The sequence below is a fragment of the Polaromonas sp. AER18D-145 genome (assembly GCF_002379095.1).
Classification (GTDB): Bacteria; Pseudomonadota; Gammaproteobacteria; order Burkholderiales; family Burkholderiaceae_C; genus Polaromonas.
The window spans coordinates 1-40,839 of sequence record NZ_NBZV01000044.1; the positions used below are offsets into that span (position 1 = coordinate 1).

At 63.1% G+C, this 40,839-nt stretch carries 43 protein-coding genes and 1 pseudogene; 34 read left to right on the forward strand and 10 right to left on the reverse strand.

The window, feature by feature from the left end; genetic code table 11:
- From B7G52_RS18325 to fliF, 6 genes and pseudogenes are all read right to left on the reverse strand, one after another.
- Positions 1-508, reverse strand: a pseudogene (locus B7G52_RS18325) (hypothetical protein); the annotation flags it as partial.
- Between the two features lie 17 nt (positions 509-525).
- Positions 526-981 carry a flagellar export protein FliJ gene (fliJ, locus tag B7G52_RS18330; protein WP_096698969.1) on the reverse strand — a complete coding sequence of 152 codons (456 nt, stop codon included), beginning with the start codon at positions 979-981 and terminating at the stop codon, positions 526-528.
- A gap of 50 nt (positions 982-1,031) precedes the next feature.
- Entirely contained in the window at positions 1,032-2,447 is a 1,416-nt protein-coding gene (fliI, locus tag B7G52_RS18335; protein ID WP_096698970.1) for a flagellar protein export ATPase FliI, read from the reverse strand.
- Positions 2,440-3,213, reverse strand: a complete 774-nt coding sequence (gene fliH, locus B7G52_RS18340) for a flagellar assembly protein FliH (RefSeq protein ID WP_096698971.1) — start codon at positions 3,211-3,213, stop codon at positions 2,440-2,442. Before fliH ends, fliI begins: the two co-directional genes overlap by 8 nt.
- On the reverse strand, positions 3,206-4,201 hold the full coding sequence (gene fliG / locus B7G52_RS18345; RefSeq protein ID WP_096698972.1) for a flagellar motor switch protein FliG: 996 nt from the start codon (positions 4,199-4,201) through the stop codon (positions 3,206-3,208). Before fliG ends, fliH begins: the two co-directional genes overlap by 8 nt.
- Positions 4,194-5,894, reverse strand: a complete 1,701-nt coding sequence (fliF, locus tag B7G52_RS18350) for a flagellar basal-body MS-ring/collar protein FliF (protein WP_096698973.1) — start codon at positions 5,892-5,894, stop codon at positions 4,194-4,196. The genes fliG and fliF overlap by 8 nt, the downstream gene beginning before the upstream one ends.
- A gap of 332 nt (positions 5,895-6,226) precedes the next feature.
- Between fliF and fliE the strand changes: the two genes are divergently transcribed.
- The 15 genes from fliE (at position 6,227) to B7G52_RS18425 (ending at position 18,896) form a co-directional block, all read left to right on the forward strand.
- A complete protein-coding gene (gene fliE, locus B7G52_RS18355; protein WP_096699004.1) occupies positions 6,227-6,544 on the forward strand; it encodes a flagellar hook-basal body complex protein FliE in 318 nt (105 codons plus the stop codon).
- A gap of 167 nt (positions 6,545-6,711) precedes the next feature.
- Positions 6,712-7,854, forward strand: coding sequence for a FliC/FljB family flagellin (locus B7G52_RS18360; RefSeq protein ID WP_096698974.1), 1,143 nt, complete (start codon positions 6,712-6,714; stop codon positions 7,852-7,854).
- Between the two features lie 137 nt (positions 7,855-7,991).
- Positions 7,992-8,351: a flagellar protein FlaG gene (locus B7G52_RS18365; protein ID WP_096698975.1), complete on the forward strand. Its 360-nt coding sequence runs from the start codon at positions 7,992-7,994 to the stop codon at positions 8,349-8,351.
- A 98-nt stretch (positions 8,352-8,449) separates the two neighbouring features.
- Positions 8,450-9,898 carry a flagellar filament capping protein FliD gene (gene fliD / locus B7G52_RS18370; protein ID WP_096698976.1) on the forward strand — a complete coding sequence of 483 codons (1,449 nt, stop codon included), beginning with the start codon at positions 8,450-8,452 and terminating at the stop codon, positions 9,896-9,898.
- A 13-nt stretch (positions 9,899-9,911) separates the two neighbouring features.
- Positions 9,912-10,388 (forward strand): flagellar export chaperone FliS, encoded by a 477-nt coding sequence (gene fliS / locus B7G52_RS18375; protein ID WP_096698977.1) that lies wholly within the window; start codon positions 9,912-9,914, stop codon positions 10,386-10,388.
- Position 10,389: 1 nt separating this feature from the next.
- Positions 10,390-10,731 (forward strand): flagellar protein FliT, encoded by a 342-nt coding sequence (locus B7G52_RS18380; RefSeq protein WP_170954803.1) that lies wholly within the window; start codon positions 10,390-10,392, stop codon positions 10,729-10,731.
- Positions 10,728-12,083 (forward strand): flagellar hook-length control protein FliK, encoded by a 1,356-nt coding sequence (locus tag B7G52_RS18385; protein WP_096698979.1) that lies wholly within the window; start codon positions 10,728-10,730, stop codon positions 12,081-12,083. Before B7G52_RS18380 ends, B7G52_RS18385 begins: the two co-directional genes overlap by 4 nt.
- 16 nt (positions 12,084-12,099) lie before the next feature.
- Positions 12,100-12,375, forward strand: a complete 276-nt coding sequence (locus B7G52_RS18390; protein ID WP_096698980.1) for an EscU/YscU/HrcU family type III secretion system export apparatus switch protein — start codon at positions 12,100-12,102, stop codon at positions 12,373-12,375.
- A 255-nt stretch (positions 12,376-12,630) separates the two neighbouring features.
- Entirely contained in the window at positions 12,631-12,948 is a 318-nt protein-coding gene (flhD, locus tag B7G52_RS18395; protein ID WP_096698981.1) for a flagellar transcriptional regulator FlhD, read from the forward strand.
- 54 nt (positions 12,949-13,002) lie between these two features.
- Positions 13,003-13,653, forward strand: coding sequence for a flagellar transcriptional regulator FlhC (gene flhC / locus B7G52_RS18400; protein WP_096698982.1), 651 nt, complete (start codon positions 13,003-13,005; stop codon positions 13,651-13,653).
- Between the two features lie 25 nt (positions 13,654-13,678).
- Positions 13,679-14,542 carry a flagellar motor stator protein MotA gene (gene motA / locus B7G52_RS18405; RefSeq protein WP_096698983.1) on the forward strand — a complete coding sequence of 288 codons (864 nt, stop codon included), beginning with the start codon at positions 13,679-13,681 and terminating at the stop codon, positions 14,540-14,542.
- Between the two features lie 21 nt (positions 14,543-14,563).
- Complete coding sequence (gene motB, locus B7G52_RS18410; RefSeq protein WP_096698984.1) at positions 14,564-15,490, forward strand: flagellar motor protein MotB; 927 nt, start codon at positions 14,564-14,566, stop codon at positions 15,488-15,490.
- A gap of 5 nt (positions 15,491-15,495) precedes the next feature.
- The gene (locus tag B7G52_RS18415) at positions 15,496-15,867 is read left to right on the forward strand and encodes a response regulator (RefSeq protein ID WP_240523519.1); all 372 of its coding nucleotides are present in this window, start codon (positions 15,496-15,498) and stop codon (positions 15,865-15,867) included.
- Positions 15,868-15,944: 77 nt separating this feature from the next.
- On the forward strand, positions 15,945-18,002 hold the full coding sequence (cheA, locus tag B7G52_RS18420; RefSeq protein WP_096698985.1) for a chemotaxis protein CheA: 2,058 nt from the start codon (positions 15,945-15,947) through the stop codon (positions 18,000-18,002).
- A gap of 228 nt (positions 18,003-18,230) precedes the next feature.
- Positions 18,231-18,896: a response regulator gene (locus B7G52_RS18425; protein ID WP_240523520.1), complete on the forward strand. Its 666-nt coding sequence runs from the start codon at positions 18,231-18,233 to the stop codon at positions 18,894-18,896.
- 102 nt (positions 18,897-18,998) lie between these two features.
- Here the strand turns inward: B7G52_RS18425 and B7G52_RS18430 are convergent, their stop codons facing one another.
- On the reverse strand, positions 18,999-20,066 hold the full coding sequence (locus B7G52_RS18430) for an MBL fold metallo-hydrolase (RefSeq protein ID WP_096698986.1): 1,068 nt from the start codon (positions 20,064-20,066) through the stop codon (positions 18,999-19,001).
- A gap of 112 nt (positions 20,067-20,178) precedes the next feature.
- On the opposite strand from B7G52_RS18430, the gene B7G52_RS18435 reads away from it, so the two are divergent.
- The 13 genes from B7G52_RS18435 (at position 20,179) to B7G52_RS18495 (ending at position 31,867) form a co-directional block, all read left to right on the forward strand.
- Positions 20,179-20,583 (forward strand): MerR family DNA-binding transcriptional regulator, encoded by a 405-nt coding sequence (locus B7G52_RS18435; protein ID WP_096667450.1) that lies wholly within the window; start codon positions 20,179-20,181, stop codon positions 20,581-20,583.
- Positions 20,584-20,625: 42 nt separating this feature from the next.
- Positions 20,626-21,087 (forward strand): PaaI family thioesterase, encoded by a 462-nt coding sequence (locus B7G52_RS18440; RefSeq protein ID WP_096698987.1) that lies wholly within the window; start codon positions 20,626-20,628, stop codon positions 21,085-21,087.
- Positions 21,088-21,107: 20 nt separating this feature from the next.
- Positions 21,108-22,289: an isovaleryl-CoA dehydrogenase gene (locus B7G52_RS18445; RefSeq protein ID WP_096698988.1), complete on the forward strand. Its 1,182-nt coding sequence runs from the start codon at positions 21,108-21,110 to the stop codon at positions 22,287-22,289.
- A 46-nt stretch (positions 22,290-22,335) separates the two neighbouring features.
- A complete protein-coding gene (can, locus tag B7G52_RS18450; RefSeq protein ID WP_096698989.1) occupies positions 22,336-22,992 on the forward strand; it encodes a carbonate dehydratase in 657 nt (218 codons plus the stop codon).
- A 6-nt stretch (positions 22,993-22,998) separates the two neighbouring features.
- Positions 22,999-24,810, forward strand: coding sequence for a bifunctional isocitrate dehydrogenase kinase/phosphatase (gene aceK, locus B7G52_RS18455; protein WP_096698990.1), 1,812 nt, complete (start codon positions 22,999-23,001; stop codon positions 24,808-24,810).
- 8 nt (positions 24,811-24,818) lie between these two features.
- On the forward strand, positions 24,819-25,301 hold the full coding sequence (locus B7G52_RS18460; RefSeq protein WP_096699007.1) for a hypothetical protein: 483 nt from the start codon (positions 24,819-24,821) through the stop codon (positions 25,299-25,301).
- 47 nt (positions 25,302-25,348) lie between these two features.
- On the forward strand, positions 25,349-26,530 hold the full coding sequence (locus B7G52_RS18465; protein ID WP_096699008.1) for an acetyl-CoA C-acyltransferase: 1,182 nt from the start codon (positions 25,349-25,351) through the stop codon (positions 26,528-26,530).
- Positions 26,531-26,595: 65 nt separating this feature from the next.
- Positions 26,596-27,282: an SDR family oxidoreductase gene (locus tag B7G52_RS18470; RefSeq protein WP_096698991.1), complete on the forward strand. Its 687-nt coding sequence runs from the start codon at positions 26,596-26,598 to the stop codon at positions 27,280-27,282.
- A gap of 273 nt (positions 27,283-27,555) precedes the next feature.
- Positions 27,556-28,686 carry an acyl-CoA dehydrogenase family protein gene (locus tag B7G52_RS18475; RefSeq protein ID WP_096698992.1) on the forward strand — a complete coding sequence of 377 codons (1,131 nt, stop codon included), beginning with the start codon at positions 27,556-27,558 and terminating at the stop codon, positions 28,684-28,686.
- A gap of 70 nt (positions 28,687-28,756) precedes the next feature.
- Positions 28,757-30,022: an ATP-binding protein gene (locus tag B7G52_RS18480; RefSeq protein WP_096698993.1), complete on the forward strand. Its 1,266-nt coding sequence runs from the start codon at positions 28,757-28,759 to the stop codon at positions 30,020-30,022.
- An 88-nt stretch (positions 30,023-30,110) separates the two neighbouring features.
- A complete protein-coding gene (locus B7G52_RS18485; RefSeq protein WP_096698994.1) occupies positions 30,111-30,548 on the forward strand; it encodes a rhodanese-like domain-containing protein in 438 nt (145 codons plus the stop codon).
- Positions 30,545-30,943 carry a YchJ family metal-binding protein gene (locus B7G52_RS18490; RefSeq protein ID WP_096698995.1) on the forward strand — a complete coding sequence of 133 codons (399 nt, stop codon included), beginning with the start codon at positions 30,545-30,547 and terminating at the stop codon, positions 30,941-30,943. The genes B7G52_RS18485 and B7G52_RS18490 overlap by 4 nt, the downstream gene beginning before the upstream one ends.
- A 258-nt stretch (positions 30,944-31,201) precedes the next feature.
- A complete protein-coding gene (locus B7G52_RS18495) occupies positions 31,202-31,867 on the forward strand; it encodes an HAD family phosphatase (protein ID WP_096698996.1) in 666 nt (221 codons plus the stop codon).
- Between the two features lie 112 nt (positions 31,868-31,979).
- On the opposite strand, the gene B7G52_RS18500 is transcribed toward B7G52_RS18495, so the two are convergent.
- Positions 31,980-32,873 carry a LysR family transcriptional regulator gene (locus B7G52_RS18500; protein WP_170954804.1) on the reverse strand — a complete coding sequence of 298 codons (894 nt, stop codon included), beginning with the start codon at positions 32,871-32,873 and terminating at the stop codon, positions 31,980-31,982.
- A 106-nt stretch (positions 32,874-32,979) separates the two neighbouring features.
- Between B7G52_RS18500 and B7G52_RS18505 the strand changes: the two genes are divergently transcribed.
- The 4 genes from B7G52_RS18505 to B7G52_RS18520 all read left to right on the forward strand — a co-directional run bounded on the left by B7G52_RS18505 (position 32,980) and on the right by B7G52_RS18520 (position 35,073).
- A complete protein-coding gene (locus B7G52_RS18505; protein ID WP_170954805.1) occupies positions 32,980-33,417 on the forward strand; it encodes a cupin domain-containing protein in 438 nt (145 codons plus the stop codon).
- Positions 33,418-33,718: 301 nt separating this feature from the next.
- The gene (locus tag B7G52_RS18510) at positions 33,719-34,015 is read left to right on the forward strand and encodes a type II toxin-antitoxin system HigB family toxin (protein WP_205853087.1); all 297 of its coding nucleotides are present in this window, start codon (positions 33,719-33,721) and stop codon (positions 34,013-34,015) included.
- 2 nt (positions 34,016-34,017) lie between these two features.
- Positions 34,018-34,458, forward strand: a complete 441-nt coding sequence (locus tag B7G52_RS18515) for a type II toxin-antitoxin system HigA family antitoxin (RefSeq protein ID WP_096698999.1) — start codon at positions 34,018-34,020, stop codon at positions 34,456-34,458.
- A gap of 234 nt (positions 34,459-34,692) precedes the next feature.
- Entirely contained in the window at positions 34,693-35,073 is a 381-nt protein-coding gene (locus B7G52_RS18520) for a YciI family protein (protein ID WP_096699000.1), read from the forward strand.
- Between the two features lie 151 nt (positions 35,074-35,224).
- On the opposite strand, the gene B7G52_RS18525 is transcribed toward B7G52_RS18520, so the two are convergent.
- Together B7G52_RS18525 and B7G52_RS18530 are read right to left on the reverse strand one after the other, a co-directional pair.
- Positions 35,225-36,379, reverse strand: coding sequence for a hypothetical protein (locus tag B7G52_RS18525; protein ID WP_096699001.1), 1,155 nt, complete (start codon positions 36,377-36,379; stop codon positions 35,225-35,227).
- 116 nt (positions 36,380-36,495) lie between these two features.
- Positions 36,496-37,326: a DUF4886 domain-containing protein gene (locus B7G52_RS18530; protein WP_170954806.1), complete on the reverse strand. Its 831-nt coding sequence runs from the start codon at positions 37,324-37,326 to the stop codon at positions 36,496-36,498.
- Between the two features lie 145 nt (positions 37,327-37,471).
- Between B7G52_RS18530 and B7G52_RS18535 the strand changes: the two genes are divergently transcribed.
- On the forward strand, positions 37,472-39,037 hold the full coding sequence (locus tag B7G52_RS18535) for an acyl-CoA synthetase (protein WP_096699002.1): 1,566 nt from the start codon (positions 37,472-37,474) through the stop codon (positions 39,035-39,037).
- A 492-nt stretch (positions 39,038-39,529) separates the two neighbouring features.
- Entirely contained in the window at positions 39,530-40,681 is a 1,152-nt protein-coding gene (locus B7G52_RS18540; protein WP_096699003.1) for a zinc-binding dehydrogenase, read from the forward strand.
- Positions 40,682-40,839 lie beyond the last annotated feature (158 nt).

A 40,839-nucleotide genomic window follows, 5' to 3' on the forward strand; every position in this document is an offset into this window, starting at 1 on the left:
GGCTGGCCGCTGCCAACTCGGGTGTCAGCCCGGTTGCCAGTCCCAGTTGCGGCGCTGCCTCTTCAGCGGATGCGACCGGTGCAGGCACGGTGATCGGTTCGCCTGCCCTCGCCATGTCTGCCGCGAGGGTTTTTCCCGCAAACAGACCGGTGAGCGCAGGATTGGCAGCGCCCGGGCCGGTGCCAGCGCTTGGCGCCGCGGCAGCAACGTCGGCGGCCAACGCCTTGGGTAGCAGGTTTTCCAGCGGGATCAGGGGCAGCGCCATCGCATTGACCAGCTCCTCGGGATCGGCCTTGCGGCCCTCCGGTGGACGCCGGGCCGGTGCGACAGCGGTGGCCTTGCCCTCGGCCTTGCCGGCCGCCTCGCCGGCGGGCGCCAGAGTGCGGGAAAGCACGGCGCCGAAACTTTCGGAGCCGTTCGGGTCCGGCTCATCGCTGCGTGCCGCCGCCTGGGACGGCTGGCTGTCGGGTGGATGGGGCGCGCTGACGGATGGAAGAATAAAAGACATGGTTTTCTCGGGTGGGTTCAATCGGCCACGGTGCCCGCGCGCAGGTAGAACTGCCGAGCGCTGCGTTCGTCACTGTCGCGTTGCTCCCTTTTGCCGAGGGTGAGCATTTCCTGCTGGCGAACCCGGTTGGCCAGGGTGTCGAAGGAGTTGAGGCGGCGCTTGTTGTTCTGCCAGTCGCCGCGTCCGTGCGCCAGCCGCGTGTCGGCCTGGACGGTCAGGGCACGCTGTTGCTCGATGGCGCCGTCCAGGGTGCCGATGAAATCCTGGAAATTGCGCACATGGGACGATGACAGGCCGGCCTGCATCTGGTGTTGCAACTGGTCCAGGTACTCCTGCCGGTACTGCAGCAACATTTCCAGTTTTCCGGCAGCGCTGGTGTGGGCGTTCTGCAGCTGGCCCAGCCGGCGAGTCGCCTCGTCGGTCTTGTTTTGCGCCAGTTCGATCAGTGTCGCGAGAGGGAGCTTGTTGGGCACGGCGTTTTCTCCTGGTGGTTCAAGGGGCTGCGGTGAATGCGTAAGCGGGCTCAGGCCGGGAACAGGCTGTTCAGTTGCGCGGTGGCGGCCGCGTAGTCGACGCGTTCTTCCATCGTTTGCTGCAAAAAAGCCTCAATTTTTGGGTAGAGGGCAATGGCCTGGTCCAGCTGGGCGTCATGGCCGGGGGCATAAGCCCCCACGCTGATGAGGTCGCGGTTGCGTTGGTACCGCGACAGGGCCTGCTTGAAACTGCGAACGACCTGGAATTGCGCGGGGTCGATCAGCGCCGTCATGGCGCGGCTGATGGACGCTTCGATGTCGATCGCCGGGTAGTGGCCGGATTCGGCGAGGCTGCGCGACAGCACCACGTGGCCGTCCAGAATGGCGCGCGCCGAATCGGCAATCGGATCCTGCTGGTCGTCGCCTTCGGTCAGCACCGTGTAGAACGCGGTGATGGAGCCGCCGCGGCCTTCGGCATCGCGAGCGCCATTGCCCGCGCGCTCCACCAGGGCCGGCAGCTTGGCAAACACCGAAGGCGGGTAGCCTTTGGTGGCCGGCGGTTCGCCGACGGCCAGCGCGATCTCCCGCTGGGCCATCGCGTAGCGCGTCAGCGAGTCCATGATCAGCAGGACATTTTTCCCCTGGTCGCGAAAATATTCAGCCAGGCAGGTGGCGTAGGCGGCGCCCTGCAGGCGGAACAGGGGTGAGGTATCGGCCGGCGCCGCCACCAGCACGGCGCGGGCCATGCCCTCCTTGCCCAGCGTGTTTTCAATGAAGTCCTTGACCTCGCGGCCGCGTTCGCCAATCAGGCCAACCACAATCACGTCGGCACTGGTGTAGCGCGCCATCATGCCCAGCAGCACACTCTTGCCGACGCCGGAGCCGGCGAACAGGCCCATGCGCTGGCCGCGTCCGACGGTCAGCAGGCCATTGATGGCGCGCACGCCGACATCGAGCACGCTGTCAATCGGCGCGCGGGTCAGCGGGTTGATGGGGGCGGCCGCCAACGGCACTTCCTTGGAGAAATCGAGCGGGCCCAGCCCGTCGAGGGGTCGTCCGGCCGCATCGACCACGCGGCCCAGCATGCCGTCGCCCACCGGCAGGCGTTTGGTTCGCGGCCCGGTGCCACTGGCGTGGCCCACTGGCGACTCCAGCGCGTAGACCCGGGCCCCGGGCAGCAGGCCGTCCACCTCGCTTTGGGGCATCAGGAAAATGCGGTCCCCGGCGAAACCGACGACTTCAGCCTCGGCGTTTTTCTGGGGGTAGCCGGGAGGCAATTCAATCAGGCAGTCGCTGCCGACCGGCAGTCGCAGCCCGACCGCTTCGAGGACCAGCCCCACGGCGCGTGTCAGCCGGCCATAGGTGCGCACCGGAACACTGAGTGCCACGGAAGAGCGGGCGTCTTCCAGCAGGGTTTGCCAGGCCTCCAGCGGTGACTGGGTGGCAGCGTCGGAGGTGTCAACCATGGACCAGCGGCGCGGTGGCGGCGGTGTGGGGGGGCAGGGCCGCGACGACGCGGTCCCAGCGGCTTTGCAGTGTGGCGTCCCGTTCACCGCTGGCCGCCAGGACCCGGCAACCGCCGCGCTGGGTATCCGCGTCGGCGCGGATTCGCCATCCCGCAGTTTGCAGGTCATCCGCGAGGTGTTCCCGCACCAGTACCGCGTCATCCGGATGCAGGACCAACTGGGGTGAACCGGTCAGGGCGGGTTCCGCCTGCAGCAACTCACGGACCGTCGGCAAAATGGCCTGCGGATCCAGTGCCAGCGCCTGGCCCAGCACCTGGCGCGCAATGTCCATTGCCAGCGCCAGCAACTGGCCGGCGACCTCGTGCTCGGCAAGGCGCAAGGCGGCGGGAAGGGCCTGGGTCAGTGCCCGCAGGTGGTCGGCCTGTTCATGGACGGCCGCCATCGCGGCGGCATGGCCCTCGGCCTGCCCCTGCGTATAACCCTCTTGACGCCCTTCCTCTTCGCCGGCCCGGCGCGCCTGAAGCCGCAGGCGGGCCAGTTCGTTTTCATCGATCAGCAGCTCCGGCTTGAGCGGCTCGACCACCGGAGTCGGCCCGGGTTCAGCGGGAAGGGGCGCCATATCCTGCGCGAGGGAGGTCATCTCCCAGCGTTCCCAGGCGGTCATCTGCTCCTTCGCTGCGCCGGGCCGACGCACGGCAGGCGCGGCGAAGCCGGAGGCAAACCGGTCGGCACCGGAACGCTGCGCGAGCGGGGCCTTGTCATACATAAGAGTCGTTTCCCTGCCCGCCGAGCACGATTTCCCCGGCATCGGCCAGGCGGCGCACGATCAGCAGAATGCCTTTTTGCTCGGCTTCGACCTGCGACACCCGCACCGGACCGCGCATCTCGATGTCCTCGCGCAGCATTTCGGCAGCGCGTTGTGACATGTTCTTGAGGAACTTGTCGCGCAGTTCCTGTGGCGCGCCCTTGAGCGCAATGATCAGCGACTCCGACTCCACTTCCTTGAGCAGGAGCTGGACGCTGCGGTCTTCGAGTTCCAGCAGGTTCTCGAAGAGGAACATTTCGTCGATCATTTTCTGCGCCAGCGCTTCGTCATGCTCGCGAACATGCTTGATCACGCTTTCTTCCTGTGCGCTGCTCATCATGTTGACAATTTCGGCGGCGGCGCGGATGCCGCCGAGACGGCTGCGCTTGCCGCCTTCGCCGCCCAGCATGTCGGTCAGCACCTCGGTCAGTTCCTTGAGCGCTGCAGGCTGCACGCCGCCGAAGGTGGCCACGCGCAAAACGGCATCGTGGCGTGCACGCTCGGGGAGTTGCTCCAGCACGTCCGCGGCCTTGTTGCGGTCCATGTGGACCAGCAGCGTGGCGATGATCTGCGGGTGCTCGTCGCGAATCAGCTCGACCACTTCGGTGGCCTCCAGCTGGTTCAGCCGCTCGATGCCGCTGGCCGATTCAGTCGACTGCAGGATGCCCTCCAGCAGATCTGCGGCACGGTCATTGCCCATGGCCTTGTTCAGCACGGCCCGCAGATAGCTGCCCGAATCCAGGTGGAGGGCCGAATACTGTTCGGTCTCGAGGCGGAACTCTTCCAGGACGTCATTGACCTCGGTGCGCTTGACATGCGCCAGGGTGGCCATGGCCTCGCCGAGCGCCTGAACTTCGTTGGGGGACATCTGCTGCAGCACCTTGCCGGCAGCTTCTTCGCCGAGCGTCATCAACAGGATGGCGCTTTTACGTGTTCCTTCGTCAAACATTTTTCTCGCCCATCCAGTGTTTGATCAGCATGGCAACAGCCCGTGGCTCCTTGGCGGCTGTTTCCTGCGCATACCGGATGTTCTCCAGATGACGCTCGGCCTGCCGTTCCTGTGACTGCGCAACGGCGTCTGCGGAGGGCGTCTCTTCCTGGCCCGGCGCTGCTGCCTGGGCCGGCACCGGATGCAAATGCTTGCGCAGCAGCGGCCGCAGCACGGCAAACCAGATGTACAGGGCCAGTATTCCCAGCAACAGGTATTTGCCGCCGGCCTTGGCCATTTCGATGTTGTCGGGCTGGCGCCAGATGGGCAGTTCAGGCGCGTCGCTGGCATCCGAGGCAAACGGGCTGTTGACCACATTGAGCGAGTCGCCGCGTTCGGCACTGAAACCCATGGCCTGCCTGGCCAGGTTCTTGATCTGTTCCAGCTCGGCGGCTGTCAGCGCCTGCGCGGCGCGCTTGCCCTGGGCGCCGGTGGCGCCGCGGTAGTTGACCACCACGGCCACCGACAGGCGCTTGATGCCGCCCGCCCCTTGCTGCACATGACGGATCGAGCGGTCCACCTCATAGTTGGTGGTCACGTCCTTGCGTGTATTGCTGCTTGCGCCGGTACTGCGCGCAAGCGTGCCGCCCGCGCTCAGCTCCGTGCTCATCTTGAGTTGCCCCGCCGCCGGGGCACCGGGCTTGCCCGCCAGTGCCGGATCGGTGATGGGGGCGACCGGGTCGGACGGCGGCTGGTTGCTCAGGGCGCCCGGGACCCCGCCCGCCGGATTGCCGCCTTGCTGGCCGGATTCGCTGGACTGCTGGCTCCGGACCGCAGCGCTGCCGGGTTCCTGGTTGGGGCGGTACTTCTCATCGGTGTTCTCAACGATGGAGAAATCGATGTCCGCCGCCACCTGCGCGTGGACATTGCCGCTGCCGACGATGGGCTGCAGGATGGCTTCGATACGGCGGATGTAGCCCTGTTCGATCTCCTGTGCATATTTGAGCTGGCTGACGTCGAGGCCGCGTGTGCCGGCGTTCGCCGCCGACAGCAGGTTGCCCGCCTGGTCCACCACGGTGATGCTTTTGGCCGACAGTTCGGGCACGCTGCTGGAGATCAGATGAACAATGGCACTGATCTGGCCCTCGTCGATGGTCCGTCCGCGATGCAGGGTCAGGACCACGGAAGCACTCGGTTTTTTCTGGTCGCGCACGAACAGCGATGGTTTGGGCAGCGCCAGGTGCACGCGTGCCGACTCCACTGCGGAAATCGAATTGATCGACCGCGCGAGTTCGCCTTCGAGGGCGCGCTGGTAATTGACCTGCTCGGCGAACTGGCTGGTGCCGAACTTCTGGCTGTCCATCAGCTCGAACCCCACCGTGCCGCCTTTGGGCAAGCCCTGGGAGGCCAGCCGCAGGCGGGCTTCGGGAACCTTGTTGGCCGCGACCAGCAATGCTCCGCCGCCTTCGGCGAACTTGTAGGGAATGTTCATCTGCTGCAGCGACGCGATGATGGCGCCACCGTCGCGGTCCGACAGATTGCTGTACAGCACGCCGTAGTCCGGGGCGCGGCTCCACAGCCACAGGGCTGCGACCGCCGCCACCGCGGCAGACGCGCCAATCATCAGCGGCAGGCGGGGATTGGCCCGCAGCTGCTCCAGCCACGGCAGGGCTTTGGGCAGGGCTGCTTCAGTGCCCATGGCAGCAGAACTCATGCGTTCACCCGCCTACCGCCGCGGCTCGGGCATGGCCCGCGCCAGTGGATGTCCGGCAGTCCGGGTGCCTGCGGAGGCTGCAGATCGGCGACAGGGCAGAAACAACAGGTGACATACGACAGTGGTTGATTACTAAGACATAAGGAGAAGGGCCGTCTGGCCGGTGCTGGGGGCCGCCGGTGTTCGTGAATGATTGTCAGAGCGCGCTGTTTTTCCCGATCAGCCGAATAGCCGGGGGTTTTGCCGTCTTTTGGCGGGATGCGCCGCCTGGCCCGCTGGTACGCTTCAAGCCGTTCATCAAGCAATGGGCGCACAGGCGCCAGGAAAACACCATGGCTATATTTTCTATTGAGTCCGTCCTGCAGCAAATGCGGGTTCTTGCCCAGACCTCAGGTCATCCGTCGGCGGTGAGCAGCGAGGTGGCCGGCGGCGGTTTTGCCGGAGAGCTCAAGAAGTCGCTGGACCGCATCAGTGACGCCCAGCAAGCCGCCTCCAGGCAGGCCGAGGACTTCGAACTGGGCAAGCCCGGGGTGGCGCTGAACGACGTGATGGTGGATATGCAAAAGGCCGGCATCGGCTTCCAGATGGGCCTGCAGGTGCGCAACCGGGTGGTTGATTCCTACAAAGAGATCATGAATATGCCGGCCTGACAGGGGGCGGCCCGGCGAGGCATTGATTTTTTTGCATGGGCGCTAAAGGTTTTTCCAGGACTGGCCGTTAACTTGAATAGCGGTGGCTTGCAGACTGTCTCGGCAGGCAAGGCCAGCGTGACGGCAAGACGCCGGAGTACACCAACTTTGAAATTCAGGAGTTCCTCATGGGCCAAGTCATCAACACCAATTCGCTTTCCCTGCTCACGCAGAACAACCTCAACAAGTCGCAAGGCGCGCTGAACAGCGCGATCGAACGCCTGTCGTCCGGCATGCGCATCAACAGCGCCAAGGATGATGCCGCCGGCCAGGCCATCGCCAACCGCTTCACCGCCAACATCAGGGGTCTGACCCAGGCGCAGCGCAATGCCAACGACGGCATCTCGATCGCGCAAACGACCGAAGGCGCGTTGAACGAAATCAACAACAACCTGCAGCGCGTCCGTGAACTGTCCGTGCAGGCTGCCAACGGCAGCAACTCTGTAAACGACAAGGCATCCATCCAGGCTGAGATCACCCAGCGTCTGGCTGAGATCGACCGCACTTCCAAGCAGACCGACTTCAATGGTGTCAAGGTGCTGTCCAAGGACGCCACCCTGTCCATTCAGGTGGGCGCCAACGACAGCGAAACCATCGGAATCAATCTTAAGCAGATCGATAGCGGTACGATAAACATGCGGACGTTCAGCGTGTCCGGTCCTGATGCAGCGGGCGCAGCCAGTTCGGCAACAACGGTTGCTGCATTCCTCGGCAGAACAGTTTCTGGCACTCCCGCTACAGCTATAACCATCACGGCAGGCAGTACGGGAGTCGCTGATCTGGGTACTGTTGCTCCAACCGCAGTTGTCACTATGGACAGCAAAGGTAATTATTTCGCCGAGGTGACGGCAGCGGCCGGGACTACCCGCGCAGGCGTTGTTGCCGGTGACAAGCTGTATGTCGCTCTGGCTCCTGCCAATGTCACGTATACCACCGGTGCTCCTGACACCGCCGTTGCGGCTGCCGTGGATTTTACTGGTGCCGGCTTCGCGAAATCGACAGCACAACTGGCAACCGTAGACGCGGCACTTTCCAAAGTCGACAGCCTGCGCGGCTCACTGGGTGCGGTGCAAAACCGCTTTGACTCGGTGATCTCCAACCTCGGCACCACCATCAACAACCTGTCTTCTTCACGCTCACGCATCGAAGATGCGGACTACGCTGTCGAGGTGTCCAACATGAGCCGCGCGCAGATTCTGCAGCAAGCCGGTACCTCGGTGCTGGCCCAGGCCAACCAGACGACCCAGGGCGTGTTGTCCCTGCTGCGTTAACCAGCTAAAAAGCGTGCATCTTCGGGTGCGCGCTTTTCGTTTGACATGCACTCAGGCCTTTTGCCCGCCTGCGTTAAGCACTCCCGCTTGAAAAATTTCAGGCGGGAGTCCCTAGCGATTTCTCAGGAGATGAAGCCATGGCGATTCCCGTAAATGCCTTGCCGGCCAGCACTCAGCGCGAATCTGTGTTGTCCGCACCGCAGACCCAGAAAATTACCGCTCCCGTGCGTGAAGCGGAGGCGCTTGACGGCCTTGAAAAAACCGCCGGGCTCACGTCCAGCAAAAAAAATGAAGCGCTTGACGAGATCAATCGCAGTCTGAAAATGGCGTCCATCGGGGTCCGCTTTGAGTTTGACAAGGCGGCCAACACGCTGGTCACTCGGGTGGTGGACGTGGAAAGCGGCGAGTTGATTCGCCAGATGCCTTCCGACGAGATGGTGCGTATTGCCAGGATCATGAGCAACCTGACGGGGCTGTTGTTTTCCAGGGCCGCGTGAGGGCGCGGGGGATGCGTCGGCTTACGCTGCGCTAACCCGGCCTGCGGGGACGGGGTCTGCTGGTGTCGAGTGCTTACGTTAATGAAAAAGGAACTGATATGGCTGCAATTTCTTCTCTCGGCGTCGGCTCGAATCTGGACTTGAATTCCTTGCTGGCAAACATTAAATCCGCCGAGCAAGCACCGCTGGTGGTAATTCAGCAGCAGCAACGGAGTTATACCTCCAGGCTGTCGGCTTACGGCCAGCTCAGCAGTGCGCTGAGTGCGCTGCAAACCGCGTCGGCGGCACTGGCCAAGCCCACTTTGTTTCAGGGTATGAAGGTCGGATCGAGTGCCGTCGATGTGCTGACGGCCACGGCCCTGTCAACCGCATCGAGCGGCAGCTATGCGGTGAATGTGACGCAGTTGTCCCAAGCGCAGTCGCTGGCGGCCGCTGGCGTGACGAGCACCACCGCCACGATTGGCGGGGGCGCGGCGACCACGGTGACGCTTGACTTCGGCACCATTTCCGGCGGCACGCTGGACCCCGCGACCGGCAAATATACCGGCGCGACTTTCACTGCGGATGCCGCACGCACGGCGACCTCAATCACCATTGATTCCAGCAACAACACGCTGGCAGGCATTCGCGACGCGATCAATGGCAGCGCCACCATGGGCGTGACGGCCTCGATCGTCAATGACGGCGGCGCCACGCCGAACCGGCTGGTATTGGCATCCAGGCAAACCGGCGAAACATCGAGCATGCGCATTGCGGTTGCGGGCGATGCGGCTCTGTCGGGCTTGCTGGCGAATGACCCGGCTGCAACGCAGAACCTGCAGCAAACCGCAGCCGCGCAAAACACCAAATTGACCGTGAACGGGATCGCCATCACCAGCGCCACCAACAGCGTGGCGGGGGCGGTCCAGGACGTCACTATGACCGTGCTCAAGCTCGGGAGCAGCACCTTGGCTGTGCAAAACGATAGCGCCAGCGTGCAAAGCGCCATCTCCACGTTTGTGAGCGCCTTTAACAGCTTGCAGAGCGTCGCCGCGAAGTTGACCGCTTTTGACGCCACCAGCAAGGCAGGCGCGGTTCTGATGGGAGACTTTACCCTGCGCAACATCCAGGTGGGCATCCGTTCGGCGCTGACCACGGCGCAGGCTGCCGATGGCAGCGGCCTGTCGATGCTGTCGCAGATCGGCGTATCGTTTCAGAAAGATGGCGCGCTGGCGATTGATTCGACCAAGCTGACCGCCGCGCTGGGCAGCCAGTTGAGCGGCGTGGCGAATCTGTTTTCCGGCGGAACCGGTGGTTTTGGTTCCCGGATATCGTCACTGATTACCGACATGACGGGTACCAACGGGGTGTTGACCGCAGCCACCAAAGGCCTCAATACGACCCTGGCTTCTCTCGACAAGCAATACTCGGCGACTTCGGGCCGGATCGACGCCACCATGGCGCGCTACAAGGCTCAGTTTACGCAGCTTGACGGGCTGATGAGCCGCATGACTTCCACCACCAGTTACCTGACGCAGCAGTTCGCCAACATGAGTTCAAACAAATAGGCCTGAAGGTTTTATGTACACCCCCTCCCACTCCTACAATTCCGGCGCAAGCGCCTACGCCAAGGTCGGCACCGAAAGCGGGGCCATGAGTGCCTCGCCCCACCAGCTGATCACCATGCTGTTCGATGGTGCCAAAACGGCCATTGCCATGGCGCGTCACCACATGACCAACAACGAAATCGGCGCCAAGGGCCAAGCCATTTCGAAGGCCATCAACATTGTCGAAAGCGGCTTGAAGGCGAGTCTGGACCCGGAGGCCGGCGGCATGGCCGGCGCCGAGTTGGTGGCAGACCTGTCGGCGTTTTACGACTATGTCACCCAGCGCCTTCTTTATGCCAACCTGCGCAACGACCCTGCGCTGCTGGACGAGGCGGACCGCTTGCTGGACAACATCAGTTCCGCGTGGCGCGAAATTGATCCTCAGCAGTCGCGACCGTTGCCGGCGGCTTCCGATGCGCCCGGGGGGAGCCGTTTTTCTGCAGGAGCGTGACATGGGGTCCCAAAGTGAAGTCATGCACTGTTACGAGCAGATTGCACCGCTGACCGAGCGAATGCTGTTGCTCGCGCGAACCAAGCAGTGGGGTGCGCTGCCGGCGCTGGAAGCGCAATACAGCGGCATGGTGGATCGCCTGAAGGTGATCGAGCCCCTGGAGACGCTGGATGAGGTGCAGGCGGCGCGCAAGTACCAGTTGCTTAGCCGGATCACTGCCAATTCCACCGAAATCTTCGGCATGGTCATGCCCCAGCTTACCAAGCTGGTGACCTTGATGCAGAGCCTGGAGCAGCAGCAGAGCCTTCAGCGGACCTACGGTCAGGGCGGTGCCCTTTCATGAGCGGTGTGACGCCTTTGGTCGATACCCTTTTGGCCACGCGGCTGGGACAGCGCGTGGATCTGGTACCGCTGAAGGCGCAGGTTGAAATTGCCGGTCCTGGGCCCGTGACCAATGTTGAAAAAATCAGCAATGACGTCCGCCTGCCATCGCGCGAAGCCCTGCAGCGTCAGTTGGCCGGGGTGCTTTTCGACAGGGGTGACAGCGGGCAGGGCGGCGCCTCGGGCCGGGCGGGCGGTGCCGTTACCTTGAGTGCTGCCGCCCGTGTGGTCAGCACCATCCTGAAGCTGCCGGCGGATGCCGTGCCTGCCGTTCGTGGAGTGGTACCCCTCTCGCCGCAGGTTCCCACGCTGGCGGTTCCTGCCTTGGCGGCGACGCTGGCCCGGACGGTCGCCGGCTCGGGCCTGTTTTACGAGTCCCACTTGCAGCAGTATGCCGCCGGTACGCGCACGCTGGCCCAGATGGTGCAGGAGCCGCAAGCCGGGCTGTCGTCTGCCGCCAGGCGCGTGATGACCGTTCCGGCTACGGCCCTTGCAGCGCCGGATATCGCTGCCAGCGGCGCCGGAGGCCTTTCGGCGCCCGCTGTCCCGGCATCTGCCGGGGGGGCGCTCGCGGGTGCCGTTTCTGCAGTGCCTGGCGTCGGTACGCAAGCGTTTGTGGCAGCGCAGCAGGATGCTGCCCCTGATTCAGCAGACAGCAGCGCTGAAGCCGGTGCTGCTCCGGACCGCGGGCCGCCGCCATCGGTCAGGACTGTTCACCCGGAAACAGCCGAACTCGCCGCAGCCTACAGCCGTGTGGGGATGCCAGCAGGCGGGTTGACCACCCTTCATGGCGCTGGCGGACAGGAATTCACCGACGCGGGCCCCGGCACAGGTTCTGTACCCGTTCCAGAGCGTGGCGAACCGGTCGCAGCCATTCATCCGGAGGCGGTTGCCCTGGTGCGCCAGCAGCTCGAGATGCTGGCGCTGCCGGTCTTTCGCTGGAGCGGCGAAGGCTGGCCAGGCATGCCCATGGACTGGGAAATACGCGAGGAGCGCGGTGAGCCGCAGGAACAGGAGGATGGCCGCGGTGACGATGGCGATATCCCGGCAGCGTCCACCTGGACCACCCGGATCACCATGCAATTGCCCAAGCTGGGTGCCGTGGACCTCCGCTTGAGCCTTGCCGACACCGCGCTGCGGCTGCATCTGGTGGCATCGGAAAAGGCCACCGTTGCGCTGCTCGACGCGGGCCGCGATGTGTTGCCACAGCGCTTCGATGCGCTGGGGCTGCAGTTGACCGAGTTCCAGATCGGCGCCATGGCGGAAGACACCGCAGCATCGAATACACCGGGGCAAGGCGATGCCGCTGCTTAACCCCCCCCAGGGACCCATGGCCGAAAGCCAGCTGCCCGCCAGGCCAAGCGCGATTGCGCTCTCTGCTGCGGTCGGAAATGCTGCACCCAGGGTCGTCGCCAAGGGCTACGGCGCGGCGGCCGAGGCCATCGTCCAGCGCGCGCAGGAAAGCGGCCTGTATGTCCACACCTCGCCTGATCTGGTGAAACTGCTGATGCATGTGGACCTCGATTCCCAGATCCCGCCCAAGCTGTACCTGGCCGTCGCGCAAATGCTGGCCTGGGTACACCAACTCGAGAGGAAGCAGAAGTAGGTCTAAATAAGCAAAAGTTTTGATTTATCAGTTTTTATCAGCGCATTTATCTGACAATTGACGTAAAAATGATACTGAAATGATAAATTTGGTTGGTATGTGTAAGTTTTAATGTTCATGTGTTAAAAATTGCAAATCAGATTTTTACTGACATAAATGATGATTAATCTGTGTTAAGGCTTTAATACGACAAAAGTATTGCTTTTGGTTGACCCTTCCGCAAAGAACATAACGAGATACAAGAGGAGCTCAGACGTGGTTGAAACTGGTACTGTTAACGAGATTGGTGACTTGAATTTGGCCTACCTGCTGCTGGCCCAGCGGCTGGTCAGGGAAGACGTTGCATCTGCCATGTTCCGGCTGGGCATGAGCCGGGAACTGGCCGACCTGCTCGGCAACCTGTCGCTTTCGCAGATTGTGAAGCTGGCTGGCTCCAGCCTGCTGCTGTGCCGCTTCAGGTTTGACGACCAACCCATTTTGTCGGCGCTGACGCTGGACGGCAAAAATCTGGCTCTGCAGCAGGCGCACACCGCCATTTTGCTGTCCGGGCAGCGGGTCGAGGCGGTCCAGTGATGTGCCGTCCAGTTCGCATGGCCACCGCGCTGCCTATTTCCGGGGGCCGTCCTCATGGCCACTAAAAGCGTCATCCTTGAAGCACGTGAAATCCACCTGGCCATTGACCTGATCAAGCTGGGTGCCCGCCTGCAATTCCTGGAAGCTGAAACCAGCCTGAGCCGGGACCGCCTGATCAAGCTGTACAAGGAGATCAAGGGCGCTTCGCCCCCCAAAGGCTTGCTGCCTTTCTCCACCGACTGGTTCATGACCTGGCTGTCGAATATCCACTCGTCGATGTTTTACAACATCTACCGCTTCATGGTCACGCATGGGGGGTGCACCCGGATCCAGGCCATCATCAAAAGCTACCGGCTCTATCTCGAGCAGGTGCAGCAGCAGGGCGGCGAGCCGGTTCTTGACTTCACCAGGGCCTGGACACTGGTGCGCTTCTTTGACAGTGACATGCTGCAACTGAGCACCTGCACCCGCTGCACAGGCCTTTTTGTCGCCCATGCCCACGACTCCCAGTCCGGTTACGTCTGCGTGTTGTGTCGCCCGCCCTCGCGCGCAGGCAAGACACGCAAGATCAGCCTCCAGCACGACCATGCCGACCTGCCGGTCGCCGTTACCGGCAACCAGCGCGCGGCGTCCTCCTCGCAATGGCTGGCGGACGTGATGAACGGGGCGCGCGGGTCACAGACGGCTGGCCTGCCTGCCGCCTGATTTGAATGATTAGCGGGAGAACACTGTGCTGGTAATTGTTGGCTATATGGTTGTGCTGGGGTCCGTGTTCGGCGGGTATGCGCTGATGGGCGGGCATTTCGGCGTGCTGTTTCAGCCCCTGGAGGTGCTGATTATCGGCGGGGCCGCCGTGGGAGCATTCATCGCGGGCAACGACGGCAAGACCATACGCGCCACGATGAAGCAGCTTCCCAAGCTGCTGGGCAACTCCAAGAAGCACGACAAGGCGCTTTACATGGAGCTGCTGGCACTGTTGTATGTGTTGCTGTCCAAAGGCCGCAAGGAAGGAATGATGGCGCTGGAGTCGGACATTGACGACCCCCAGAACAGCCCCATTTTCGCCCCCTACCAGGTCATCCTGAAAGACGAGCGGGTGCTGGAGTTCATGACCGACTACCTGCGCCTGATCGTGAGCGGCAACACCGATGCGCACGAGATCGGGGAGTTGATGGAGCACGAGCTCGAGACCTACAAGCACGAGGCCGAGGTTCCCGCGCACAGCCTGATGCGGGTCGGCGACGCGCTTCCGGCGCTGGGCATTGTGGCTGCGGTTCTCGGCGTGGTGCATGCGCTGGCATCTGCCGACCTGCCACCTGCGGAGATGGGGCAGTTGATTGCGCATGCGATGGTCGGCACCTTCCTCGGCATCCTGATGGCCTATGGCTTCGTGTCACCGCTGGCCACACTGATCGAGCACAAGGTGGTCGAGTCCCTGAAGGTCTACCAATGCATCAAGGTCACACTGATGGCCAGCCTGAACGGCTATGCGCCGCAGCTGGCCGTGGAATTTGGCCGGAAGATTCTGTGTTCGACCGAACGCCCGTCGTTTACCGAGCTTGACGAGCACGTCCGTGACGTCAAGAGCCGCTAAGGCGGGCGGGAGGAGTCTGCCATGAGCGACGCCGGTGGCAAACGTCCCATCATCATCATCAAGCGGCCGGTGCGGGCCGCCGCCCACCACGGCGGCGCGTGGAAGATTGCGTTTGCCGACTTCATGACGGCCATGTTCGCGTTTTTCCTGGTCATGTGGCTGCTGAGCACCTCGTCGCCCAAGCAGTTGGCAGGCATTGCGGAGCAGTTCAAGATGCCCCTGAAGGTGGCCATCAACGGGGGCCAGAAAAGCAGCAACAGCACCAGTGTGATTCCGGGCGGCGGCTCCGATCCGACTTCCCGTGTGGATGGGGAAGTCAAGAAGTCCGAAGAGGAGAGCAGCAACGATCCGAATGATGCCAAGCGCCTGGAGGACCTGAAGCAGCGGCTCGACGACATGATCGAGTCCAGCCCGGTGCTCAAGCAGTTCCGGCCACAGCTGCTGATCGACATCACGCCCGAAGGCCTGCGGATCCAGATCGTCGACAGCAGCAACAGGCCGATGTTCGACCGCTCCAGCGCTGTAGTGGCGTCCTACATGCGCGCCATTTTGCGCGAACTCGGCCCGGTGCTCAACGAACAACCCAGCAAACTCACACTCTCCGGACACACCGACGCAACGGCGTACACCCAGGGAGACAAGTCCTACAGCAATTGGGAACTGTCGGCGGACCGGGCCAACGCGTCGCGGCGGGAACTGCTTGCCGGCGGCATGCAGGACACGAAGGTGTTGCGGGTCGTGGGGGTGTCTTCGAGCGTGCACCTGGACAAGGAAGACCCGTATGCGCCGGTCAACCGCCGCATCAGCATCGTGGTGCTGAACCGCCGTGCGCAAGCAGATATAGAAAACAGCAACACCGCCACGTCCGCCCTCAAGCAGGCCAGCGTCAGGCCGGCCGGCGGCAAGCAAGCCGCGGTCGATGCCACAACCGCAAAACCCGGAAGCTGAATCTGATGATGAACAGGAAAACCATACTGGTGGTTGACGACTCGGCCGTCATGCGCCATCTCAACTCCGCCGTGCTCCAGCAGGCGGGCTACGCCGTGTTGCTTGCCGAGGACGGCAGTGCTGCCCTGGAGCAGGTCAACAAGGCCGCCGTCGATCTGGTGCTGACCGACTGGACCATGATTCCCATGGATGGCGGCGAACTGACGCGCCAACTGCGGCAGCGACCCGATTGCCTGCAGGTGCCCATCCTGGTCCTAAGCACGGTCAGCAATGACGCCAGCAAATCAGAGGCAAGAAAAGCCGGCGCAACCGGCTGGTTGTGCAAGCCCATCGAATCCGAAACCCTTCTGGCAGTGGTGGGCAGCCTGATCGCCTGACACCGGCTTCCACCCCGGCGTACGACATCTGTTGCCCGCCGGGGACAGACCGAACCTAACACGAGAGACCTAGCGCGATGGATATCACCCAGTTTTACCAGGCATTTTTTGAGGAGGCCGACGAGTTGCTGGCCGAGATGGAGCTGCTGCTTCTGGGGCTCGATCTCGAGGCGCCGGACAGCGAACACCTCAATGCGATCTTTCGTGCCGCGCATTCGATCAAGGGCGGCGCAGCCACGTTTGGTTTTCTCGCGCTGACGGAGACCACACACCTGCTTGAAAACCTGTTCGACCGTGCGCGCCACGGCGAACTCAAACTGAACACCAGGCTGATGGATGCCTTTCTGGAGACCAAAGACGTGCTGCAAAAACAAATGAGTGCCTACCGTGATGGCGGCGAACCTGACCGCGATACGGTCGCGCGAATCTGCGAAGTGCTGCGGCAACTGGCGGAGGAGGAGGGCGGATCGGCTGCCGGCGCTGCAGCAGCCCCGGCGCAGGCGGTGGCTGCCGTGCCGGCGCCGGCCCCGCCTGTAGCCGAGGCGGCTGCCGCCTCGGACGGGCGGACGCTGAAAGTGCGTTTCAGCAAAGTCTCCGAAGGCGATTGCCGGGTGCTCAGCGAGGAGCTGGCCAATCTGGGACAGGTGATCGCGCAAACCCAGACGGAGGACAGCTTGAGCATCTGGCTCAAGACCACCTGTGATGCCGATGACATCATCGCCGTTTGCTGTTTCATCATCGAGGCCGATCAGATGGAAATCAGCACGGAGCCCCTGGCCGCGCCCGATGCCGCAGCGGCGGCCCCGGACGCCAGCGTCCCGGCGAGCCGGGCTGTTTCCCCTGAGCCGTCTGCGCTCACACCGGCTCCTGCCAAGCCCGCCGCGGGTGCTGCCACGGTGGCGGTGGCCGGGAGTGCCAAGGAGTCCAGTTCCATTCGGGTGGATGTCGAAAAAGTCGACCAGATCATCAACCTGGTCGGGGAGCTCGTGATCACCCAGTCGATGCTGACGCAGACCGCTTCGACGCTGGACCCGGTGCTGCACGAGCGCCTGCTCAGCGGCATGGGCCATCTGGAGCGCAATGCCCGGGATCTGCAGGAATCGGTGATGTCGATCCGGATGATGCCCATGGACTATGTCTTCAGTCGCTTTCCGCGCCTGATCCGCGACCTGTCGGCCAAGCTCGGCAAGCAGGTGCAGCTGATCACGGTTGGCAAGGAAACGGAGCTGGACAAGAGCCTGATCGAGCGGATCATCGACCCGATCACCCACCTGGTCCGCAACAGCCTGGACCATGGCATCGAAAGTCCCGAGCAACGCATTTTCGCGGGCAAGGACCCGGTCGGTCGTCTGACCATGTCGGCACAGCACCAGGGCGGCAGCATCGTGATCGAGGTCAGGGACGACGGCGGCGGGCTGGTCCGGGAGAGGATTCTGGCCAAGGCGATCCAGCAGGGCATGGCGATCAGCGAGACCATTTCCGATGATGAAGTCTGGCAGCTGATTTTCGCGCCCGGTTTTTCCACGGCAGAGGCCGTGACGGACGTGTCCGGTCGCGGGGTGGGCATGGATGTCGTGAAACGCAATATCCACGAAATGGGGGGCCATGTGGAAATTGCGTCCGCGCAGGGCAAGGGAACGACCATCAGGATTGTCCTGCCGCTGACGCTGGCCATCCTCAACGGCATGTCGGTCAAGGTTGGCAAGGAAATCTACATTCTTCCGCTGAACTACGTCATCGAATCCCTGCAACCGCTGGAAAAGGATGTCCACTCGATCACCAGCGACGAACATGTCATGCATGTACGCGGCGAATACCTGGCGCTGATCGAGCTGCACAAGCTGTTCGGGGTCGCCGATGCGGTGAGCCATCCGATGCAGGGCATCGCTGTCATCGTGCAGGCTGACGGAACGCGTTTTGCGCTGCTGGTGGATCAACTGGTCGGCCAGCATCAGGTGGTGGTCAAGAACCTGGAAACCAACTACCGCAAGGTGCCGGGCATTTCCGCTGCAACGATTCTGGGCGACGGCAACGTGGCGCTGATCATTGATGTCGTGGCCGTGCAGCGGATCAACCGCGAAAAGGCAGGCCAGCGGGGCTCGAAGCGTCAGGGGCCCGAGCAAAAACCTGGCTGATCCTCACACGTCGCCCAGCCAGGTTGGCCGTACGTCCAGCCCGGCGGTGAGGCAGTCTCGCCAGCGCGGACGCCTGCGGACCGGTTGGGACGCATGACCGGCATATTGGCCGTTCCAGGGTGGCCGGAGAACCACGGTACCATGGCGGGTGATTTCAGTCTACAAGTATCAAATACGCTGGAATAGTGAAATTTATGAACAAATCCATCAAAATGCGCCATTTGCCGGATGCCAACCTTTCCGGGTTTTCTCGTGACGCGTGACCCCCAATCTTTGGGGAGCGCCATCCCGGCGAAAGAGTTCTCCAGTGACGACTACTGCGGCACCACCTATGCTGCCAAGTTGCTGGGGCTGTCGGTGGCCACGGTGCAGTCGCTGGTTGAAAGGGGAGAGATTCCGGCCTGGAAAACGCTGGGCGGCCATCGCCGGCTGTCCCTGCGTGCGCTCAACACCTATCTGAAGAAACACAGCCCGCAAGTTGCCCAAGCTGACCCGGATCCCCGGCAGCGTCTGAGTGTCCTGGTGGTGGAAGACGAAGAGTTGACCCGCGAGCTGTACCTGGCCCATTTCGATGAATGGGACCTGGCGATGGACTGCACCTTCATGCCGTCGGCTATGGAAGCGCTGATGGACATTGCCAGCATGCGGCCAGACTTGCTGATCACCGATCTGAACATGCCCGGCGTCGATGGCATCGAGATGCTGCGCAGCATCAAGCGCAACCAGCAACTGGCCGCCATGCAGATCCTGGTGATCAGCGGTTTGTCCCAGGAAGCCATCCAGGCCAGGGGCGGCCTTCCGCCCGACGCCCATTTTCATGGCAAACCGATCAATTTTGACTGGTTGCAAGGGTACGTGACCGCCCTGGTCGGGGCCAATCGCAAATGGCGCTGATACGGCCCTGATGCGGTAGGTCGCTGGCTGGTTGGCGCCCGTTTTCGTCAATTGACAGCCGACGCCCGCTGAGCCGGGCGTCCCTTTCGGGGGGGTGGCGCTTCAGGCTGGTTCAAACCGGTAAATGCCGTCGTCGCCCAGCCGGCGCTGCAGCCGGCCTTCAAACCACAAGGTGTGCAGATGCGCCACGGCCTCGCCCATGGCGAAGGTGGTCTGGTGCAGGTCCAGGACACGCTTGAACATCACCGGCAGGATGTCGGCGCCGCTGCAGGGGCTGGCCTGGCAGGCTTGCATGACCTCGGCCAAGCGGTCGCGGTGATGCTCGTGCAGCTGCGCAATCCGTGTGTGCAGGCCCCGGAAGGGCTTGCCGTGCGAGGGCAGGGTCAGCGTATCGGCATGCAGGGGCGCGAACTTGTCGATGGACTGCAAAAACAGGGTCAGCGGGTTGGATTCGGGCTCGGTGTCGTACACGCTGACATTGGTCGAGATGCGCGGCAACACCATGTCACCGCTGATCAGCGTGTGTGTTTCGGCGCAGTGCAGCGCGATGTGTTCGGGTGCATGGCCGTAGCCGCTGATGCAGGTCCAGCGGCGCCCGCCGATGGTGATGGCCTGGCCGTCCATCATGCGGTGGAAGCGGGCGGGAACGTCGGGCACCAGGCCCGGGTAGTAGTTGGCGCGCGCCCGGATCATGGCCAGTGACTCGGGGTCTGTCAGCCCGTGCGAGGCAAAAAAGCCGGCTGCGCTTTCGCCGCCGAAGCCGTTGCTGCTCTGCGTGGCGAGGCGGGCCGTGTGGTAGTCGGTGGCGCTGATCCACAGCGGCGCGTTCCAGCGCTGGCACAGCCAGTGCGCCAGGCCGATGTGGTCCGGGTGCATGTGCGTCACGATGACCCGCAGAATCGGCAAGCCTTCCAGCTCGCCGGCAAAAATCTGCTCCCACTGCGCCTTGGCCTCGTCCTTGCTGATGCAGCAGTCCACCACGGTCCAGCCGGGCACGCTGCCCGCGGGGCCGGGCAACTCGTCGCGCAGCAGCCACAGGTTGATGTGGTCCAGCGCAAAGGGCAGGCGCATGCGCAGCCACTTGACGCCCGGGGCGACCTCCAGGGCGCCGCCGGACGGCGGCAGGGCATCGCCGAAAGGGTAGAGCAGCTGGGCTTCCTGTGGATTCATCTTGTAAGATCGCCGGTTGGATTGACGTTTACGTTAACGTAAGCTTGATGTCTGCATTACACCCGAATTAGCTAGCGGCTTCACGAGGGCCCTGTCACCAGGGTTTCACCACATGGCAACCACGACCACGCATTCCATCAGCGATCTGGCCAAAGAGTTCGACCTGACCACACGCGCCATCCGTTTCTACGAAGACATGGGCCTGTTGCAGCCGCAGCGCGAGGGGCCCGGCGGGCGCAACCGCGTGTACAGCGCGCGCGACCGCACGCGGCTCAAGCTGACCCTGCGCGCCAAGCGCCTGGGGCTGAGCCTGTCCGAGGCCAAGGAAATCATCGACACCTACGACAGCCCGCGCGACACCGGCCCGCAGCTGAAGAAATTCCTGGCCGTGCTGGCCCAGCACCGCAAGCAGCTGGAGGAACAGATGGCCGACCTGCAGGCCAATCTGGAAGAGGTCCGGCTCCATGAAAAGGAAGCCCGCGCCCTGCTGGCCAAGACGGCCAAAACCGCAAAATAGGCCATAATTGACGTTTACGTAAACGTCAACCAGGAACCGGCCATGGAACTACCCCATTTCGAGCCCAAGGACGAGGGCTATGCGGCCCGCGTGCAGGACAGTTTTGCACGCCAGGGCGCCATGGCCACGCTGGGGGCCGCGCTGGCCGGCATAGAGCCCGGCCGGGTGGTCATCGAGCTCGATTGGGCGGCCGGCCTGAGCCAGCAGCATGGTTTTCTGCATGCCGGCATGGTGGCCACGGCGCTCGACTCGGCCTGCGGTTACGCCGGCTTCACGCTCATGCCGCTGGACGCCGGCGTGCTGACCATCGAATACAAGATCAACCTGCTTGCCCCCGCCAAAGGCCAACGTTTCCGCATGGTCGGGCAGGTGATCAAGCCCGGACGCACCGTGACCGTGACCGAGGGGCGCGCCTACGCCATCGACAACGGCCGCGAAAAACTCATTGCCACCATGGGCGCGACGCTGATGACCATCACCGGCCGCGACGACGTGAAAAACTGAACCCAGTCAAGGAGACCCTCATGAACAACCTGCCCGGACTCAACTTCCAGCTCGGCGAAGACATTGACACGTTGCGCGACGCCGTGCGCGAATTTGCCCAGGCCGAAATCGCGCCGCGTGCCGCCGCCATCGACGCCAACGACCAGTTTCCCATGGACCTCTGGCAGAAAATGGGCAGCCTGGGCGTGCTCGGCATCACCGTCAGCGAGGAGTACGGCGGCGCCAACATGGGCTACCTGGCCCACATGATCGCGATGGAGGAAATCAGCCGTGCCAGCGCCTCCGTCGGCCTGTCCTACGGCGCGCACAGCAACCTGTGCGTCAACCAGATCAAGCGCAACGGCACCGAAGCGCAGCGCCAGAAATACCTGCCCAAACTGATCAGCGGCGAACATGTCGGCGCGCTGGCCATGAGCGAGCCCGGCGCCGGCAGCGACGTCATCAGCATGAAGCTGAAAGCCGAAGACAAGGGCGGTTATTACCTGCTCAACGGCAGCAAGATGTGGATCACCAACGGCCCCGACGCCGACACGCTGGTGGTGTATGCCAAGACCGAGCCCGAACTCGGCGCGCGCGGCGTCACCGCCTTTCTGATCGAAAAAGGCATGAAGGGCTTTTCGGTCGCGCAGAAACTCGACAAGCTGGGCATGCGCGGCTCGCACACCGGCGAGCTGGTGTTCAGCAATGTCGAGGTGCCGGCGCAGAACATCCTGGGCGGCCTCAACGGTGGCGCCAAGGTGCTCATGAGCGGGCTGGACTACGAACGTGCGGTGCTCACCGGCGGGCCGCTGGGCATCATGCAGTCGGTCATGGACAGCGTGATTCCCTATATCCATGACCGCAAGCAGTTCGGCACCAGCATCGGCGAGTTCCAGCTGATCCAGGGCAAGGTGGCCGACATGTACACCGTGCTGCAGGCCGGCCGATCCTTTGCCTACACCGTCGCCAAAAACCTCGATCTGCTGGGCACCGAGCATGTGCGCCAGGTGCGCAAGGACTGCGCGTCAGTCATTCTCTGGTGCGCCGAAAAAGCCACCTGGATGGCCGGCGAGGGCGTGCAGATTTTTGGCGGCAACGGCTACATCAACGACTACCCGCTGGGCCGCCTCTGGCGCGATGCCAAGCTGTATGAAATCGGCGCCGGCACCAGCGAGATCCGCCGCATGCTGATCGGGCGGGAGTTGTTTGCCGAAACCATGTAAGCCGTCCATGCAAGCCTTGTCAGTCCCAGCAGGTGAAAATAGCAACATGACTTCCTCCATCCAAGACCTTTTCTCCCACAACCGCGCCTGGGCCGAGCAGATGGAGCGTGATCGCCCCGGCTTTTTCACCAAACTCGTCAAGCAGCAAAAGCCCAAGTACATGTGGATTGGCTGCTCCGACAGTCGCGTGCCGGCCAACCAGATCACCGGCCTGGAGCCGGGCGAGGTGTTTGTGCACCGCAACGTGGCCAACATCGTGGTGCACTCCGACCTCAACGCCCTGTCGGCCATCCAGTTCGCGGTGGACATGCTCAAGGTCGAACACATCATGGTGGTGGGCCACTACGGTTGCGGCGGCGTGCAGGCGGCGCTGGACGGCGCGCGCATCGGCCTGGCCGACAACTGGATACGCCACATCCAGGACGTGCGCCATCGCCACCGCCAGCTGCTCGACAGCCTGCCCGAGGCCTTGCGCGCCGACGCGCTGTGTGACCTCAATGTGATCGAGCAGGTGGTCAACGTCTGCGTCAGCACCGTCATGGTCGATGCCTGGGCCAAGGGCCAGAAGGTCAGCATCCATGGCTGGGCCTTCGGCGTCAACGACGGGCTGTTGCAGGACCTGAGCATGACCATCTCCGACCCTGCCGACATGGACACGCTGTACCGTGCCGCGGTGGACCGCGTCTGGGACACGAGACGGTAAACAAACATGTTTCCGCAGCGCCTCGACTCGCCGCTTGCCTACGACATCGCCAAGGCGATGATGGACGGCTTCAACCGGCATTACCAGCTGTTCCGTACCGAGTCGGCGCGCGCCAAACACCGCTTTGAAACCGCGGACTGGCACGGCCAGCAGCGGGCGCAGCGCGAGCGCATCGAGTTCTACGACCTGCGGGTGCGCGAGGCCTCGACCCGGCTGGAGCGCGAGTTCAAGGCGGGCGAGCAGTCCATGGACGTCTGGCACCAGGTCAAGCTGCACTACATCGGGCTGCTGGTCGACCATCACCAGCCCGAGCTGGCCGAGACCTTTTTCAATTCGGTTACCACCAAGATCCTGCACCGCAGCTATTTCCAGAACGACTTCATTTTTGTCCGGCCGGCCATCAGCACCGAGTACATCGAAAACGACGAGCCCGCCGCGCGGCCCACCTACCGGGCCTACTACCCCCAGCGCGACACCCTGCACAGCCACCTGGTCCGGCTGGTCAACGATTTCGAGCTGCACATCGAGTTTGAAGACCTGGCGCGCGACGCCGCCTACGTGGTCGAGGAGCTGGGCGGCCGGCTCGGCGACGTCAAACTGCGCGCCAACTTCCAGATCCAGGTGCTCTCGGGCCTGTTCTTTCGCAACAAGGGCGCCTACATCGTCGGCAAGCTGATCAACGGCTTCAACGAGCTGCCCTTTGCCCTGCCGCTGCTGCACGCGAAATCGGGCAAGCTGGCGATTGATGCCGTGCTGATCGGCGAAGACGACCTGCTGATCCTGTTCAGTTTTGCCCGGGCCTACTTCATGGTGGACATGGGCATTCCCTCGGCCTATGTGCAGTTCCTGCGCAGCATGATGCCGCGCATGCCGCGCGCCGAAATCTACAACGCGCTCGGCCTGGCCAAGCAGGGCAAGACGCTGTTCTACCGCGACTTCCTGTACCACCTGCGCCACTCGACCGACAAGTTCCGCATTGCCCCCGGCATCAAGGGCATGGTCATGCTGGTGTTCGACCTGCCGTCCTTTCCCTATGTGTTCAAGGTCATCAAGGACTACTACCCGCCGCAGAAAGACACCACGCGCGAGCAGATCAAGGCCAAGTACCTGCTGGTCAAGCAGCACGACCGGGTCGGCCGCATGGCCGACACGCAGGAGTACAGCGAGGTGGCCTTCCCGCGCGAACGTTTTGACGACGAGCTGATTGCCGAGATCGAGAAATTCGCGCCCAGCCAGCTCGAAATCAGCGACCGCGACGGCGACGGCAACATCGAGGTCATCATCAAGCATGTGTACATCGAGCGGCGCATGATCCCGCTCAACATCTACCTGCAGGAAGCCTTCGACACCGGCGTGGACGAGCCGGCGGCGAAGGCGCAGATCGAACGCGCCGTGATCGAATACGGCAACGCCATCAAGGACATGGTGGCGGCCAACATCTTCCCCGGCGACATGCTGTTCAAGAACTTCGGCATCACGCGCCACGGCAAGGTCGTGTTCTACGACTACGACGAGATCGAATACCTCACCGACTGCAACTTCCGCAAGGTGCCCACGCCGCGCAACGAGGAAGAAGAGATGAGCGGCGAGGTCTGGTACTCGGTCGGGCCCCGGGATGTGTTTCCTGAAACCTTCGAGCCCTTCCTGCTGGGCAACGCCGCCGTGCGCGAGGTCTTCATGAAACACCACGCCGACCTGCTCGATGCCGCCTTCTGGCAGGGCCACAAGGAGCGCATTGCCGCAGGCCATGTGCACGACGTGTTTCCCTACGAGCGCGAGCGGCGTTTTGTGCGCAGGCACGCGGCGCAGAAAGCCTGAGGGTGGCCATGCGGGACGCCTGGGAATACGCCAGCTTCGTGGTCACCGCGCTGGCCTTGCCGTTTGCGATATTTTTCTTTGCCCTCGAACAGCGCAAGGAGCGCAACAACGAGGAAGAAGCGGCCTACCAGCTGCTGTCCGACGCCTACAACGACTTCCTCAAGGTCGTGCTGGCCAACCCCGACCTGCACCTGCGCACCAACGAGCCGCTGGAGAGCCCCACGCGCGAGCAGAATGAACGCACCATGATCATCTACGACATGCTGATTTCGCTGTTCGAGCGCGCCTACATCGTTGCCTGGAGCGAGCGCATGAGCGAGGTCGAGGCGCGCCGCTGGAACAGCTGGGACGACTACATGCGCGAGTGGTGCCAGCGCGAGAGTTTTTTCAATGCCCTGCCGCTGTTGCTGCGCGGTGAAGACCCCGGCTTTCAGCAATACATCCTGCGCGTCGCCCGGGAAGAGCGCGGCGCAGTCATCCAGCTTGCCTAATTTGTTTAACTTGTTCAACTCAGGAGAAAACCACCATGTCCAATCCCATCACTGATTCCGTCGTCATCCTCGGCGCCGCCCGCACCCCCATGGGCGGCTTCCAGGGCGACTTTTCCAGCCTCGCCGCGCACGACCTCGGCGGCGCCGCCATCAAAGCCGCGATCGAGCGCTCGGGCGTCGCGCCCGAAAAAGTCGACGAAGTGCTGTTCGGCAACTGCCTGATGGCTGGCCAGGGCCAGGCGCCGGCGCGCCAAGCCGGTTTCAAGGGCGGCCTGCCCGCCAGCGCGGGCGCGGTCACGCTGTCCAAGATGTGCGGCTCCGGCATGGAAGCCACCCTGCTCGCGCACGACCAGCTGCTGGTCGGCAGCCGCGACGTGATGGTGTCCGGCGGCATGGAAAGCATGACCAACGCACCGCACCTGCTGCTCAAGGGTCGCAGCGGCATCCGCATCGGCCATGACCGCATTTACGACCACATGATGCTCGACGGCCTGGAAGACGCCTACGAACCCGGCCGCGCCATGGGCACCTTCGGCGAGCAGTGCGCCGAGAAGTACCAGTTCACGCGTGAAGCGCAGGACGCGTTCGCCACCGCCAGCGTGAACCGCGCCAAGGCCGCCACCGAGTCCGGCGCCTTCAAGGCCGAAATCACCCCCGTCACCGTCAAGGGCCGCAGCGGCGACACGGTGATCGCCATCGACGAAGGTCCGGGCAAGGTCAAGCTCGACAAGATCTCCACGCTGCGCCCTGCCTTCAAGAAAGACGGCACCATCACCGCGGCTTCCAGCTCGTCGATCAACGACGGCGCGGCCGCCCTGGTGCTCACCCGCGAATCGACGGCCAAAGAGCTGGGCGCCAAGCCGCTGGCCCGCATCGTCGGCCACGCCACCTTTGCCCAGGCGCCGGAGTGGTTCACCACCGCGCCGGTCGGCGCCGTGCAGAAGCTGCTCAAGAAAATCGGCTGGAGCGTGAAAGACGTGGACCTGTGGGAAATCAACGAGGCTTTTGCCGTCGTGCCCATGGCCGCCATGAAGGAACTCGGCATCAGCCACGACATCGTCAACGTCAACGGCGGCGCCTGCGCGCTCGGCCACCCGATTGGTTGCAGCGGCGCCCGCATCATCGTCACGCTGATGTATGCGCTCAAGGCCCGCGGCCTGAAAAAAGGTGTTGCCACGCTGTGCATAGGCGGCGGTGAAGGCACGGCGATAGCGATTGAGTTGCTATAAATTGTATAGCTGCTTGCGCTTGTTGCGTAAGGGCTGGAGGCCGATTTCATGCATGAAAGCCTGACATGAGCACGGTGCTCGTCATCGGCGCCTCGCGCGGCATCGGGCTGGAGTTTGTGCGCCAGTACGTGGCAGACGGCGCGAAGGTCATTGCCACGGCCCGCGACGACGCGGGGCTGCAGCGCCTGAAAGCGCTGGGCGCCAAGGCCCTGCGCGTCGATGTGGCCGAGCCGGCCAGCATCAGCGGCCTGGCCTGGTTGCTGGACGGCGAGGAGATCGACCTCGCGCTCTACGTCGCCGGTGTCTTTCCCCACGGTGATGCGCTGACGCCGCCCACGCGCGAGGTCTTCGACCAGGCCATGCGCACCAATGTGCTGGGGGCGATGCAGGCCATTCCGCAGGTGGCGCCCATGGTCGAAGCGGCCAGGTCGGGGGGTGGCGGCCAAGGCCGCTTTGTCTTCATCAGCAGCGCGATGGCGCAAATTGACGGCGTTGAAAACAGCCGCGGCTGGGTTTACCGCGCCAGCAAGGCCGCCCTCAACATGGCGGTCGCCTCGGCGCAGCACGACTACCCCAGTGCCATCCTGGTTGCCCTGTCGCCGGGCTGGGTGCAGACCGACATGGGCGGCGCGGGCGCCCCGCTGACGGTGGCGCAAAGCGTGGCCAGCATGCGGCAGACGATTTCGGGCCTGGGCCCTCAACACAAAGGCGCGTTCCTCGACCACGACGGTTCGCGTTTTGCTACATGGTGAACCAGGGCCTGTTCATACTATTTATGCAAGATGCGTTGCGAGTCAAAAAGGTCATGCACGAGGCGCAAAATGCAGCCGGGCCTATGCCCGGCAAGGCTTTGCAACGCTGTGCATGGCCTTTTTGGCCGCAACCCGAAGGGAACGGGGTGAAAACAGCGCCACTCGTTGTTGCACTCCTAACCCAGACGCCCGGTCTGGGTGTCGTCGCGCGCCTAGATTGGCGCTGTTTTCACCCCCTTCGCACTTGTATAAATAGTATGAACAGGCCCTAAGATGCTTTTGACGCAGGACCAGCAGATGATCCGCGACGCGGTGCGCGACTTTGCGCAGACCGAGCTCTGGCCCCATGCCGCGAAGTGGGACAAGGCGCACCACTTCCCGAAAGAGGCGCATAAAGGGCTGGCGGCGCTGGGTGCCTACGGCATCTGCGTGCCCGAAGAGTTTGGCGGCGCCAACCTCGACTACCTGACGCTCGCGCTGGTGATCGAGGAAATTGCCGCCGGCGACGGCGGCACCAGCACGGCCATCAGTGTGACCAACTGCCCGGTCAACGCCATCCTCATGCGGTACGGCAATGCCGCGCAGAAAAAGCAGTGGCTCACGCCGCTGGCGCAGGGCCAGATGCTGGGCGTGTTCTGCCTGACCGAGCCGCATGTGGGCAGCGACGCCTCGTCGCTGCGCACCACCGCGGTGAAAGAGGGTGACGAGTACGTGATCAACGGCGTCAAGCAGTTCATCACCAGCGGCAAGAACGGCCACGCGGCCGTGGTGATTGCGGTCACCGACAAGGGCGCCGGCAAAAAAGGCATGAGCGCCTTCATGGTGCCCACCGACGCGCCGGGTTACGTCGTGGCGCGTCTTGAAGACAAGTTGGGCCAGAACTCCAGCGACACCGCGCAGATCAACTTCGACAACTGCCGCATCCCGGCCGAGAACCTGATTGGCGCCGAGGGCGAGGGCTACAAGATCGCGCTGGGCGCACTCGAAGGCGGGCGCATCGGCATCGCCGCGCAAAGTGTCGGCATGGCGCGCAGCGCGTTTGAATTTGCCGTGCAGTATTCCAAAGAGCGCCAGAGTTTCGGCACGGCCATCTTCAACCACCAGGCGGTCGGTTTCCGCCTGGCCGACTGCGCCACCAAACTGGAAGCCGCACGCCAGCTGATCTGGCACGCCGCCAGCCTGCGCGACGCCGGGCTGCCCTGCCTGAAGGAAGCGGCCATGGCCAAACTCTTCGCCAGCGAGATGGCCGAGCAGGTTTGCAGCGCCGCCATCCAGACCCTGGGCGGCTACGGTTATGTCAGCGACTTCCCGGTGGAGCGTATCTACCGCGACGTGCGCGTCTGTCAGATCTACGAAGGCACGTCTGACGTGCAGAAAATCATCATCCAGCGCGCGCTGGCCTGAAGGGGTAGGTTAATAGATGGTTGAAATTCAACCATTGCGTGGTTGAATTTCAACCATTAAAATGGCAGCAATGTACACCAGACACATTGCCCCGCTGCTGGCCGGTGCCTTGGCCGACACACCAGTCGTGCTGATCAACGGCGCGCGCCAAAGCGGCAAAAGCACGCTGGTGCAGTCGCAGGCGATATCTGCCGGTGCGCCGCGCCAGTACCTGACGCTGGACGATAGCGCGGTGCTCAATGCCGCCAAGTCCGATCCGGCGGGTTTCATCAATGGGCTGCAGGGGGCCGTCACGCTGGACGAGGTGCAGCGTGTGCCCGAACTGTTTCTGGCCATCAAGGCGGCCGTGGACCGTCAGCGGCAGCCGGGCCGGTTTTTGCTGACCGGCTCCGCCGACGTGCTGCTGCTGCCGGGCATTGCGGATTCACTGGCCGGGCGCATGGAGGTGTTGTCCTTGTGGCCATTGTCGTGCGCGGAAATGGCGGGGAGCCCGGTGCTGAATCGGGCCGATGCCCTGTTTCAGGGGAACTGGTCTGCCCTGGTCGTGCCTCCGTGCGAACGGGACGAACTCATCGCCCGTCTTCTGGAGGGCGGCTTTGCGGACGCCGTGGCGCGTACCAGTGCGCGCCGGCGCGAAGCCTGGTTTGACAGCTATGTACAGGCCATCCTGCAGCGCGATGTACGCGACCTGGCGAACATCGAGCAACTGACCGAAATTCCAAACCTGCTGCAGTTGCTGGCTACGCGCAGTGGCACCCTGCTTAACTTTGCCGAACTGTCCCGCACCGCGGGCTTGTCTCAAAGCACGCTCAAGCGCTATTTCGCGTTGCTGGAAATGCTGTTTCTCGTGGTGCGCCTGCCCTCGTGGGAGCGCAACCCTGGTAAACGTCTGGTGAAGGCGCCCAAGGTGTTTTTGCCCGACAGCGGCCTGCTCAACCACTTCATGGCGGCCACGCCAGAGAGTCTGGCGGCCAAGCCAGGCTTGCTTGGCGGGATGGTGGAAACTTTTGTGCTGGCCGAGCTGCTGAAACACGTGGCGTTTTCAAGGCAACGCCTGTCGCTTTGGCACTACCGGACGCAAACCAATATCGAGGTCGATTTCATTCTGGAAAATCGCTTGAACCAGATCACCGGCATTGAAGTCAAGGCCAGCGCCACAGTGGACAGCAAAGACTTCAAAGGCCTGCGTCATTTGCAGGAGACCGAGCCGGCGATCTTCCAGTGCGGCATTGTGTTGTATGCCGGGCGCGAGGTGGTGCCATTTGGGGAAAAGCTGTGGGCTGTGCCGCTGTCCATATGGTGGGCGCCGCAGCAGCAGGCGGCCGTATCTGGATAGACTCTTCCCATTGGGTGATCATGCGTTCAAGCTTGGCATTCTCACGACAAACAAACCCGTCTGACCACATCGCCTGAAGGAAACCACCATGCCCATCACCAAAGGATTCCGCGCCCTCGTCGATGAGGCCATGGCGCAGGTCACCACTTATTCAGTCGCCGAAGCCCAGGCCAAACTCACCGACCCGCAGGTGCAGATCGTCGACATCCGCGACGTGCGCGAGCTGGAACGCGAAGGCACCGTGCCGGGGGCCCTGCTGGCGCCGCGCGGCATGCTGGAGTTCTGGGTAGACCCGGCTTCGCCCTATTTCAAGCCGGTGTTCGGTGACGAGGGCAAGCAGTTCATCCTGTTCTGCGGCGCCGGCTGGCGCAGCGCGCTGGCCACCAAGACGCTGCAGGATATGGGCATGACCAACGTGGCCCACATCGACGGCGGCTTTGCCGAGTGGAAAAAGCAGGGCGCCCCGATGGAAACCCTGGAAGCGCACAAGCAGGCCCACGCGGCGCGCCACCCCGCCAAAGGTTGACGGTGGCTGCCTGCCCCTGCGGCCGGGCCGATGCACGCGGCCGGCCGCTGGCCTACGCCGCCTGCTGCGCCCGCTACATCGCGCACAACACGCCGGCGCCTGATGCCGAGGCGCTGATGCGCTCGCGCTACACCGCCTTTGTGCTCGAGCGGGCCGACTACCTGCTGGCCACCTGGCATGCCAGCCACCGCCCACCAGGCATCGAGTTCGACCCCGGCGTGAAGTGGCTGGGGCTGGACGTGCGCCAGCACCGGCCGCTGGACGACAGCCACGCCGAAGTCGAATTTGTCGCCCGCCAGAAAAGCCCGGGCAGCCCGGCCGTGCGCCTGCACGAGCGCAGCCGCTTTGTGCGCGAAGCCGGCCGTTGGTACTATGTGGACGGCGACCAGCTGTAGCGCTGGGGCGGCTGGCATGGCTTGGTAGCCCGGCAGCCCGCTTAGCCTTCTCGCACCCTGTTCCTGTTCCTGTTCCCGTTCCCGTTCGCCCTGAGCCCGTCGAAGGGTCTTGACCGGTCGGCTGACGCACAACAGGCGCAGCGTGAATGCGAGGGAGCGGCATGTGCCGGGATTATGAGTAAAAAATGCCTCCATCCCTTATCCCTCCTGCGCCAACAGCTACCAAATCAATAGCATTTTGAAGAGAGGCCACCCGTGTTGAAATTCGAAGCCGTGTTGTTTGACTGTGACGGCGTGTTGGTCGACAGCGAGCCCATCACCAACGGCGTGCTGCGTGACATGCTGGAAGAGGCCGGCTGGAAGCTCAGCTCCGCCGAGTGCATGCGCCTGTTCATCGGCAAGGCCGTCAAGGACGAGATCGCCGTCATCGAGGCCAACACCGGGCAGCCGCTGACCGAGCAGTGGCTGCACGAGTTTCGCGGCCGGCGCAACGAGGCGCTCGTCGAAGGCCTGCTGCCGATTCGCGGCGCCGTCGAAGCCGTGGCGCAGATCCACACCCTGTACGAAGGCCGCATTGCCTGCGCCTCCGGCGCCGACCGCTTCAAGGTCGAGCTGCAGCTGGAAAAGTGCGGCCTCATGCCCAGCTTCCACGGCCGCATCTTCAGCGGGCACGAAATGCCGCGCTCCAAACCCGCGCCCGACGTTTACCTGGCCGCCGCCGCGGCGCTGGGCATCGCCCCGCACCGCTGTGTGGTGGTGGAAGACACCGTGACCGGTGTCACCGCCGGCGTGGCCGCCGGTGCCACCGTGTTCGGCTACAGCCCGCCCGAAGCCGGGCATGACACCCCCGAGGCCCTGCGCGCCGCCGGCGCCAGCCTCATCTTCATCGACATGGCCGAGCTGCCGGTGCTGATGATGGCCTGAACGCGCCTTTACGCGGACTTTGCATCAAATAGGCCCCTAGCCCTTGTCTGGCGGGCGCAAGCAGCTATGAAAAGTGTAGTAATGCGGTGCCGCCTTCACCGGCAGGCTGCGCTCACCCGGTGAGGATGGGGCGCAGCGTGTCCATCTCGCTGGCCATGAACGCGAAGAAGGCCGACACGCGCGGCGTGCGCCGCAGCTGGCGCGTGGTCAGCAGGCGCCAGATGCGCGTCAGCTCGGGCACCGGGCCCAGCACCCGCACCAGGTCGGGTTCGGCATCGCCCAGCGCCGTCGGCAGTGCGGCCAGGCCCACATTCGCCTTCGCCAGCTGAACCAGGCCCAGCACACTGCCGCTGGTGGCCACGATGCGTGCGCCGGGCGCCACCTGGTGCAGCCACTGCGTGGCGCGGTGCTTGCCCATGCTGGCGTCCAGGCCGATCCAGGCGTGCTGCGCCAGGTCCTCGGTGCGCGCCGGGCTGCCGTGGCGCGCCAGGTAGTCGCGCCCCCCGTACACCGCCCACAGCGAATCGGCCACCTTGCGGCCGATGAGCTGGTTGTCCACGGTGTCGCCCGAGCGCAGCGCCACATCGGCTTCGCCCTGGCCCAGGTCCACATAATGGTCGCTCACTACAAACTCCACGCGCAGGCCGGGGTGCCGTGTCTGCAAGCGCTCCAGCAAGGGGGATCGGGTGATGCGTGCCACCAGCGGTTCCGGGCAGGTCAGGCGGATGACGCCGTTCAGCTCGCGCGCGGACGACTGCACCACGTTCTGCAGGGTCAGCATGTGCTGCTCAACCCGCTGCGCATGCGGCAGCAACTGCTGGCCGTAAGCGGTCAGCCGGTAGCCGCTGGGGTGGCGCTCGACCAGGGGCTGGCCGATGCGTTGTTCCAGCCGGGTGATGCGCCGCTGCACGGTGGACTGGTCGGTGTTCAGCGCGCGCCCCGCGGCGGTGGTGCTGCCGTGGCGCGCCACGGCCAGGAAATGCTTGAGGTCATCCCAATCGAACATGTGAGCTCCGCGTCGGTGCGGCCCCATTATGCAGTTCTGCGGCTGGCGCCGAGCCGGGGCGCTGCCTAAACTGGCCGCATCGTCCCCTCTGCTGAAAGGCCTTGCCATGAACCCACGCCATGAACCCCCACCGCCCGCCCGTCGCGCCGGCCTGGCTTTGCTGCTGGGCGCTGCCTTCTGTGTGCCCGCGGCCCATGCCCAGGTCCCCGGCCTGGCCGCGCCCCAGCTGGTGTTGAAAGAAAACGTGCTGCAGATGCCCAGGGGCGACACGCAGGAAGTCAGGGTGATGACCGCCGCGTTCAAGCCCGGCGACCGGACGGTTTTTCACACCCACCGCTCTCCGGTGACGGTGTACGTGCTCGAAGGCCAGTTCACGCTGGACCTCGAGGGCCGGGCGCCGGTGGTCCTCAGCGCCGGCCAGGCGTTTGTCGAACCACCCAACGTGAAAATGACCGGCTACAACAAGAGTGCCACCGACCCGCTGCGAGTGGTCATCTTCTACGTGAGCGACCCCAACACGCCGTTTCTGGACGCTGCCCACTGACTGGCCGCGGTCCCAGCGTCCACTGCGGGGCTTGCCGGTGGTGACGGGCTTCAACGAGGGATGAAGGGGCCTGCGGGCGAAACTTGTGCATCAAATCGGCTTCCAGCCCTTGCATGGTGGGCGCAGGCAGCTATTAAAACAGTAGCAACTGGAGCGGGCTGACCGAGTGGCCGAGACGGTTGGTGCCTGATGGACGGTCAGCTGTGTTTGCCCGGAGCGGGGGAATAGAGGCTTGAAAAAGCTTCCGCGATTGCTGCAGATGGCACGTTTTATATCAAATAGATATAATCAGCCAATGCACGTGATCTCCCTCAAAATGCTCCGGGTCTTTTGGCAGAAGCATCCCGAGGCTGAAAACGTTTTGCGCGAATGGCACTCCGTTGTCGAACATGCCGAGTTCAAGGACTTCACGCACATCCGCGAATTTTTCAACTCGGCGGATTACGTGCCGCCGTTTACTGTGTTCGATGTCGGCGGCAACAACTATCGCGTGGTGGTCATCGTCCGGTACAGATTCAAAAAAGTCTTTGTACAAAAAGTCTTGACGCATCGGGAGTACGACGACTGGAACAAACTTTATCGGAAAGGCAAGGTGTAAACATGCAAGCAGCACGCGCTCTGACTCGCAAGCCGATCGACATGCCGGCCCTGCAGGCTTCCTGGCAGGCGTTCGACACCCTGGCTCACCTGCGCCCCATCCACAGCGAGGCCGACTACGACCGCATGGTCGCCATGATGAATGCGCTGCTGGAGGTGGCCGGCGACGACGAAGACCATCCGCTGTCTGGTTTGCTGGAGCTGGTCGCTGATGTGGTGTCGCGCTACGAACAGGAGCACCACGCGATAGAAGCGGCGAATCCCAAAGACGCCCTGCGGTTTTTGATGGACGCACGCGGCTTGAAGCAGGAAGACCTCTCTGCCATTGTTCCCCAGGGCAATCTGTCGGCGATTCTGGCCGGAAAACGAAGCATCAGCGCCGCCATGGCCGGCAAACTGGGCGGGTTTTTTGGCATCAGCCCGGCGGTGTTCGTGCCCAGGTGAGCAGCCCGTCCGCGTCGGTCTGTACGGACCGGAGAAGTGGCGCCCGACCAACAGCACGGTGGGCAAACTGGCGGATGCGCTGGGCGATTGCTGGCTGAAGGGCAATCCTCGCCCTTCTCAAATGGCTTCCCTGGTGGACGCCTTTTTTGCATTGGGCGGGGTTCGATGTCGAAAGGCAGGCTCTCCGTTCGTCGTGCAGGTGTGACCATCAACCACCAACCCAAGGACGTCCCCATGAAATACCTCTGCCTCGCTTACTACAACCCCGACAAATTCGCCGCCATGGCGCCCGCCGACGTGCAGGCCCTGGTCAGCCAGTGCCCCGCCAAGGACGCCGAGCTCAAGGCCACCGGCCAGCTGGTCGTGAGCGCCTCGCTCGGAGGCCCGCAAGCTGCGTTTGCCCTGCGCCCGCGCGACGGCAAGACGCAGGTGACCGACGGGCCTTATGCCGAAGCCAAGGAAATGGTCGGCGGGTTCTTCATCATTGAAGCGGCGGATAAAGACGAGGCGGTGCGGCTGGCGTCGCTGCATCCGGCGGCGACGCTGGGAGAGCGTGTGGGGTGGGGGATTGAGGTGCACCCGATTGGGTTTTTTGAGATGACGCCCGGCAAGTAAAGCGTTCGGCGAGGCGGAAGCAAAAAAGCCGCCGCCGGCGTGCCGGCGCAGAGCGACGGAAGGCCCGATTTGCTCGCTCAGCATTGGCTTGTTCAGCATGGAGAAAATGTCATCAGACAGATAACCCGTTCCACAAGTAAACCCTTCGCAACTAGATTCCGTAGTGTTGTCGCACCGATTCACGGATTTCTTTGCAGAAGGTAGAAGAGCCTGACCGCACGATTTCAATGTCTAGAAGCCTGATCGCGTCCTCAGGACGCCCAAGGTTAGACAAAGCTACCGCATGGGCCGCGATGTATCGGTCTGCTAACTTCGGCTGTTCCTTGATGAGTTGTTGAACATCTCCAAGTTCAAAGCAAAACAGAGCACTAATCCAATTCTCAGCCTGCAAAAATTTTTCACCAGCTATCCCACAGTGGTGAGGACTGATAAAGCAAGAAGCTATTCCAAATCCAAGTCTTTTGGTTGTGTTTAGTACCCAGAGCGGAGGGCTTTCAGCTTTAAGCAACTCCGCACGTCTGAATCCCACGGAATTGGCGGGGAAAATTACACCAAATCCCGCTTGGAGCAGGTAAAAACCGATCTCATTTCCTTGGCCACCTCTGGGTTCGTCGTCGCCGAAATCGAAGGAATGGCCTCCCAGCTGCGCAGTACCAAAATCCATAGGCTGTGGAGTGTCGGAGATAGGTGTGCGGGCGAATAGCGATGATCCAGCGTAGTTGATGTAACGGAACTTCCCTTTGTCTGTGCATAGCGGAACGATTGCGCCTCCGACCGAAGGAATGCTCGGATCGTCCACGACTACTTTCAATGCGTTGAAGAGCTGCGGGTAAATATCCTCGTCGTCCACAGGTTCGGGAATGCGCAAAAATTGAGCTTGTCCGCTATTGGGAAGGCCTTGAGGCTGAAGCTCGCCACTGTGATAGGCCGACTGGAATCCGTCATAGGCGAGCGAGTCGCCTATAAAGCCGGCTAGCGCGGTTGTGACACACCCTTGCTTAATAAATGTAATGTTGTCTTTTCCAATTTCACAAACGAGAAGGTCAAGCCCCATTGCTTTATCGAGGTTTCTGAGGACTACTTCGACAACTTCAGCAGTGCTGGCGCAGGCGAGTATTTTTTCGCAGAGGCTTTCGAAAATTAGTGCGTCGCCAGCAAAGGCGACCGCAAGATGATCGCCTATTCGGTATTGTTTGAGGCATCCTTCTATAAGGGCATTTGCCCCGAGCTTATGGCAATAAGTTAATGCCGTATCCCCGAGAATATGAATCTTTTGACCGACCATGCGGGCCACGATTAACGACATTTAGCCTCCGGCGAGAAAAATTGGAGGGCGTGTCAGGTCGCATAGATTGTTGCCGTGTAACGGCTAGATCATGGCCTGTTTCGCCTAGTTGGACATCCTAGGGTTTCCCACGCTGCTCAAGGCTTGAAATACTCCTGAACCGTCTCCCAAGCCACCGTCTGCAGATGTTTTGCAATCGCCGGGTCCAGGCCGGCCGTGTATTTCAGGTCCACCGGTGAAGCCTTGAACAGCGTCGCGTACGTGGTGCACGCCGCCAGGTAGCTGCCGGCCACGTTGGGGTGACGCAGGTCGGCCACGTACAGATTCAGCTCGGGCATTTTCGCAATCGACTTGTCGAAGGCCAGGCCCGCGGGAATGACCAGCGCATTGTTGTCGTTGCCGGCCTGGGTGTAGGCCTCGGCGAGTTCGGCTGTCATGGACGGCACGTCCTTGTAAGCCCAGGACATGAAGAACACCGGCTTGGCGCCATGCTTGCGCACGGTGTCGGCGTGTTTCTTGGCGTATTCATGGAACAGGGGCTTGAGCTGCGGGTGCAGCGGGCACTGGCTGCAGTCCATCATGATGGCGACGTCGAACAGACGGTCCAGCTTGTTGAAGCTGACGGTGTTGTTGGCGCCAAACGAATACGAGCCGACGGCATTGGGGCGGAAATAACTTTCCACGTCGTGCCAGTTCATGCCCGAGCCGCTGATGGTGGCCGAGCTGGCGCGGTGCCGGAAGCCGGGCTGGCCTTCCCGGATCAGTTGCCCCACATGGTTGTGCAGGCTGTTGTTGTAATAAAAAAAGCTGTTGCCGATGTAAATGGCCGATGCGGGCTTGTCGCCGCCGTCCGTCACCCTGGGTTTGGTCTGGGCCAGCGCGCCGGTGACGGCGCCGAACAGGACGGCGAGGCCGAGGGCGGCGGACAGCAGGGGTTTGAAGAGGGTGGTGGGCAAGAGGTGGTACATGCTTGTCTCCTTGGTTTTTTGTGTCTGGCGAGTCTAGTGGACTTGCGGCGCGCCGTCATGCCCTTTTCTCCGCAAGCCCGGGCCGCTGCAGGCAAGGTCCTTCTGGACGGATACTTGGGTCTGGAACAAATAAAAAGGAGACCCCATGAACCCCGCCATCCGCCGGCAAACGATTGCCGACCTGCTCCACCGCACCGCCAAACGCTACCCGGGCAAGACCGGCCTGATCTGCGGCGACACACGCTGGACCTTTGCCGAGTTTGATGCGGTGGTGGATCGTGTGGCGGCTGGCCTTGTCGGCATGGGTGTGGGCCATGGCAGCCGCATTGCCGTGCTGGCGCGCAACTCGCACGGGTTTGCGGCCATGCGGTTTGCGCTGGCGCGGCTGGGCGCGGTGCTGGTGCCGATCAACTTCATGCTCAAGGCCGAAGAGGTGGCCTTCATCCTGCGCCATGCCGAGGCGCAGATGCTGGCCACCGACTCGGGCCTGGCCGAGCTGGCCCGCAGCGCCGCGGCGCTGGACACCGCCGTCACGCAATTTGTCTGGCTGCCTTCGGACGAGGCCACGCCGCCCGTGCCGGGCATGGTCTCGTTCGACGACCTGGCCGCCACCCGGGGCATGCCGCCCGAGGTGGCGCTGGGCAGCACCGACCTGGCGCAGATTGTCTACACCAGCGGCACCGAGTCCATGCCCAAGGGCGCCATGCTGACGCACGACGCGGTGATCTCGCAGTACGCCAGCTGCGCGGTGGATGCCAGCATTGCCCATGGTGACGTGATGCTGCATGCGCTGCCGCTGTACCACTGCGCGCAGCTCGACGTGTTTTTCGGCCCGGCCATCTACGTGGGCGCTACCAGCATCATCACCGCCAAGCCGACACCGGACAACCTGCTGCCGCTGATGGCGCAGCACCGCATCACCTCCTTCTTTGCGCCGCCTACGGTGTGGATCGCGCTGCTGCGCTCGCCGCTGTTCGATGGCTCCGACCTGTCCAGCCTGCGCAAGGGTTATTACGGCGCGTCCATCATGCCGGTAGAGGTATTGCGCGAGCTGGCGCGGCGGCTGCCCGACGTCGGCTTCTGGAACCTGTACGGCCAGACCGAAATTGCGCCACTGGCCACGATGCTGGGCCCCGACGACCAGCTGCGCAAGCCCGGCTCCTGCGGGCGCGCCGTGCTCAATGTGGAAACGCGCGTGGTGGACGACGCCATGAACGACGTGGCAACCGGCGAGGTCGGCGAGATCGTGCACCGCTCGCCGCACCTGATGCTGGGCTACTTTCGCGACGAGGAGAAAACGAAGGCCGCCTTCCAGGGTGGCTGGTTCCATTCGGGCGACCTGGCCACCATCGACGACGAAGGTTTCATCACCGTGGTGGACCGCAAGAAGGACATGATCAAGACCGGCGGCGAAAACGTGGCCAGCCGTGAGGTGGAAGAAATGATTTACCGCCTGGGCGCTGTGTCTGAAGTGGCGGTGGTCGGCGTGCCGCACCCCAAGTGGGTGGAGGCCGTGGTGGCGGTGATTGTGGTCAAGGCCGGCCAGACGCTGACCGAGCAGCAGGTGCTGGCGCATTGCAGTGAGCACATTGCCAGCTTCAAGGCGCCCAAGGCCGTTGTGTTCACCGACGCGCTGCCGAAAAACCCCAGCGGCAAGCTGCTGAAGCGGGATTTGCGGGCGCTTTACCAGGACGTGTTTGCTGGAAAATGATGGAAGCGCCCTTGGTCAACTGCTCACCGCAAGCATCGTCACCGGTCTGTTTTCCGTTCGCCCAGAGCCTGTCGAAGGGTCCCTTCGTCAAGCTCAGGAAAGGCTTCGACCCCTTCGGCGGAGCTCAGGACAGGCGGCTCAACCCGAACGGGGAATGCGACGCTTGATTGAATCTGCAGCATGGCGATGATTGAGACGGCCATAAATCATGATAAGCAACTTATTGATCCGGCCCTATGAAATATGAACCGTTCGTCCTGAGCTTGTCGAAGGGTTTCGACAAGCTCAACCCGAACGGAAATTAATACATCATCGGGCCGGATCAATACTACCGTTCGCCCTGAGCCTGTCGAAGGGTCAAGGCTTCGACCCCTTCGGCGGAGCTCAGGACAGGCGGCTCAGCCCGAACGGTGGGGTGCCATGACCTGTGAAATCCATTCAGTCCACATTCACCCCATCCATCCAATCATTCATTCAACAAGAGAGACAGACATGACAACACCCCCCACCCCCACCGGCCTGCAACTGCAATCCCTCGTCAAACCCGAGGGCGTGCTGGAGATCTCGCTGGCCAGCCTGCCCACGCCCACCCCTGCCGACGATGAAGTGGTGGTGCGTATCGAGGCCACCCCTATCAACCCGTCCGACATCGGCCTGCTGTTCGGCGCGGGCGACATCCGCACCGCCAAGCTGTCGGGAACGGCCACGCACCCGGTGATCACGATGCAGATTCCCCCGGCGGCCATGAAAGCCATGGCCGGCCGCCTGGGCCAGGCGCTGCCCGTGGGCAACGAAGGCGCGGGCGTGGTGGTGGCGGCCGGCAGCGCACCTGCCGCGCAGGCGCTGCTGGGCAAGACGGTGGCCACGCTGGGCGGCGCCATGTATGCGCAATACCGCTGCGTCAAGGCCGAGCAATGCCTGCTGCTGCCCGAAGGCACCACGCCGGCCGAGGGCGCCTCGTGTTTTGTGAACCCGCTGACGGCGCTGGGCATGGTGGAGACCATGCGCCGCGAGGGCCACACGGCCCTGGTGCACACCGCCGCGGCGTCCAACCTGGGGCAGATGCTCAACCGGATCTGCCTCAAGGACGGCATCGGCCTGGTGAACATCGTGCGCAAGCCGGAACAGGCGGCGCTGCTCAGGTCGCAGGGCGCCAGCCATGTGTGCGACGCCTCGGCGCCCACCTTCCTCGAAGACCTGACGCAGGCGCTGGTGGCCACCGGCGCCACCCTGGCCTTTGATGCCACGGGCGGCGGCAAGCTGGCGGGGCAGATTCTCGGCTGCATGGAGGCCGCGCTGAACCGCACGGCCAAGGAGTACAGCCGCTACGGTTCCACCACGCACAAGCAGGTTTACATCTACGGCGGCCTGGACACCGGCCCCACCGAGTTCGTCCGCAACTTCGGCATGGCCTGGGGCATGGGCGGCTGGTTGTTGTTCCCCTTCCTGGAGCGCATCGGCCCGGTGGCTGCGCAAGCCCTGCGCCAGCGGGTGGCCGACGAGCTGAAAACCACCTTTGCCAGCAGCTACTCAAAAGAGATCTCGCTGACCGAGGCGCTGCAACCGGCAGAAATTGCGGTGTACGGCCAGCGCGCCACCGGCACCAAGTACCTGCTCAACCCGAACAAGGGTTTGGCGGGCTGATCCGGCATTTTCTGCCCCGCCGTTGCCGCCAGACCCGGCCAGGCACCTGATCGGCAGGGCGGGTACAGGCGAAAAAAAACCGGCCCTGAAGCCGGTTTTTTCAATGGAGAAGCAGAGCTTAGTAGCCGCCGCGGCCACCGCCGCCGCCACCACCGTAG

Coding starts and splice junctions, on each gene's coding strand:
- fliI (WP_096698970.1), bottom strand. CDS start 2,447: ATGGTTGACACCTCCGACGCTGCCACCCAGTCACCGCTGGAGGCCTGG.
- B7G52_RS18515 (WP_096698999.1), top strand. CDS start 34,018: ATGCAAGCAGCACGCGCTCTGACTCGCAAGCCGATCGACATGCCGGCC.
- B7G52_RS18505 (WP_170954805.1), top strand. CDS start 32,980: ATGAACCCACGCCATGAACCCCCACCGCCCGCCCGTCGCGCCGGCCTG.
- B7G52_RS18500 (WP_170954804.1), bottom strand. CDS start 32,873: ATGTTCGATTGGGATGACCTCAAGCATTTCCTGGCCGTGGCGCGCCAC.
- B7G52_RS18445 (WP_096698988.1), top strand. CDS start 21,108: ATGAACAACCTGCCCGGACTCAACTTCCAGCTCGGCGAAGACATTGAC.
- B7G52_RS18425 (WP_240523520.1), top strand. CDS start 18,231: ATGCCAACCTTTCCGGGTTTTCTCGTGACGCGTGACCCCCAATCTTTG.
- can (WP_096698989.1), top strand. CDS start 22,336: ATGACTTCCTCCATCCAAGACCTTTTCTCCCACAACCGCGCCTGGGCC.
- B7G52_RS18535 (WP_096699002.1), top strand. CDS start 37,472: ATGAACCCCGCCATCCGCCGGCAAACGATTGCCGACCTGCTCCACCGC.
- B7G52_RS18415 (WP_240523519.1), top strand. CDS start 15,496: ATGATGAACAGGAAAACCATACTGGTGGTTGACGACTCGGCCGTCATG.
- B7G52_RS18540 (WP_096699003.1), top strand. CDS start 39,530: ATGACAACACCCCCCACCCCCACCGGCCTGCAACTGCAATCCCTCGTC.
- B7G52_RS18475 (WP_096698992.1), top strand. CDS start 27,556: ATGCTTTTGACGCAGGACCAGCAGATGATCCGCGACGCGGTGCGCGAC.
- B7G52_RS18365 (WP_096698975.1), top strand. CDS start 7,992: ATGGCGATTCCCGTAAATGCCTTGCCGGCCAGCACTCAGCGCGAATCT.
- B7G52_RS18480 (WP_096698993.1), top strand. CDS start 28,757: ATGTACACCAGACACATTGCCCCGCTGCTGGCCGGTGCCTTGGCCGAC.
- fliH (WP_096698971.1), bottom strand. CDS start 3,213: ATGTATGACAAGGCCCCGCTCGCGCAGCGTTCCGGTGCCGACCGGTTT.
- B7G52_RS18390 (WP_096698980.1), top strand. CDS start 12,100: ATGGCCGAAAGCCAGCTGCCCGCCAGGCCAAGCGCGATTGCGCTCTCT.
- B7G52_RS18470 (WP_096698991.1), top strand. CDS start 26,596: ATGAGCACGGTGCTCGTCATCGGCGCCTCGCGCGGCATCGGGCTGGAG.
- B7G52_RS18485 (WP_096698994.1), top strand. CDS start 30,111: ATGCCCATCACCAAAGGATTCCGCGCCCTCGTCGATGAGGCCATGGCG.
- B7G52_RS18440 (WP_096698987.1), top strand. CDS start 20,626: ATGGAACTACCCCATTTCGAGCCCAAGGACGAGGGCTATGCGGCCCGC.
- B7G52_RS18360 (WP_096698974.1), top strand. CDS start 6,712: ATGGGCCAAGTCATCAACACCAATTCGCTTTCCCTGCTCACGCAGAAC.
- B7G52_RS18460 (WP_096699007.1), top strand. CDS start 24,819: ATGCGGGACGCCTGGGAATACGCCAGCTTCGTGGTCACCGCGCTGGCC.
- motB (WP_096698984.1), top strand. CDS start 14,564: ATGAGCGACGCCGGTGGCAAACGTCCCATCATCATCATCAAGCGGCCG.
- fliF (WP_096698973.1), bottom strand. CDS start 5,894: ATGAGTTCTGCTGCCATGGGCACTGAAGCAGCCCTGCCCAAAGCCCTG.
- B7G52_RS18435 (WP_096667450.1), top strand. CDS start 20,179: ATGGCAACCACGACCACGCATTCCATCAGCGATCTGGCCAAAGAGTTC.
- flhC (WP_096698982.1), top strand. CDS start 13,003: ATGGCCACTAAAAGCGTCATCCTTGAAGCACGTGAAATCCACCTGGCC.
- aceK (WP_096698990.1), top strand. CDS start 22,999: ATGTTTCCGCAGCGCCTCGACTCGCCGCTTGCCTACGACATCGCCAAG.
- fliD (WP_096698976.1), top strand. CDS start 8,450: ATGGCTGCAATTTCTTCTCTCGGCGTCGGCTCGAATCTGGACTTGAAT.
- B7G52_RS18525 (WP_096699001.1), bottom strand. CDS start 36,379: ATGTCGTTAATCGTGGCCCGCATGGTCGGTCAAAAGATTCATATTCTC.
- B7G52_RS18530 (WP_170954806.1), bottom strand. CDS start 37,326: ATGTACCACCTCTTGCCCACCACCCTCTTCAAACCCCTGCTGTCCGCC.
- B7G52_RS18430 (WP_096698986.1), bottom strand. CDS start 20,066: ATGAATCCACAGGAAGCCCAGCTGCTCTACCCTTTCGGCGATGCCCTG.
- fliS (WP_096698977.1), top strand. CDS start 9,912: ATGTACACCCCCTCCCACTCCTACAATTCCGGCGCAAGCGCCTACGCC.
- B7G52_RS18385 (WP_096698979.1), top strand. CDS start 10,728: ATGAGCGGTGTGACGCCTTTGGTCGATACCCTTTTGGCCACGCGGCTG.
- fliG (WP_096698972.1), bottom strand. CDS start 4,201: ATGTTTGACGAAGGAACACGTAAAAGCGCCATCCTGTTGATGACGCTC.
- cheA (WP_096698985.1), top strand. CDS start 15,945: ATGGATATCACCCAGTTTTACCAGGCATTTTTTGAGGAGGCCGACGAG.
- B7G52_RS18380 (WP_170954803.1), top strand. CDS start 10,390: ATGGGGTCCCAAAGTGAAGTCATGCACTGTTACGAGCAGATTGCACCG.
- fliE (WP_096699004.1), top strand. CDS start 6,227: ATGGCTATATTTTCTATTGAGTCCGTCCTGCAGCAAATGCGGGTTCTT.
- B7G52_RS18520 (WP_096699000.1), top strand. CDS start 34,693: ATGAAATACCTCTGCCTCGCTTACTACAACCCCGACAAATTCGCCGCC.